The organism is Xylanimonas oleitrophica (assembly GCF_003244315.1).
Lineage (GTDB): Bacteria > Actinomycetota > Actinomycetes > Actinomycetales > Cellulomonadaceae > Xylanimonas_A > Xylanimonas_A oleitrophica.
The window spans coordinates 1-54,595 of record NZ_QKWH01000001.1 but is presented as its reverse complement, the minus strand read 5'-3'; the positions used below and the strand labels follow the sequence as shown (position 1 = coordinate 54,595).

Here is a 54,595-nt window from a genome sequence, read left to right as displayed (position 1 = left end):
GCTGACGGGCGAGGCTGTTCTTCGGGAGCATCCCGCGAACAGCCTTCTCGATGGCGCGCTCAGGGTTCTTCTCGAGCAGCTCGCCATACGCGACGGCACGCAGACCGCCCGGGTAGCCGGAGTGGCGGTAGGCCATCTTCGTCGTCCGCTTGTTGCCCGACAGGGCAACCTTGTCGGCGTTGATGACGATGACGAAGTCACCGCCGTCGACGTGCGGGGCGAAGGTCGGCTTGTGCTTCCCGCGCAGGAGCGTGGCGACCTGGCTGGCCAGGCGGCCCAGGACGACGTCGGTCGCGTCGACGACGTACCAGTCGCGCTGGACGTCGCCGGGCTTCGGGGTGTACGTACGCACGGTTCGTAACCTTTTCGTGTTGGTGTCGTCGGGCGAGAAGCGGCGCCCGATGAGTCAGGTCGTTGTGCGCGGGAGGTTCCTGGTTGACGCCCAGGCCGTGCGATCTCGGTGCGAGTGGGCGCGCTGATGATCGCGGGACGTCGGAACTACAGCACAACGGCTCGCCAGTCTAGCGGCAGGCCTCCACTATCACCAAAGCGAGGTCGGTCACGTGCCCGCCCGTGGCATCGCGCAGCGCGAACAGCCCGCCGCTCGCGCTGCGTGCCCCGCCGCCCGGGGGCACGGTGGAGCCATGACCGAGGAGACCCCGGCCACCAGGCCAGACCCCGAGATCGACGCCGAGGGCGACACCAACCAGCTCTCGCGCGACGACACGCTCATGCCCGGCCCCGACCGCTACGAGCCCCTCGACGAGGGGTACTCGCCGCCCGAGCGCGACCGCACCGGCCGCTGGGGCGAGACGCAGTGGGAGCAGGAGCACGACGAGCCGATGGACCGCCGTCTCGAGGCGGAGGAGCCCGAGGTGTGGGAGGACGGCGCCACCCGCCCGGACACCACGCGTGCGGGCCGCCTCGTCGCCGACGCCGACGCCGAGCCCACGGAGGACGGCACCGCCCGGGACACCTCGACCTACGGCGAGGACGTCGGCATCGACGGCGCCGCCGCGAGCGCCGAGGAGGCCGCGGTCCACTGGACCGAGGAGCCCTGACCACCGGCGGGCCGGCACTCCGGCGGGTCCCCGAGCGGACCGGCTGCGGCGCCCCCCGCACGGCTCACCCCCGTGCGGGGAGGCCCGGCCCTCCGCTCGTCGCCGGCCCCTCCCACACGTCCTCCTCCATGCGGACCGCCCGCACACGCTCGGCGCGCCCCGCGAGCTCGGCGTCCGCCGGGTAGACGACCTCCTCCAGCACCAGGCCGTGCGGCGGCACGACGGCGGCGTTGCGCTCCCGCTCGCGGGAGGCCAGCACCTCGGCCGGCCACGTGACGGGCCTGCGCCCCTCCCCCACCGCGACCGACGCTCCGACGAGGGCACGCACCATGTTGTGGCAGAACGCGTCGGCGACCACCCGGGCCACGACGAGCCCGGCGTCGGGACCCTGCTCCGGCCGCTCCCAGGTGAGCTCCTTCAGCTCCCGGATGGTGGTGGCGCCGGGCCGCGGCTTGCAGAACGCCGCGAAGTCCCGCACCCCCAGCAGCGGCTGCACGGCGGCGTGCATGGCCTCGACGTCGAGCGGTCGCCGCTGCCACAGCACGTGGGTGCGCCGCAGCGGGTCGCGCAGGGAGGCGTGATCCGCCACCCGGTAGGCGTAGCGCCGGTACAGCGCCGAGAACCGGGCGTCGAAGCCGTCCGGCGCGAGCTGCGCGCGGTGCACCACGACGTCGGGCGGCAGCACCCCGCTCAGCCGCGTCACGAGCGACGGTCCAGGAGCGCGGTCGGACCGGCCCGGCAGGGCCGCCCACCGCTCGATCGGGACGTCGACGTGGACCACCTGCCCGCGCGCGTGCACGCCCGCGTCCGTGCGGCCCGCCACCGTCACGCGCGGCACCGGCAGCCCCAGCGCCTCGAGGCGCAGCACCCGCTCCAGCGCCTCCTCCAGCGCACCCTGCACGGTGCGCAGCCCCGGCTGGCGCGCCCACCCGGCGAAGTGCGTGCCGTCATAGGCGAGGTCGAGGCGTGCACGGACGGTCCCAGCGTGATCCACCCGGCCATTGTCCCGGACGGGCCCGGCCCGGCGATGATGGTGGCATGCCGGAGACGCTCACCCTCGCCGTCGACTGCGGAGGCTCGGGGATCAAGGCCAACGTGCTCGACGAGGCGGGCACCGCCCACTCCGCCCCCGTGCGCGTCCCCACCCCGTACCCGCTGCCGCCCTCGCTGCTGGTCGAGACGATCGCCGAGATCGCCGGCGGCCTCCCGGCGGCGCAGCGCGCCACCGTCGGCATGCCCGGCATGCTGCGCCACGGCGTCGTCGTGCACACCCCGCACTACATCACCCGCTCCGGGCCGCGCTCGCGCGTCGAGCCCAACCTGGTCGAGGCGTGGTCCAGCTTCGACGTCCAGGCCGCCGTCAGCGCCCGCCTGGGCGTGCCCGCCATGGTGCTCAACGACGCCGAGGTGCACGGCGCCGGCGTCATCGCCGGCTCAGGCTTCGAGCTCGTCCTCACGCTCGGCACGGGGCTGGGCTCCGCACTGTTCGACGGCGGTCGGCTCGCCCCCCACCTGGAGTGGTCCCACGCCCCCGTGCGGCGCGGCACCACCTACGACCAGTACGTCGGGGAACCGGAGCGCCGCCGCCTGGGCGACGGCCTGTGGTCCCGGCGCGTCGTGGCGATGGTCGAGGGCCTGAGGCCCGTGTTCTGGTGGGACCGGCTCTACATCGGCGGCGGCAACTCGCGCCGCATCACACCCACCGCGCTCGCCCGCCTCGGGGACGACGTCGTCATCGTGCCGAACTCCGCGGCGCTCGTGGGCGGGGCCCGGGCGTGGGAGCTGCCCCGCTCGACCTGGGAGTGACCGCCTCGGCAGCCTCGAGCAGCACCCGCGCGAACGGCACCGGGGCGTCGAAGCTCACCAGGTGGCGCGCGTGCGGCACCACGACCAGACGGGCCGGCGCGCCGCTCGACCGGGCAGACCGGACCATCGACCGTTCCCACCCCCGGAAGTGGTCCCAGCGCCCGTTGACGACCCACACGGGGCTCGTGCCCCGCGCCAGCGCCCCCAGCGTGTCCACGCTCGCGACCTCGCGCAGCACGTCGCCCATGACCTCGAGCGCGTACCCGCCCTCCGCGATGTCCCGCGCCGCCTGCGCATCGAGCGTGAGCCCCACCAGCAGGTCGTTGAGCCGCGCCCCGTGGTCCGGCCGGCCCTCGATGAGCCGCACCGCCACCGCCCACGCGTCCCGCAGGCGTGACTGCGGCGGGGTGCTGCACGACGCCGCCACCAGACCTGCCGACTGCTCGGGGTGGCGCGCCCGGTGCTCGATCGCCACGTAGCCTCCCAGCGAGAGGCCCACCACCAGCGCCCGGCCGCCCAGATCCTCGACCGCGCCGCGCAGGGCCGCCACCGCGCCGTCGAGCGTGAACCGCTCCTCGATGTGCTCCCCGTGCCCAGGCAGGTCCACCGCCGCCGCAGGCACCCCGGCCCGTGCCAGGACGTCGAGCTGACGCCGCCACATCGTGCGCGACGTCCGCGCCCCGTGCACCAGCAGCACGGGCACCGGTGCCCCTGGCCCACCGTGCCGCCGGGCGTCGTCCGCGATGCTCATCCCCCCATGCTCACCGCTCCCCCGCGTCCAGGAAAGTCCGGCAGGCGAGCACGCACGAGGGCCCCGCACCGGTGACGGTGCGGGGCCCTCGACGGATCGCTCGGAGAGCGGAGGCTCAGGCCTCCTTCTTCTCCTCGGTCGTCTCGGCGGCGGCCTCGGCCGGCGCCTCGGTGGCCTCGGCCGGGGTCTCGACGGTCTCCTCAGCCTTCGGCTCAGCCTTCTTCGCCGACTTCTTGGTGGCCTTCTCGGCCTCCTTGACGACGGCCTGCTTCGGGCTGACGGGCTCGGTCACGAGCTCGATGACCGCCATGGGGGCGTTGTCGCCCTTGCGGTTGCCGACCTTGGTGATGCGCGTGTAGCCACCGTTGCGCTCGGCCATGGCCGGGGCGATCTCGGTGAACAGCGTGTGCACCACGCCCTTGTCGCGGACCACGGTCAGGACGCGACGGCGGGCGTGCAGGTCACCGCGCTTGGCGAACGTGATCAGACGCTCGGCCAGGGGGCGCAGGCGCTTGGCCTTGGTCTCGGTCGTCGTGATCCGGCCGTGCTCGAAGAGCGCCGTGGACAGGTTCGCGAGGATCAGGCGCTCGTGAGCCGGGCCACCGCCGAGCCGCGGACCCTTGGTGGGGGTAGGCATTATCGGGTTCTCCTTGAAGGGTGTCCCCGCCGCGCGGCCCTAGGGCCGCCGCGGCGAGGGTGCACGAAGCACTGGGTCGTCAGTACGACTGCTCGTCGTAGCTCGCCGCGTCGTCGCCACCGTCGTAGTAGGCGGCGGACGGGTCGAAGTCGAGCGGCGAGTCCTTGAGCGACAGGCCGAGCTCGGCCAGCTTCTCCTTGACCTCGTTGATCGACTTGGCGCCGAAGTTACGGATGTCGAGCAGATCGGCCTCGCTGCGCGCGACGAGCTCACCCACCTGGTGGATGCCCTCACGCTTGAGGCAGTTGTACGAACGGATCGTGAGGTTGAGCTCCTCGATCGGCAGCGCCAGGTCCGCGGCCAGCGCGGAGTCCGTCGGCGACGGGCCGATCTCGATGCCCTCGGCCTCGACGTTCAGCTCGCGGGCAAGGCCGAAGAGCTCGACGAGCGTCTTGCCGGCGGAGGCGAGCGCGTCGCGCGGCGTGATGGCCGGCTTCGTCTCGACGTCGACGATCAGCTTGTCGAAGTCCGTGCGCTGCTCCACACGGGTGGCCTCGACCTTGTAGGTGACCTTGAGGACGGGCGAGTAGATCGAGTCGACAGGGATGCGACCGATCTCCGCGTCCGCCGACTTGTTCTGCGCGGCGGAGACGTAGCCACGACCACGCTCGACGGTCAGCTCGATCTCGAGCTTGCCCTTGTCGTTCAGCGTGGCGATGTGCAGGTCGGGGTTGTGCACCTCGACCCCCGCCGGCGGCACGATGTCCGCAGCGGTGACGGCCCCGGCACCCTGCTTGCGCAGGTACATGACGACCGGCTCGTCGTTCTCCGAGGAGACGACGAGGTTCTTGATGTTGAGGATGATCTCGGTGACGTCCTCCTTCACACCCGGCACGGTGGTGAACTCGTGGAGCACACCGTCGATGCGGATGGAGGTGACGGCCGCGCCCGGGATGGACGACAGCAGGGTGCGACGCAGCGAGTTGCCGAGCGTGTAGCCGAAGCCAGGCTCCAGCGGCTCGATGGCAAAACGCGTGCGGTGCTCCGAGATGACCTCTTCGGTCAGGGTGGGGCGCTGTGCGATCAGCACTGTGGTTGTCCTTTCAGTGTGCGTCCGCCATATGACGCATCACGTGTCCGCGAAACTCGCGATCCCGGGCCGGACTCGGTCCGTCCGCCCGGGCAGGGATCCGGCACCGTGCCACCCGGCCTCCGCGCGAGCGAGGAGGGAAGCAGGTGGCGCGACGCCGGGCAGGGGTCGGGCCCGGCAGCCGCCCCCCAGAGGCGCCAAGAGCACCTCTCAGGAGCGCTGCCGTGCCCGACCACGGCGGAGCAAGGTCAGACGCGGCGGCGCTTCGGGGGGCGGACGCCGTTGTGAGCCTGCGGCGTCACGTCCTGGATCGAGCCGACCTCGAGGCCGGTCGCCTGCAGGGAGCGGATCGCGGTCTCACGACCGGAACCCGGGCCCTTGACGAAGACGTCGACCTTCTTCACGCCGTGCTCCTGGGCGCGGCGGGCAGCCGACTCGGCGGCCAGCTGCGCGGCGAACGGCGTCGACTTGCGGGAGCCCTTGAAGCCGACGTGGCCGGCGGACGCCCACGAGATCACGGCGCCCGACGGGTCCGTGATCGAGACGATCGTGTTGTTGAAGGTGCTCTTGATGTGAGCCTGGCCGAGGGGGACGTTCTTCTTGTCCTTGCGGCGCGGCTTGCGCGTGCCGGCTGCGGCACGAGTCTTGGGAGGCATGTGCTCGTTCTCTCCTGGTACTGAGGTCGTCGGACCGGAGCGGGCGCGCTAACGGCGCCCAGCTGCCCGGACTGCTGACGTCAGCGGGCCTTCTTCTTGCCCGCGACGGTGCGCTTCGGACCCTTGCGGGTACGCGCGTTGGTCTTGGTGCGCTGACCGCGCACCGGCAGTCCGCGACGGTGACGCAGACCCTGGTACGTGCCGATCTCGACCTTGCGGCGGATGTCGGCAGCGACCTCGCGGCGGAGGTCACCCTCGAGCTTGAAGTTGCCCTCGAGGTAGTCACGGAGCGCGACGAGCTCGGTGTCACCGAGGTCCTTCACGCGAACGTCCGGGTTGATCCCGGTGGCGGCCAGCGTCTGCTGGGCGCGGGTACGGCCGACGCCGTAGATGTAGGTGAGCGCAACCTCAAGCCGCTTCTCGCGGGGGAGGTCGACGCCGACAAGACGTGCCATGTGCCTTCCGGCTCCTGTACTTCGCCCGGAGGTCTTCCGCACCGCCCTCCCGCGATGTCCGCGGGCCCCGGCCTCCGGACCGGGGGTTCCCCTGCGACGCCGCCTCCGCCGGAGCTTCGCTCCGAAGGTGGGGTGTCGAGGTTCGTGGTGGTGCGCTGGACGGTGACGACGTGCGCCGTCACCGCGCTGTCACGGGGAGATCAGCCCTGACGCTGCTTGTGGCGCAGGTTCTCGCAGATCACCATGACGCGACCGTGCCGGCGGATCACCTTGCACTTGTCGCAGATCTTCTTGACGCTCGGCTTGACCTTCATCAGTGTTCCTCCGCCCCCGACGGGGTCCGGGCCAGGCCCGGCCGCGACGGCGGCAGTGTCGATCGGGTGGGGGATGGACTACTTGTAGCGGTAGACGATCCGGCCACGGGACAGGTCGTACGGGCTCAGCTCCACCACGACCCGGTCCTCGGGGAGGATCCGGATGTAGTGCTGACGCATCTTGCCCGAGATGTGAGCGAGCACCTTGTGACCGTTGGCAAGCTCCACGCGGAACATCGCGTTCGGCAGTGCCTCGACCACGCTGCCCTCGATCTCGATGACACCGTCCTTCTTTGCCATGTCCTCCGCTAACTCTCGTCCGATGACGTTCGTCCTGATGCTTCCGCGCCACGGGACGAGCCCGACCGCACCGGAGGACGACGCCGCCGGCGTGGGGTTGACGTGGATTCGCGTGCTGCCGTCCGGTCGCGACCCGGACCCGAGGGTCGGAGACGCAAGCACGAACGGACTACACCCAGCGGACTAGCCTACCCGACCGATCCAGTCCTGGGAACCGGGGGCAGGAGTGCCCCGGGTCACGCCGCGGCACCGCTGCCCGCGCGGCCGACAGAGCCGGACGCCGGGCGGCAGATCCAGGACCGCGCGCACGCGCGCCGGCCGGTGACACCGCGAGCCCGCTGGCAGCAGCACGGCGACGGCCCAGCGGTGCCTCGGTGGCGCCTGGTGGCGGCTCGGTGGCCGCACCTCGACGGCGAGGTCGCGTCGGCCGGCGAGGGTCCGGGAGCCGAACCGCGCCAGACAGCGGTTCAGTCGAGCCGGACGACTTCCACACCCAGCGCACCGAGGCGCTCCGCACCACCGTCGACAGCGGTGAGCACGGTGATGCCACCCTCGAGGATCGCGACGGAGTGCTCCCAGTGCGCTGCACGGGCGCCGTCCGCAGTCACCACGGTCCACCCGTCCTCGAGCTCGCGGGTGGCCCCGCTCCCCCGGCTGATCATCGGCTCCACGCACAGGCACATGCCGGCGCGCAACCTGGCGCCACGGTCCGACGTCGCGTAGTTGAGCACGTCCGGCGGCTGGTGCATCGCCGTGCCGATCCCGTGGCCGACGTACTCCTCCACGATCCCGTACACCGCACCCGTGGCCGCACCGGCCACCTCGACGGCTGCTTCGACCGCACGTCCCACGTCACCCACGCGGCTGCCCGCCGCCAGCGCCGCGATCCCGGCCCACATCGCCGCCTCGGTGGCACGCACCAGCGCGTCGTCCGCAGGGTCCGCCTCCGCAGAGCCGGGCGCCAGGGCTCCGTCCGCACCGAGCACGAAGGTCGCCGCGGCGTCACCGTGCCAGCCGTCCACGACCGCCCCGGCGTCGACCGACACGACATCCCCGGCCTCGAGCACTCGAGAACCGGGGATGCCGTGGATGACCTCGTCGTTGACCGAGGTGCAGATCGACGCGGGGAAGCCGTGGTAGCCGAGAAAGTTCGACGTCGCCCCGGCCTCTGCGATCGTCCGTGCCGCGACCGCGTCCAGGTCCGCCGTCGTCATCCCGGGCCGGGCCGCAGCACGCACCGCCGCGTGCACACCCGCGACGACGAGGCCCGCGCGTCGCATCACGCGCACCTGGTCGAGCGTCTTGAGCTCGACACGCTCGCGGCCGAAGATCACCAGATCAGCCCAGCTGGGCGGCCAGGCCCGCGACGATGCGGTCGGTGACCTCGGTGACCTCGCCGATGCCGTCCACCTGGACGAGCAGACCGCGCTCGGCGTACGCCGCCGTCAGCGGGGCCGTCTGCTCGGCGTAGATGTCCAGACGGCGAGCGATGGCCTCCTCCGTGTCGTCCTCGCGGCCCTCCAGCTGGGCGCGCTTGGCGATACGGGCCAGGAGCTCGTCACGGTCCGCCGTCAGCTCGATGACGCCGTCGAGCTGCCATCCCAGGTCGCCCAGGATGCCGTCCAGCGCACCGACCTGGTGCGCGTTGCGCGGGTAGCCGTCGAGGATGAAGCCCTGCGCGGCGTCCTCCTCGCCCAGGCGGTCGCGAACCATCGAGTCGGTGACCTCGTCGGGCACCAGCTCGCCCTTGTTCGTGTACTCCTGCGCGAGCCGGCCCAGCTCGGTGCCGCCCTTGATGTTCGCCCGGAAGATGTCACCGGTCGAGATCGCGGGGATGCCGAACACCTCGGCCAGGCGAGCGGCCTGGGTGCCCTTGCCGGCGCCCTGCGGCCCCATGATGATCAGGCGCGTGACACGCCCCTCGGGACCGGGGGCCGGGTGGAGGTCGTGCCGCGAGGGCATCTCGGCCGTCGTGTTCTCGGTGCTGTCGGTCAACGGAGGAACCCTTCGTAGTGACGCTGCTGCAGCTGGGAGTCGATCTGCTTGACCGTCTCCAGGCCGACGCCCACGATGATCAGCACCGAGGCGCCGCCGAAGGGCAGCTGGTTCGCGAGGCCGAGCCACACGACCATCAGCGTCGGGATGAGAGCGATGACCACCAGGTAGAGCGACCCGGCCGACGTGATGCGCGTGATCACGTAGTCCAGGTACTCGGCGGTCGGGCGGCCGGCCCGGATGCCCGGGATGAAGCCGCCGTACTTCTTCATGTTGTCCGCGACCTCGTCCGGGTTGAACGTGATCGACGTGTAGAAGAAGCAGAAGAACAGGATCATCAGCGCGTACAGCGCGACGTACAGGGGCGCGTCCTGCGCGGCCAGGTTCGACGAGATCCACAGGACCCAGCCGGCGCTCTGGTCGCCGAACTGCGCCACCAGCGTCGGGATCGCGAGGATCGACGACGCGAAGATCACGGGGATCACGCCGGCCATGTTGATCTTGACCGGGATGTAGGTGCTCGTGCCGCCGTACATGCGGCGCCCCACCATGCGCTTCGCGTACTGCACCGGGATGCGGCGCTGCGACTGCTCCACGTACACGACCGCACCGATCACCACGAGGATCACGAGCAGCACGATGATGATGTTGCGCACGCCGTCGTTACCGCCCGCCACCGACCACAGGCCGGTCGGGAACGTGGCAGCGATCGACGTGAAGATCAGCAGCGACATGCCGTTGCCGACACCGCGCTCGGTGATGAGCTCGCCGAGCCACATGACCAGGCCCGTACCGGCGGTCATCGTGATGATCATCAGCACGAGCGTCCAGACGCTGTCGTCCGCGATCACGTCCAGGCCACAGCCCGGGAAGAGCAGGCCCTGCCGGGCGGTCGTGATGACCGTCGTCGACTGGAGGATCGCGAGCGCGATCGTCAGGTAGCGGGTGTACTGCGTCAGCTTCGCCTGGCCCGACTGCCCCTCCTTGTGGAGAGCCTCGAACCGAGGGATCACGACGCGCAGCAGCTGCACGATGATGCTCGCCGTGATGTACGGCATGATGCCGAGCGCGAAGATCGACAGCTGCAGCAGCGCGCCACCGCTGAAGACGTTCACGAGGCCCAGCAGCGACGTCCCGTCCTCAGCCTGCGCGATGCACTGCCGCACGTTCGGGTAGTCCACTCCGGGGGTCGGGATGAACGACCCGACACGGAAGATCGCCATGATCGCGATCGTGAACAGCAGCTTGCGCCGCAGGTCGGGCGTCCGGAAAGCCCGGGCGAATGCGCTGAGCACCTATCCTCCTGGCCCGCCGATGCGGGTTCTCGTGTCGCCGGTCCCCCCGGCGACGTGTAGCACCGTCACGGTGACGATCACCGCTCCGATGCCGGCTGGACGCGTCCGACCCGGGCCGCCTGGCCCGGACCCTCCGGCCGCACGACGAGGTACAGCCGGACCGCAAGGGATTCTACGTGGCTCCAGGGTGTGCCCTGGACCACATCCCCAAGGACGGGATGGTTCGGACAGCACGCAGGGCCGGCAGCGCGTGTGCGCCACCGGCCCTGCCTGTGGTGTCAGTCCTCCGAGACCGTACCGCCGGCCGCCAGGATCTTCTCCTTGGCGGAGCCGGACAGCGCGTCCACCGCGACGTCCAGCTTGACGGTGATCTCGCCCGTGCCGAGCAGCTTCACCGGCTGGCCCTTGCGGACCGCGCCCTTGGCGACGAGGTCCTCGACGGTGACGGAGCCACCCTCGGGGTACAGCGCGGAGAGCTTGTCCAGGTTGACGACCTGGTACTCGACGCGGAACGGGTTCTTGAACCCGCGCAGCTTCGGGAGGCGCATGTGCAGAGGCATCTGCCCACCCTCGAAGCGCTGGGGCACCTGGTAACGAGCCTTCGTACCCTTGGTACCGCGGCCCGCCGTCTTACCCTTCGAGGCCTCGCCACGACCCACACGGGTCTTGGCGGTCTTGGCCCCGGCGGCAGGACGCAGGTGGTGGACCTTCAGCGGCTTGACCGAGGTGGTCTCCTCGGCCGCCGCGGCCTTCTTGCTGCCGGCCATGATCAGTCGACCTCCTCGACCGTGACGAGGTGCGCCACGGTGGCGACCATGCCGCGGATCTCCGGGCGGTCCTCCTTCACGGCGGTGTCGCCGATCCGCTTGAGGCCCAGGGTCCGCAGCGTGTCACGCTGGTTCTGCTTGCCGCCGATGGCGGACTTGGTCTGGGTCACCTTGAGACGAGCCATCACGCACCCACCTTCTCGGCGTCCTTCGCGGCGAGACCGGCGGCCTGAGCGCGCAGGAGAGCGGCCGGGGCCACGTCCTCGAGCTTCAGACCACGGCGCGCGGCCACGGCGGCCGGCTCCTCGAGACCCTTGAGGGCCGCGACGGTCGCGTGCACGATGTTGATCGAGTTCGACGAACCGAGCGACTTGCTCAGGACGTCGTGGATGCCCGCGCACTCCAGCACGGCGCGCACCGGACCACCGGCGATCACACCGGTACCCGGCGAGGCCGGACGCAGGAACACGACGCCGGCGGCGGCCTCACCCTGGACGGGGTGCGGGATGGTGCCCTGGATACGGGGGACGCGGAAGAAGTTCTTCTTCGCCTCCTCCACGCCCTTGGCGATCGCCGCGGGCACCTCCTTGGCCTTGCCGTAGCCGACGCCCACGGTGCCGTCACCGTCGCCCACCACGACGAGCGCGGTGAAGCTGAAGCGGCGACCGCCCTTGACGACCTTCGCGACGCGGTTGATCGTCACGACGCGCTCGACGAAGGCGCTCTTCTCCGCCTCGCGGCGGTCGTTGCGGCGGTCGTCGCGGCGGTTGCTGCGACGGCCGTCGTTGTTGGACTCGTTGGCGCCCTGGGGGGCGCCGGTGCGCTGCCCTGCAGCCATCAGAGGTTCCTCATCTTCCGTGCGTTGATCGTCGTCACAGCGCCAGACCACCCTCGCGGGCACCGTCGGCGACGGCAGCAACCCGACCGTGGTACTTGTTGCCACCGCGGTCGAAGACCACGGACTCGATGCCGGCCTCCTTGGCACGCGCGGCGACGAGCTCGCCCACCTTGCGGGCCTTGGCGACCTTGTCGCCCTCGAAGGCACGCAGGTCGGCCTCGAGGGTCGAGGCGGACGCGACGGTCTTGCCGACCGTGTCGTCGACGACCTGAGCCACCATGTGGCGGTTCGAGCGCGTCACGACGAGGCGGGGGCGAGCCGGCGTACCGGTGATCTTCTTGCGCAGGCGCAGGTGGCGACGCTGGCGCGCGACAGCCTTGCCCTTGCCCAGGATCTTGATAGCCATCACTTACCAGCCTTTCCGACCTTGCGGCGGACGACCTCGCCGGCGTAACGCACACCCTTGCCCTTGTACGGCTCGGGCTTGCGGATCTTGCGGATGTTCGCCGCGACCTCGCCGACCTGCTGCTTGTCGATGCCGGCCACCGAGAACTTGGTGGGGCTCTCGACGGCGAACGAGATGCCCTCGGGCGCCTTGACGACGACCGGGTGGCTGAAGCCGAGCGCGAACTCGAGGTCCGTGCCCTTCGCGGTCACGCGGTAACCGGTACCGACGATCTCGAGCTTCTTCTCGTAGCCCTGCGTGACACCGGTGACGATGTTCGCGAGCAGGGTGCGGGTCAGGCCGTGCAGCGCACGGGACTCGCGCTCGTCGTTCGGGCGCGACACCACGAGCGTGGCGTCCTCCTGCGCGACGGTGATGGGGGCGGGCACGGTGTGCTCAAGGGTGCCCTTGGGGCCCTTGATCGTCACGAGCGCACCCGAGATGGTGACGTCCACGCCGGCCGGGACCGGGACGGGGATCTTGCCGATTCGAGACATGGCTTGTATCTCCCTTCCGATTACCAGACGTAGGCGAGGACCTCGCCACCGACGCCCTTGGCCTGAGCCTGGCGGTCGGTGAGGAGACCCGAGGAGGTCGACAGGATCGCGACACCCAGGCCACCGAGGACCTTGGGAATCTCCGTCGACTTGGCGTACTTGCGAAGACCCGGCTTCGAGATGCGGCGGATGCCCGAGAGGGCGCGCTCGCGGTTCGGGCCGTACTTCAGGGTGATGGTGAGGTTCTTGCCCACCTTCGCGTCCTCGACCTCCCAGCCGGCGATGTAGCCCTCGGCCTGAAGGATCTCCGCGATGTGGAGCTTCAGCTTCGAGGACGGCATCGTCACGGTGTCGTGGTGAGCCGAGTTCGCGTTCCGCAGACGCGTGAGCATGTCTGCGATGGGGTCGGTCATCGTCATCTGGGCTCTTGCCCTTCCTCGTCGTGGTATCCGGCCGGCGCTCCAGGAACTCGTCCTGGGGTCCCGGCCGGACCTGCGACGTCGTCGGTGGTTACCAGCTGCTCTTGGTCACGCCGGGGAGCTCGCCGCGGTGGGCCATCTCCCGCACGCAGATCCGGCACAGGCCGAACTTGCGGTACACCGAGTGCGGACGACCGCACCGCTGGCACCGGGTGTAGGCGCGGACCGCGAACTTGGGCTTCGCGGCGGCCTTGTTGATCAGGGCCTTCTTCGCCATGTCAGTTCTCCTCCTTGAAGGGGAAGCCGAGACGGCGGAGCAGCGAACGGCCCTCGTCGTCCGTGTTCGCCGTGGTCACGACCGTGATGTCCATACCGCGGACACGGTCGATCTTGTCCTGGTCGATCTCGTGGAACATCGACTGCTCCGTGAGGCCGAACGTGTAGTTGCCGTGGCCGTCGAACTGCTTCGCCGACAGACCGCGGAAGTCGCGGATACGGGGCAGCGCGACCGACAGCAGACGGTCGAGGAACTCCCACATCCGGTCGCCGCGGAGCGTCACGTGCGCGCCGATCGGCATGCCCTCGCGCAGCTTGAACTGGGCGATCGACTTGCGGGCCCGAGTCACCTGCGGCTTCTGGCCGGTGATGGCCGTCAGGTCGCGGATGGCGCCCTCGATCAGCTTCGAGTCCTTGGCCGCGTCACCGACACCCATGTTCACGACGATCTTGGTCAGACCGGGAACCAGGGTGACGTTCGGGTAGCCGAACTCCTCGCGGAGGCCGGGCAGGATCTCCTCGCGGTACTTCTGCTTGAGGCGCGGCAGAGCCGGGGCCTCGAGAGTCGTCTCGGTCATCAGATGTCCTTCCCGGAGCGCTTCGCCACGCGGATGCGAACGGTCTTCGTGCGGCCGTCGCGCTCGACCTGCTCGGTGCGGAAGCCGACGCGGGTGCCCTTCTTGGTCTCCGGGTCGACGAGCATGACGTTGGAGACGTGGATCGGGGCCTCGACGGTCTCGATGCCACCGGTGCGGGTGCCGCGCGCGGTCTGGCCGGCCTTGACGTGCTTGGTCACACGCTGGACGCCCTCGACGACGACGCGGTCGCTGTCCTTGAGCACCTCGAGCACGCGGCCCGTCTTGCCCTTGTCACGACCGGCGATGACGATCACCTGGTCGCCCTTCTTGATCTTCGCCATGGTCAGAGCACCTCCGGCGCGAGCGAGATGATCTTCATGAACCGCTTGTCGCGCAGCTCGCGACCGACCGGGCCGAAGATTCGGGTACCACGAGGCTCGCCGTCGTTCTTGAGGATGACGGCGGCGTTCTCGTCGAACTTGATGTAGGAACCGTCAGGACGACGGCGCTCCTTGGCGGTCCGGACGACGACAGCCTTGACGACGTCGCCCTTCTTCACGTTGCCGCCCGGGATCGCATCCTTGACGGTGGCGACGATGACGTCACCGATACCGGCGTAGCGACGCCCGGAACCACCGAGAACGCGGATGCAGAGAATCTCCTTGGCACCCGTGTTGTCGGCGACCCGAAGTCGCGACTCCTGCTGGATCATTGATTGATCTCCTGTCGTCGAGCTGGTTCTCCCACGGGCACGCCGAAGAAGCCTTGCCGAACGGATAGTTGCGATGTGGCCCTGGCCGGACGCATACGTGTGTCACGCCGCCAGGGCCGAAGAACGAGTCTACGCCGCCCGGGCCCCGTCACGGGACCCGGGCGACGAAGATCACTCTCCTGCGAAGGTCACTTGGCCTTCTCGAGGATCTCCACCAGGCGCCACCGCTTGGTCGCGGACAGCGGGCGGGTCTCCATGATCGTGACGAGGTCGCCGATGCCGGCGGTGTTCTGCTCGTCGTGCGCCTTGACCTTGTTGGTGCGACGCATGACCTTGCCGTAGAGCGGGTGCTTCACCCGGTCCTCGACCTCGACCACGATGGTCTTGTCCATCTTGTCGCTCACCACGTAGCCGCGGCGGACCTTGCGGATGCCCCGCTCGGGGGCGGCCTTCTCGGTCGTCTCGTTGCTCATCGGTGCCTCACTCACTCGCGCTCGGGGCCGTACGGATACCGAGCTCGCGCTCGCGCAGGATCGTGTAGATCCGCGCGATGTCGCGCTTGACGGCCTTGATCCGACCGTGGGACTCCAGCTGGCCGGTGGCCGACTGGAAGCGGAGGTTGAAGAGCTCCTCCTTGGCCTTCTTCAGCTCCGCGACGAGCTTCTCGTCGTCGAAGCCGTCCAGGTCGGCCGGGGCCAGACCCTTGGTTCCGATAGCCATCAGTTCGCACCACCCTCGCGCACCACGAAACGGCACTTCATCGGGAGCTTGTGGATCGCGCGGCGCATGGCCTCACGAGCCAGCGGCTCCGGGACGCCGGCCAGCTCGAAGACGATCCGGCCCGGCTTGACGTTGGCGACCCACCACTCGGGCGAGCCCTTACCGGAACCCATGCGGGTCTCGGCGGGCTTCTTGGTCAGAGGACGGTCCGGGTAGATGTTGATCCAGACCTTGCCGCCACGCTTGATGTGGCGGGTCATCGCGATACGCGCAGCCTCGATCTGACGGTTCGTGACGTAGGCGGGCTCGAGAGCCTGGATGCCGTACTCGCCGAACGCGATCGTGTTGCCACCCTTCGAGGCGCCGGAGCGCGACGGGTGGTGCTGCTTGCGGTGCTTGAGCCTGCGGGGGATCAGCATGCTCAGGCCTCCGTTCCGGTCTCGGTGGCCGTCGCCCCGTCCGCCGAGGCAGGAGCCGGAGCAGCAGCGTCCGGCGTCTCGGCGGCAGGCTGGGCCTGACGCTCGTTGCGGCGACCACCACGACGCTCGCCACGCTCGCCGCGCTCGCCACGCGGGCCACCACGGCCCTGACGCGGAGCGGCCGCGGCCTGCTGAGCAGCGAACTCCTTCTCGGTGATGTCGCCCTTGTAGATCCAGACCTTCACGCCGATACGGCCGAAGGTGGTGCGCGCCTCGAAGAAGCCGAAGTCGATGTTCGCGCGGAGCGTGTGCAGCGGCACACGACCCTCGCGGTAGAACTCCGACCGGCTCATCTCGGCGCCGCCCAGACGACCCGAGACCTGGACGCGGATGCCCTTCGCGCCGGCGCGCTGCGCGGACTGGATGCCCTTGCGCATGGCGCGACGGAAGGAGACACGGCTCGCGAGCTGCTCGGCGATGCCCTGAGCGACGAGCTGCGCGTCGATCTCCGCGTTCTTGACCTCGAGGATGTTGAGCTGGACCTGCTTGCCCGTGAGCTTCTCGAGCTCGCCGCGGATGCGGTCGGCCTCGGCACCACGGCGGCCGATCACGATGCCCGGACGCGCCGTGTGGATGTCCACGCGGACGCGGTCGCGGGTGCGCTCGATCTCGACCTTGGCGATGCCGGCACGCTCGAGACCCGTGCCCATGAGCTTGCGGATCTGGACGTCCTCACGGACGTAGTCGCGGTACCGCTGACCAGGCTTCGTGCTGTCGGCGAACCAGCGCGACCGGTGGTCGGTGGTGATGCCGAGGCGGTACCCGTGCGGGTGAACCTTCTGCCCCACTATCGGGCCCCTTCCTTCTCAGCTCGCGGAGCGACCACCACGGTGATGTGGCTGGTGCGCTTGAGGACCCGGGCCGCGCGGCCCTGGGCGCGCGGGCGGAACCGCTTGAGGGTCGGGCCCTCGTCCACGAACGCCACGGACACGACGAGCTCCTGCTCGTCGAACCGCTCGCTCGCGCGGTCGGCCTTCACCCGGGCGTTGGCGATCGCGCTCTCCACGACCTTGCGCACCGGCTCGGCGGCGGCCTGCGGCGCGAACTTCAGCACCGCGACGGCCTCGTCGGCCTGCTTGCCACGGATGAGGTCCACGACGCGCCGGGCCTTCATGGGCGTGACACGGACGAACCGCGCCTGCGCCTTGGCTTCCATTGCTGTCCTGCTTCCTTTTCTCAGACAGTCCAGGTCGTCACTGCTGTTCTACGGGCGAACCCGCAGCGTCAGCGGCGACGGCCCTTCTTGTCGTCCTTCACGTGGCCGCGGAAGGTCCGCGTGGGAGCGAACTCGCCGAGCTTGTGGCCGACCATCGACTCGGTGACGAACACCGGCGTGTGCTTGCGACCGTCGTGCACGGCGAACGTGTGACCGAGGAAGTCGGGCGTGATGACCGACCGACGGGACCAGGTCTTGATGACGTTCTTGGTCCCCTTCTCGTTCTGAGCGTCCACCTTCTTCTGCAGGTGGTCGTCGACGAAGGGGCCCTTCTTCAGGCTACGAGGCATGTTCCAGGCTCCTATCAGCGCTTCTTGCCGGTGCGGCGACGGCGGACGATCAGCTTGTCGCTCGGCTTGTTCGGACGGCGGGTGCGGCCCTCCGGCTGGCCCCAGGGGCTCACCGGGTGACGACCACCGGACGTCTTGCCCTCACCACCACCGTGCGGGTGGTCGATCGGGTTCATGGCGACACCACGCACGGTCGGGCGGACGCCCTTCCAGCGCATGCGGCCGGCCTTGCCCCAGTTGATGTTCGACTGCTCGGCGTTGCCGACCTCGCCGACCGTCGCGCGGCAGCGCAGGTCGACGTTGCGGATCTCGCCCGACGGCATGCGCAGCTGGGCGTAGGGGCCGTCCTTGGCGACGAGCTGCACCGACGCACCGGCCGAGCGGGCGATCTTCGCGCCGCCACCGGGACGCAGCTCGATGGCGTGGATGACCGTACCGGTCGGGATGTTGCGCAGCGGCAGGTTGTTGCCGGGCTTGATGTCGGCACCGGCACCGGCCTCGACCACGTCACCCTGCGACAGCTTGTTCGGCGCGATGATGTAGCGCTTCTCGCCGTCCGCGTAGTGCAGGAGCGCGATGCGCGCCGTGCGGTTGGGGTCGTACTCGATGTGCGCGACCTTCGCCGGCACGCCGTCCTTGTCGTGACGACGGAAGTCGATCACGCGGTAGGCGCGCTTGTGGCCACCGCCCTTGTGGCGGGTGGTGACGCGACCGGAGTTGTTGCGGCCACCCGTCTTGGACAGCGGGCGGACCAGCGACTTCTCCGGCTCCGAGCGCGTGATCTCGACGAAGTCGGCGACGCTCGAGCCGCGGCGGCCGGGCGTCGTCGGCTTGTACTTACGGATTCCCATGGGATTCAGTCCTCGATCTGCTCTGTCCGGCTCAGCCGACCGGACCGCCGAAGATGTCGATCGTGCCCTCACGGAGGGTGACGATCGCGCGCTTCGTGTCCTTGCGCTTGCCCAGGCCGACACGCGTACGGCGCGTCTTGCCCTTGCGGTTGATCGTGTTCACCGAGTCGACCTTGACACCGAAGACCTGCTCGACCGCGATCTTGATCTCGGTCTTGTTGGCCCGCGGGTCCACGACGAAGGTGTACTTGCCCTCGTCGAGGAGGTTGTAGGACTTCTCGGAGACGACCGGCGCGAGCAGGATGTCGCGCGGGTCCTTGTGCACGGTGGTCACTTGGTGGCCTCCTCAGCGGTCTCGGCGGCCTCCGACTCGGTGGCGGTCGCCTTCGCGCCCTTGGCAGGACCCTCGAGGAACGCGGCGAGCGCGCCCTGCGTGAAGACGACGTCGTCCGAGACGAGCACGTCGTAGGTGTTCAGCTGGTCGGCAGCGAGCAGGTGCACGGTCGGCACGTTGCGCAGCGACAGGATCGTCGCCTCGTCCGAACGCTCGGTCACCACGAGGACGTGGCGACGCTCGGTCAGGGCCGACAGGGTCTTCAGCGCGGTCTTGGTCGACGGCGTGCCGTCGATACCGAAGCCGGCCACGACGTGCACGCGGCCAGCGCGAGCACGGTCGGACAGGGCACCGCGCAGCGCGGCGGCCTTCATCTTCTTCGGGGTCCGCTGGTCGTACGAGCGCGGCTGCGGGCCGTGGACGGTGCCACCGCCGGCGAACTGCGGAGCGCGGATCGAGCCCTGACGAGCCCGGCCGGTGCCCTTCTGCTTGTACGGCTTGCGGCCACCGCCCGAGACCTCACCGCGCGTCTTCGTGGCGTGCGTGCCCTGGCGGGCAGCGGCGCGCTGCGCGACGACGACCTGGTGGATCAGCGGGACGTTGGTGACGACGTCGAACACCTCGGCGGGGAGCTCGGCGGTGCCGGCCTTCTTGCCCGTGGCGTCGACGACGTCGACGGTCAGAGCTGCCATGGTGGTCACGCTCCCTTCGCGGCGGTCTTCACGACGACGACGCCGCCCTTGGGGCCGGGAACTGCGCCCTTGACGAGCAGCAGACCCTTCTCGGCGTCGACCGCGTGGACGGTCAGGTTCTGGGTGGTCTGACGGGCGGCGCCCATCCGACCGGCCATGCGCAGGCCCTTGAACACGCGCGACGGCGTCGAAGCGCCACCGATCGAGCCAGGCTTGCGGTGGTTGCGGTGCGCACCGTGCGAGGCACCCACGCCGGCGAAGCCGTGACGCTTCATGACACCGGCGGTGCCCTTGCCCTTGGTGGTGCCCACGACGTCGACCTTGGCGCCGGCCTCGAAGGCGGCCGCCGTGATCTCCTGGCCGAGCGTGTACTCGCCAGCGTTCGCGGTGCGGATCTCGGCCACGTGACGGCGCGGCGTGACGCCGGCCTTCTCGAAGTGGCCCTTGAGCGGCTTGGTGACCTTGCGCGGGTCGATCTGGCCGGCGGCCAGCTGGACGGCGGCGTAGCCGTCGGCCTCGGCCGTGCGCACCTGGGTCACCACGTTGGTGTCCACGGCGACGACCGTGACGGGCACGAGGCGACCGGCCTCGTCCCACAGCTGCGTCATACCCAGCTTCGTGCCCAGCACCGCGGTCACGTTCTTCTGCAGGTTGCTCATCTCGATGTCACCCGCCTCAGAGCTTGATCTCGATGTTCACGTCCGCGGGCAGGTCGATACGCATGAGCGAGTCGACAGCCTTGGGCGTGGGGTCGATGATGTCGATGAGCCGCTTGTGCGTGCGCATCTCGAAGTGCTCGCGGCTGTCCTTGTACTTGTGAGGCGACCGGATCACGACGAAGACGTTCTTCTCCGTCGGGAGCGGCACCGGGCCCACAACAGTCGCACCAGCGCGCGTCACCGTGTCGACGATCTTGCGCGCCGAGCTGTCGATGACCTCGTGGTCATAGGACTTGAGCCGGATGCGGATCTTCTGTCCCGCCATGGCGTCGTCTGACTCTCTCTCTCGAACCGCTACTGTCCGACCCCCGCGCTCGGGCGTGTCGCATATCCGACGCGCACCGGGCCACGAAGGCCGTTTGGTGAGTGATCCACCGCGAGGTGGACCACGACGTGTGTCGAGCCTGTCGAACCCTTTCCCACAAGGACGTGTGTCCCACCGGGAGCTGGGGTCGTGCGGGGCGCTCAACGTACGAACAGACGGCAACCCACGAACCCCTGCTCACTGCAGGGGGACCCGCTCCAGCCGGCTGACCGGGCCCTCGAAGGGCTCCGCGCGGCTGCGGTGCAACACACTGTTCGACACGAGAAAGAACGCGCCCGTGACAGGCAACCCGACAAGTCTGCCACACGCGTTGGCGAACTCCAACCCGAGGGCGTTGTGACGCTGCACCCAGTCCCTCACGCACCGAGGCCCGGACCCCCTCGCGGGGACCCGGGCCTCGGTCGGCCGATCAGGATCGGCGGGCGCTCAGCGCACCAGATCGATCAAGCGACGATCACTTGATGATCTTGGTGACACGGCCGGAACCGACCGTGCGGCCACCCTCACGGATGGCGAAGCCGAGGCCCTCCTCCATGGCGATCGGCTGGATCAGCGCGACCGTCATCTCGGTGTTGTCGCCGGGCATGACCATCTCGGTGCCCTCGGGCAGCGTGATGACGCCGGTGACGTCCGTGGTACGGAAGTAGAACTGCGGACGGTAGTTCGAGTAGAACGGGTTGTGACGGCCGCCCTCGTCCTTGCCCAGGATGTAGACCTGAGCCTCGAAGTCCGTGTGCGGGGTGATCGAACCCGGCTTCACGACGACCTGGCCACGCTCGACGTCCTCGCGCTTGATGCCGCGCAGGAGCAGACCGGTGTTGTCACCAGCCTGAGCCTGGTCCATCTGCTTGTGGAACGTCTCGATGCCCGTGACGGTCGTCTTCTGCGGGGAGCGGATGCCGACGATCTCGACCTCGGAGTTGAGGTCCAGGGTGCCGCGCTCCACCTTGCCGGTGACGACGGTGCCACGACCGGTGATCGTGAAGACGTCCTCGATCGGCATGAGGAACGGCTTGTCGAGGTCACGCTGCGGCTCGGGGACGTTGGCGTCCACGGCCTCCATGAGCTCCAGGACCTTGGCGGTCCACTCGGCGTCGCCCTCGAGCGCCTTGAGGCCCGAGACGCGCACGACCGGAGCGTCGTCGCCGTCGAAGCCCTGCGACGACAGCAGCTCGCGGACCTCCATCTCGACGAGCTCGAGGATCTCCTCGTCGTCGACCATGTCGGACTTGTTGAGCGCGACGAGCAGGTAGGGCACGCCGACCTGGCGGGCGAGCAGGACGTGCTCGCGCGTCTGGGCCATCGGGCCGTCGGTGGCCGCGACCACGAGGATGGCGCCGTCCATCTGCGCCGCACCCGTGATCATGTTCTTGATGTAGTCGGCGTGACCCGGAGCGTCGACGTGCGCGTAGTGGCGCGCGGGCGTCTCGTACTCGATGTGCGCGATGTTGATCGTGATACCGCGCTGCTTCTCCTCCGGCGCGGCGTCGATCTCGTCGAAGTTGCGCTGGACGTTCGCCGGCAGGTCGGGGTACGTGTCCGCGAGCACCTTGGAGATCGCGGCGGTCAGCGTCGTCTTGCCGTGGTCGACGTGACCGATCGTACCGATGTTGACGTGCGGCTTGGTCCGCTCGAACTTGGCCTTAGCCACTGGGGTCCTCCTGGGACTTGGGTAGATGTTCCCGAACGTTGCGAGACTCGGCCAAGAAGCCTACATCCCGCGGGGCGTTGCGGTTTCCTACAGGTTGATGGTCGTGCTGGTCGACCTGTGGGGACTCACTCGCCCCGGGTCTTCTTGATGATCTCCTCGGCAACGTTCCGAGGAACCTCGGCGTAGCTGTCGAACTGCATCGAGTACACCGCGCGGCCCTGGGTCTTGGACCGGAGGTCACCGATGTAGCCGAACATCTCGCTCAGCGGCACCTGGGCGCGAACGACCTTGACGCCGGTCGCGTCCTCCATCGACTGGATCATGCCACGACGCGAGTTGAGGTCGCCGATCACGTCGCCCATGTACTCCTCGGGCGTACGGACCTCGACCGCCATGACCGGCTCCAGAAGAACCGGGTCAGCCCGCTTGATGCCCTCCTTGAAGACCATCGAGCCGGCGATCTTGAACGCCATCTCCGACGAGTCGACGTCGTGGTACGCACCGTCGAGGAGCGTGGCCTTGACGCCCACCATCGGGAAGCCGGCGAGCACACCCTGCTGCATGGCGGCCTGGATACCGGCGTCGACGGACGGGATGTACTCGCGCGGGATGCGCCCACCCGTCACGGCGTTCTCGAACTCGTAGAGCTCACCCTCGGTGGTGTCCAGCGGCTCGAAGGTCACCTGGACCTTCGCGAACTGGCCCGAGCCACCGGTCTGCTTCTTGTGGGTGTAGTCGACCTTCTCCGCGGTGCGGCGGATCGTCTCGCGGTAGGCCACCTGCGGCTTGCCGACGTTCGCCTCGACCTTGAACTCGCGACGCATGCGGTCCACGAGGATGTCGAGGTGGAGCTCGCCCATGCCGCCGATGACGGTCTGGCCGGTCTCCTCGTCCAGCTTGACGCGGAAGGTCGGGTCCTCCTCGGCGAGCTTCTGGATCGCCGTCGAGAGCTTCTCCTGGTCGGCCTTCGTCTTGGGCTCGATGGCCACGTCGATGACCGGCTCGGGGAAGGTCATCGACTCGAGGATGACCGGGTTCGCCTGGTCGCACAGGGTGTCACCGGTGGTGACGTCCTTGAGACCGATGAAGGCGTAGATGTGGCCGGCCTGCGCCTCGTCGACCGGGTTCTCCTTGTTGGAGTGCATCTGGAAGAGCTTCCCGATGCGCTCCTTCTTGCCCTTGGTCGAGTTGAGCACCTGGGCGCCCTGCTCCACCTTGCCCGAGTAGACGCGGACGTAGGTGAGCTTGCCGAAGAACGGGTGCGTCGCGACCTTGAAGGCCAGCGCCGAGAACGGCTCCGACGCGTCGGCGTGGCGCTCGACGACGACCTCGGCGTCCTTGACGTCGTGGCCCTCGACCGAGGGGACGTCCAGCGGCGACGGCAGGTAGTCGATGACCGCGTCGAGCATCGGCTGCACGCCACGGTTCTTGAACGCCGAGCCGCACAGGACCGGGAACGCCTCGGAGGTGATCGTCAGCTTGCGGATGCCGGCCTTGATCTCCGCCTCGGTCAGCTCCTCGCCGCCCAGGTACTTCTCGAGCAGCTCCTCGTCCGCCTCGGCGACGGCCTCGATGAGCTCGGCACGGTACTGCTCGGCCTTCTCGACGAGATCCGCGGGGATGTCCTGCGTCTCGTACTTGGCGCCCATGCTGACGTCGCCCTTGGCGTCGCCAGGCCAGACCAGAGCCTTCATGGTGACCAGGTCGACGACGCCGACGAAGTCGTTCTCGGCACCGATCGGCAACTGGATGACCAGCGGCTTGGCCTTGAGGCGGTTCACGATGGTGTCGACGGTGAAGTAGAAGTCCGCACCGAGCTTGTCCATCTTGTTGACGAAGCAGATGCGCGGGACGTCGTACTTGTCCGCCTGGCGCCACACCGTCTCGGACTGGGGCTCGACGCCCTCCTTGCCGTCGAACACGGCGACGGCACCGTCGAGGACGCGCAGCGAGCGCTCCACCTCGACCGTGAAGTCCACGTGCCCGGGGGTGTCGATGATGTTGATCTGGTTCTTGTTCCAGAAGCAGGTCGTCGCGGCGGACGTGATGGTGATGCCGCGCTCCTGCTCCTGCTCCATCCAGTCCATCGTCGACGCACCGTCGTGCGTCTCACCGATCTTGTAGTTGACGCCCGTGTAGAACAGGATCCGCTCGGTCGTCGTCGTCTTGCCGGCATCGATGTGCGCCATGATGCCGATGTTCCGGACCTTGTTCAGGTCGGTCAGCACGTCAAGTGCCACGGTTGGTTACCCCTTGGTCGTGGTGGTGGTCGGAGGGCCGGAGAGGTCCGTCAGCGCCGGGCTGGCGCTCGGCCGGCCGGCTCCGGATCCGCCGACGGCCCCGGGGGTCACCCGGGGCCGACGATCGGTTACCAGCGGTAGTGAGCGAACGCGCGGTTCGACTCGGCCATCTTGTGCATGTCCTCGCGACGCTTGACCGCGGCACCGAGGCCGTTCGAGGCGTCCAGGATCTCGTTCATCAGGCGCTCGGTCATCGTCTTCTCGCGGCGGGCGCGCGAGAAGTCGGTGAGCCAGCGCAGCGCGAGCGTCGTCGAGCGCGCCGGGCGCACCTCGACCGGGACCTGGTAGGTGGCACCACCGACACGGCGGGAGCGGACCTCGAGGGCCGGGCGGACGTTCTCGAGCGCGCGCTTGAGGACGACGACCGGGTCCTGGTCCGTCTTCGCACGGACGCCCTCGAGGGCGCCGTAGACGATGGCCTCGGCGGTGGACTTCTTGCCGTCGAGCAGGACCTTGTTGATCAGCTGCGTGACGACGGGGGACCCGTAGACCGGGTCGGCGATGAGCGGCCGCTTGGGGGCCGGACCCTTACGAGGCATCAGGCCTTCTCCTTCTTCGCGCCGTAGCGGCTGCGCGCCTGCTTGCGGTTCTTCACGCCCTGCGTGTCGAGCGCGCCGCGCACGATCTTGTAGCGGACACCGGGGAGGTCCTTCACACGGCCGCCGCGGACGAGCACGATGGAGTGCTCCTGCAGGTTGTGGCCGACGCCGGGGATGTAGGCGGTGACCTCGATGCCGGAGGACAGCTTCACACGCGCGACCTTGCGGAGGGCGGAGTTCGGCTTCTTGGGGGTGGTGGTGTACACACGGGTGCACACGCCGCGCCGCTGGGGGGAGCCCTTGAGGGCGGGAGTCTTGGACTTCCCGACCTTCGAGGTCCGGCCCTTGCGGACGAGCTGCTGGATCGTAGGCACTACGTCTCCGTCGTCTTCTCGAGCTCACGGAGGCCGGCCGGCCTCCGTCGGTGGTATCAGGCTGTGCGTGCCGACAGCAGGCGACACGCAGTCCACGCGGAGGGACCGCTGCGCCACTTACCACCGGCTCGATGGCCCGGATCCGTGAACGCGGCGGTGACGCCTGCGGCGGGATCGCGGGATGCCCGGGCACTCACATCGCTCGCACCCCGGTTACGGGCGCGCACGACGGCACGGGCACGGTCTCCAAGACTACCCGGCAGACAGAGGCGGGTCAAAGGTGCACCCTGTGACGTGCGCAGCCCTCCGCCAGGGGTGCGCCGCGGTGCGAGCTCCGGGTCGCGACCCCGCGCCCCCCTGCGGGACGCCGGCGCACCGGCGCCGAGGAGCGGCGCCGCACCCCTCCCCCGCTGCCGTGCCGGCTCGGCGCCGGAGCGCCGGCGAGCCGCCACGAGCCGGCACCGGGGACCAGCCGGGCACCAGCACCGAGAGCCAGCACCGCGAGCCAGCACCGCGAGACGCACGGCACGCTTCGTTGGGCCACACCAACATCGCAGGTCAGGGAGGCTGTCGACGCCGCCAGGCGAGTGCCATCCCTTCCGGGGGCGCCGAGTCGCGCCGTCATGGACCAGACGCGCCGAGGCGCCCCCCGTCGTCGACGGGAGGCGCCTCGGTGTGCAGCAGGCCGGAGCCCGGAGATCAGCGGAAGTCGCCGAAGTCCAGGTCCTCCAGCGGGATCGCCTCGCCCGAGCCCATACCGAGCGTCGGGAAGTCGATCTCGTCGTAGCCGAAGCTCGGGTAGAGCTCGGCCTTGGCCTGCTCGGTGGGCTCGACCTCGATGTTCCGGTAGCGGGACAGGCCCGTGCCGGCGGGGATGAGCTTACCGATGATGACGTTCTCCTTGAGGCCCAGCAGCGGGTCCCGGCGACCGCTCATGGCCGCCTCGGTCAGCACGCGGGTCGTCTCCTGGAAGGAGGCGGCCGAGAGCCACGAGTCGGTCGCGAGCGACGCCTTGGTGATACCCATCAGCTCCGGACGACCGGAGGCCGGCTGGCCACCCTCCGCCACGGCGCCACGGTTCGCGTCCTCGAAGCGCGTACGCTCCGCGAGCTCACCGGGCAGCAGGTTCGTGTCACCCGAGTCGAGCACGGTCACGCGACGCAGCATCTGCCGCACGATGACCTCGATGTGCTTGTCGTGGATGTCCACGCCCTGGCTGCGGTAGGTCTCCTGGACCTCGTCCACCAGGTGCTTCTGCGCGGCACGCGGGCCGAGGATGCGCAGCACCTTCTTCGGGTCGACCGCACCCTGGACCAGCTGCGTGCCGACCTGGACGTGCTGGCCGTCCTCGATCAGCAGGCGCGCACGCTTGGTCACCTGGTAGCGGATCTCCTCCGAGCCGTCGTCCGGCGTGAGGACCAGGTGGCGCGAGCGCTCCGAGTCCTCGATCGCCACACGGCCGGTGAACTCCGCGATCGGCGCCTCACCCTTGGGGGTGCGGGCTTCGAAGAGCTCGGTCACACGGGGCAGACCCTGCGTGATGTCGTCGGCCGAGGCCACACCACCGGTGTGGAAGGTACGCATCGTCAGCTGCGTGCCCGGCTCACCGATCGACTGGGCCGCGATGATGCCGACCGCCTCGCCGATGTCCACGAGCTTGCCCGTGGCCAGAGAGCGGCCGTAGCACTTGGCGCAGGTGCCGACGCGCGACTCGCAGGTCAGCACCGAGCGCACCTTGACGTTCTCCACGCCCGCGGCGAGCAGCGCCTCGATGGTCGCGTCACCCGCGTCGTCGCCCGCGTGGGCCACGACGTTGCCGTCCGCGTCCGCCACGTCCGTGGCGAGGGTACGGGCGTAGATGCTCGTCTCCACGCGCGGGTGCGGCACCAGCACGTCGTTGATCCGCTCCGCCACCGGCAGCGTGAGGCCACGCTCGGTGCCGCAGTCCTCCTCGCGGATGATGACGTCCTGCGAGACGTCCACGAGACGACGCGTCAGGTAGCCGGAGTCCGCGGTACGCAGCGCCGTGTCGGCAAGACCCTTGCGGGCACCGTGCGAGGCGATGAAGTACTCGAGGACGGACAGGCCCTCGCGGTAGTTGGACTTGATCGGGCGAGGGATGATCTCACCCTTCGGGTTCGCCACGAGGCCGCGCATACCGGCGATCTGGCGGACCTGCATCCAGTTACCACGGGCACCCGAGGACACCATGCGGTACAGGGTGTTGCGCGAGTTGTTCTCGAGGTTCTCCCGCATGACCTTGGCGACCTCGTCGGTGGCCTGGGTCCAGATCTCGATGAGCTCCTGACGGCGCTCGTCGTCGGTGATCAGACCGCGGTCGAACTGCTGCTGGACCTTGAGAGCACGCTCCTCGTTGCGGTCGAGGATCTCGTTCTTGACCTCCGGCATGGCGACGTCGGAGATCGCGATCGTGACGCCCGAGCGGGTCGCCCACCGGTAGCCGGCGTCCTTGAGCGCGTCGAGCGCCGCGGCCACCTCCACCTTCGGGTACGACTCGGCGAGGTCGTTGACGATCGTCGAGAGCTCCTTCTTGCCCACCACCCGGTTCTGGAACGGGTAGTCGACCGGGAGGGCCTCGTTGAAGATCGTGCGGCCCAGCGTCGTCTCGAAGAGCAGCACCTGGCCGGGCTCCCAGCCCTCGGGCTCCTCACCGGGCTCGAACACGACGTCGTCCATGCGGACCTTGATCGTCGCGTTCAGGTCGAGCTCGCCACGGTCGAACGCCATGATCGCCTCGGCCTGCGACGAGAACACACGGCCCTCGCCCTTGCCGCCCGGGCGCTCCGACGTCAGGTGGTGCAGACCGATGATCATGTCCTGCGAGGGCATGGTCACCGGACGACCGTCCGACGGCTTGAGGATGTTGTTGCTCGACAGCATCAGGATGCGCGCCTCGGCCTGGGCCTCGGCCGACAGCGGCAGGTGCACGGCCATCTGGTCACCGTCGAAGTCCGCGTTGAACGCGGCGCACACGAGCGGGTGCAGGTGGATGGCCTTGCCCTCGACCAGCTGCGGCTCGAAGGCCTGGATGCCCAGGCGGTGCAGCGTGGGTGCACGGTTCAGCAGCACCGGGTGCTCGGTGATGACCTCCTCGAGCACGTCCCACACGACCGAGCGCGTGCGCTCGACCATGCGCTTGGCCGACTTGATGTTCTGCGCGTGGTTCAGCTCGACCAGGCGCTTCATCACGAACGGCTTGAACAGCTCGAGCGCCATCTGCTTGGGCAGACCGCACTGGTGCAGCTTCAGGGTCGGGCCGACCACGATGACCGAACGGCCCGAGTAGTCGACACGCTTGCCGAGCAGGTTCTGGCGGAACCGGCCCTGCTTGCCCTTGAGCATGTCCGAGATCGACTTGAGCGGGCGGTTGCCCGGACCCGTGACCGGACGACCACGGCGGCCGTTGTCGAACAGCGAGTCCACGGCCTCCTGGAGCATCCGCTTCTCGTTGTTGACGATGATCTCGGGCGCGCCCAGGTCGAGCAGGCGCTTGAGACGGTTGTTGCGGTTGATCACGCGGCGGTACAGGTCGTTCAGGTCCGACGTCGCGAAGCGGCCACCGTCGAGCTGCACCATCGGGCGCAGGTCCGGCGGGATGACCGGGACGGCGTCGAGCACCATCGCCGTGGGCGAGTTGCTCGTCGTCAGGAACGCGTTGACGACCTTGAGGCGCTTGAGCGCACGCGTCTTGCGCTGCCCCTTGCCCGTGCGGATGATCTCGCGCAGCGACTCGGCCTCGGCCTCCAGGTCGAAGCTCTCGAGACGCTTCTGGATCGCCGCGGCGCCCATCGAGCCCTCGAAGTAGGTGCCGTAGCGGTCCTGGAGCGAGCGGTACAGCATCTCGTCACCCTCGAGGTCGGCGACCTTGAGGTTCTTGAAGCGGTCCCACACGTTCTCGAGGCGCTCGATCTCGGCGTCCGCACGCTTGCGGATGTTCGCCATCTCGCGCTCCGCGGCGTCGCGCACCTTGCGGCGAGCGTCCGCCTTGGCACCCTCGGCCTCGAGCTCGGCGATGTCCTGCTCGAGCTTGGTGGCGCGGGCGTTGATGTCGTTGTCGCGGCGGTCCGCGATCTCCTTCTTCTCCAGGTCGATCTCGTTCTGGAGACGCGGCAGGTCCTCGTGCCGGCCCTCCTCGTCGACCCACGTGATCATGTAGGCCGCGAAGTAGATGACCTTCTCCAGGTCCTTGGGCGCGAGGTCGAGCAGGTAGCCCAGGCGGGACGGCACACCCTTGAAGAACCAGATGTGCGTGACCGGGGCGGCCAGCTCGATGTGGCCCATGCGCTCACGGCGCACCTTGGACCGCGTGACCTCGACACCGCAGCGCTCGCAGACGATGCCCTTGAAGCGCACCCGCTTGTACTTGCCGCAGTAGCACTCCCAGTCCCGGGTGGGGCCGAAGATCTTCTCGCAGAAGAGCCCGTCCTTCTCCGGCTTCAGGGTGCGGTAGTTGATGGTCTCGGGCTTCTTGACCTCGCCGTGCGACCAGGCACGGATGTCGTCGGCCGTGGCCAGGCCGATGCGCAGCTCGTCGAAGACGTTGACGTCGAGCAAGATGTCCTACTTCCTCAAAGCTCTTTGATGAATGTCTTGTGCAGCTCGCGCTGGGTCAGATCTCGTCGATGCTGGACGCGGCGTTGGGCCGGCGGGAGAGGTCGATGCCGAGCTCCTCCGCGGCGCGGTACACCTCGTCGTCGGACTCCTTCATCTCGATGGAGACGCCGTCGGACGACAGCACCTCCACGTTCAGGCAGAGCGACTGCATCTCCTTGAGGAGCACCTTGAAGGACTCCGGGATGCCCGAGTCGGGGATGTTCTCGCCCTTGACGATGGCCTCGTACACCTTCACGCGGCCCGGGACGTCGTCGGACTTGATGGTCAGGAGCTCCTGCAGCGTGTAGGCGGCGCCGTACGCCTCCAGGGCCCAGACCTCCATCTCGCCGAAGCGCTGTCCGCCGAACTGCGCCTTACCACCCAGCGGCTGCTGCGTGATCATCGAGTACGGGCCGGTCGAACGGGCGTGGATCTTGTCGTCGACCAGGTGGTGGAGCTTGAGGATGTACATGTAGCCCACCGACACCGGGTCGGGGAACGGCTCGCCGGAGCGGCCGTCGAACAGGCGCGCCTTGCCGTCCTCGGCGACCATGCGGTCACCGTCACGGTTCGGGAGCGTCGTCGACAGCAGGCCGCGCAGGGCGACCTCCTCCAGGCCGTCGAACACCGGCGTCGCCACCGGGGTGCCCGGCTCGGAGCGATGCGCGACCTCGGGCAGGTGCGACTTCCACTCCGCGTTCGCGTCCTCGGCCAGCTCGACGTCCCAGCCACGGCTGGCGACCCAGCCCAGGTGCGTCTCGAGCACCTGGCCGACGTTCATGCGGCCGGGCACGCCCAGCGGGTTGAGCACGACGTCGACAGGGGTGCCGTCGGGCAGGAACGGCATGTCCTCCTGCGGCAGGATCTTCGAGATGACGCCCTTGTTGCCGTGACGGCCGGCGAGCTTGTCACCCACGGTGATCTTGCGGCGCTGGGCGATGTACACGCGCACCAGCTGGTTCACGCCGGCGGGCAGCTCGTCGCCGTCCTCGCGGTTGAACTCGCGGACCCCGATGACGGTGCCGGACTCGCCGTGAGGCACCTTGAGGGACGTGTCACGCACCTCGCGGGCCTTCTCGCCGAAGATCGCGCGCAGCAGGCGCTCCTCCGGGGTCAGCTCGGTCTCGCCCTTCGGGGTGACCTTGCCGACCAGCACGTCGCCGGCGCCGACCTCGGCACCGATGCGGATGATGCCGCGCTCGTCGAGGTCCGCCAGGACCTCCTCGGAGACGTTCGGGATGTCCCGCGTGATCTCCTCCGGGCCGAGCTTCGTGTCGCGGGCGTCGACCTCGTGCTCCTCGATGTGGATCGAGGACAGGACGTCGTCCTCCACGAGGCGCTGCGACAGGATGATCGCGTCCTCGTAGTTGTGGCCCTCCCACGACATGAACGCCACGAGCAGGTTGCGGCCGAGCGCGAGCTCGCCCTCGTCCGTGGCCGGGCCGTCGGCGAGCACCGAGCCCACCTCGACGCGCTGGCCCTCGTCCACGAGCACGCGCTGGTTGTAGCTGGTGCCCTGGTTGGAGCGGACGAACTTCTGCACGCGGTAGCTCGACGTGGTGGCGTCGTCGTTGGCGACGAGCACCATGTCGGCCGAGACCTCGGTCACGACACCCGGCTTGGTGGCCACGATGACGTCGCCCGCGTCGACGGCCGCGCGGCGCTCCATGCCGGTGCCGACCAGCGGCATCTCCGAGCGCACCAGCGGCACGGCCTGGCGCTGCATGTTCGCGCCCATGAGCGCGCGGTTCGCGTCGTCGTGCTCGAGGAACGGGATGAGCGCGGTCGCGACCGACACCATCTGGCGCGGGGAGACGTCGATGTAGTCGACGTCGCTGACCGGGACGTCGGACGTCTCGCCGCCCTTGACGCGCACCAGGACGCGCGGCTCGGCGAAGCGGCCGTCCGCGGTCAGCGGCGTGTTGGCCTGCGCGATGACGTAACGGTCCTCGTCGTCGGCCGTGAGGTACTCGACCTCGTCGGTGACGCGGCCGTCGACGACCTTGCGGTACGGCGTCTCGATGAAGCCGAACGGGTTGATGCGGCCGAACGAGGCGAGCGAGCCGATCAGACCGATGTTCGGACCCTCAGGGGTCTCGATCGGGCACATGCGGCCGTAGTGCGACGGGTGGACGTCACGGACCTCCATGCCGGCGCGGTCGCGCGACAGACCGCCGGGACCCAGCGCCGACAGGCGGCGCTTGTGGGTCAGACCCGCGAGCGGGTTGTTCTGGTCCATGAACTGCGAGAGCTGCGAGGTGCCGAAGAACTCGCGGATCGACGCCACGACGGGGCGGATGTTGATCAGCGTCTGCGGCGTGATCGCCTCGACGTCCTGCGTCGTCATGCGCTCACGGACCACGCGCTCCATGCGGGACAGGCCCGTGCGCACCTGGTTCTGGATGAGCTCGCCGACGGCGCGGATGCGGCGGTTGCCGAAGTGGTCGATGTCGTCGGTCTCGACCCGCACCTCGACCGGCTCGCCGTTGCGGCTGCCCGAGAGGGTGGTGACGTCGGCGTGCAGCGCGGCCAGGTACTTGATGGTGGCCACGATGTCGGTGCGCGACAGCGTCGAGTCCGTCAGCGGGGCGTCCACGCCGAGCTTCTTGCTCAGCTTGTAGCGGCCGACCTTCGCCAGGTCGTAGCGCTTGGGGTTGAAGTAGAAGTTCTCCAGCAGCGCGCGGCCGGCCTCGACCGTCGGCGGCTCACCCGGGCGGATCTTGCGGTACAGGTCGACCAGGGCCTCGTCCTCCGTGTGGACGTGGTCCTTCTCCAGCGTGTCGAGCACGGCCGGGAACTGGGCGAACTCCTCGCGGATCTCCGACTCGGTCATGCCGAGCGCCTTGAGCAGCACGGTGACCGACTGCTTGCGCTTGCGGTCGACGCGCACGCCGACGGCGTCGCGCTTGTCGATCTCGAACTCCAGCCAGGCGCCGCGCGACGGGATGATCTTCGCCGAGAAGACGTCCTTGTCCGACGTCTTGTCGGGCGTGCGCTCGAAGTACACGCCGGGCGAGCGGACGAGCTGGGAGACCACGACACGCTCGGTGCCGTTGATGATGAACGTGCCGCGCGGGGTCATGAGCGGGAAGTCGCCCATGAAGACCGTCTGCGACTTGATCTCACCGGTCGTGTAGTTGACGAACTCGGCGGTCACGAACAGCGGGGCCGCGTAGGTGAAGTCCTTCTCCTTGCACTCCTCCGCCGTGTACTTCGGCGGCTCGAAGCGGTGGTTGGAGAAGGAGAGGGACATCGACTGGCCGAAGTCCTCGATCGGGGAGATCTCCTCGAAGATCTCCTCCAGGCCCGACGTGGAGGGGACGGCGCCGGCGGCGGCCGCGACGCGGGCCTGCCAGGCCTCGTTCCCCAGGAGCCAGTCGAAGCTCTCGGTCTGCAGGCCGAGGAGGTCGGGGACCTCGAGCGGCTCGTAGATCTTGGCGAAGGAGACGCGGCGGGAGGCGGTGCGGTTCGCGATAGCGTCGGCGGACGGAGCAGAAGGGGTGCGCGAGGCAGCCAAGAGGGGTCCTTCCCTGCAGTTCGATGGCACGCTGTACGCTTCGTGTGCCTGTGCAGGTCGCCGTCCGAGCGCCTGGCCGTCGTCCGGGTCTCCGAAGAGACGGGGCCGCTGCCGGCGGGGTTCGATGAGGGCGTCGTGGGCACACGCGAGCGCAAAGCGCTAGCATACCCGGCCCGAACAAGGTTGTCCACTGCGCGAGGGCGCGCCGAAGGACGCCAAGCCAGGCCGGTCTTGTCGGCACGAGGGTGAACTCGTAGACCGGGTGGTGCGAGGCGTTGTCTCGGTGGCCGCCATATGCCGCCCAAGAACAGCGGTGCCGAAGATCCTACGCCTTCGGCGGGCATGACGTCGAACCACGACGTCACGGGCCCGTGGCCGGCGTCGCAGGCACCAGCCACGGGACGAGACGACGAGGCCCGTACCCACGCGGTGGGTACGGGCCTCGTCAGTGAGGATCGCGGCTCAGGCCGCGGACGTCACTTGAGCTCGACGGTGGCGCCGGCGCCCTCGAGGGCAGCCTTGGCCTTCTCCGCGGTCTCCTTGTTGACGTTCTCCAGGACCGGCTTCGGGGCGCCGTCCACGAGGTCCTTGGCCTCCTTCAGGCCGAGGGACGTGAGGGCGCGCACCTCCTTGATGACCTGGATCTTCTTGTCACCGGCGGCGGCGAGGATGACGTCGAACTCGTCCTTCTCCTCCTCCGCAGCGGCGCCGTCACCGGCACCACCGGCGGCGGGGGCAGCGGCCACGGCGGCGACCGGGGCAGCGGCGGTGACCTCGAAGGTCTCCTCGAAGGCCTTGACGAACTCCGACAGCTCGATGAGGGTCAGACCCTTGAACTGCTCGATGAGCTCCTCGGTGCTGAGCTTCGCCATGATGGCGTTCCTTTCAGATCAAGCTTCTGGGCGTTGACTGATGCCCGTCAGAAGCGATGGGGGTGTTGTGCTTGCGCCGCGCCTGGCCCGAGGGCTCAGGCGGCAGCGCCCTCCGACTCCTGCTTCTGACGCAGGGCATCGATGACGCGAGCAGCCTGGGCGGTGTTCGCGGTGAAGACGTAGGCAGCCTGGAAGAGCTTGGCCTTCATCGCGCCGGCCGCCTTGGCCAGCAGGACCTCGCGGGACTCGAGGTCCGCGAGCTTGGTGACCTCTGCAGCGGTCAGGGCGCGCCCGTCGAGGACACCGCCCTTGATGACCAGAGCAGGGTTCGCCTTGGCGAAGTCACGCAGGCCCTTCGCGGCCTCGACCGGGTCGCCGGTCACGAAGGCGATCGCAGACGGGCCCTTCAGGTCGGCGTCGAGACCCTCGACACCGGCCTCCTTGGCCGCGATCTGCGTCAGCGTGTTCTTCACCACGGCGTAGGTTGCGTTGCCGCCGAGCGACCGACGCAGCTCCTTGAGCTGCTTGACGGTGAGCCCGCGGTACTCGGTCAGCACGGCCGCGTTCGACTCACGGAACTTGTCCGCGACCTCCGCGACGGCGGCTGCCTTGTCCGGCCTCGCCATGGCAATCCTTCCGGTGGTGGTACCACCGGCTCCCTGATGGCGAAGCCCCGGAACGAGAAGAGCCCCGGCGCAGGCGCACGGGGCTCGGTTCACGCAGCCAGGCTGCGGGACGTCGTCGTGATCACCTGCGCAGGCCTCCGCACGTGGGCGGGACTTCGGTCTTCGGCCGCCCTCAGGAGGGCAGCGTCCGACGACCGGCGGTCTTGGGTTACCTGAGAAGACTACACGACCCGTACCCGTGCCTGGTACCCAGGCCGAGGGGACGCGCGTCACACCGCCGGCCGGGAGAGAACCCGCTCCCCCGCCGGCGGGCGGACGACGAAGGACCCGGCGCCCGCGCCGCGTCGCGGCAGCGAGGCACCGGGCCCTCCGGCTCGGTGGAGCGTGGCCTCAGGCCGCGCTCTCCTCGAGGAGCTTGCTGACCTTCGACGGGTCGACCGGGACACCCGGGCCCATCGTGGTCGAGATCGTCGCCTTGATCAGGTAGCGACCCTTCGACGACGACGGCTTCAGACGGAGGATCTCCTCCAGCGCCGCGGCGTAGTTCTCCACCAGCTGCTTCTCGTCGAACGAGACCTTGCCGATGATGAAGTGCAGGTTCGCGTGCTTGTCGACACGGAACTCGATCTTGCCGCCCTTGATGTCGGACACAGCCTTGGCCACGTCCATGGTGACCGTGCCGGTCTTCGGGTTCGGCATGAGGCCGCGGGGGCCGAGCACCTTGCCCAGGCGGCCGACCTTGCCCATCAGGTCCGGCGTCGCGACGGCGGCGTCGAAGTCCGTGAAGCCACCGGCGACCTGCTCGATGAGCTCGTCGCCACCGACGATGTCGGCACCGGCCGCACGGGCCTCCTCGGCCTTCGCCGCGTTGGCGAACACCAGGACCTTGGCGGTCTTGCCGGTGCCGTGCGGCAGGTTGACGGTGCCGCGGACCATCTGGTCCGCCTTGCGCGGGTCCACACCGAGGCGGAACGCGACCTCGACGGTCGAGTCGTACTTGGTGGTGGACGTCTCCTTGGCCAGGCGCACCGCGTCGAGCGGGGCGTAGAGGGCGTCGCGGTCGATCTTCTCGGCCGCGGCGCGGTAGGCCTTGCTGTGCTTCGCCATGACGGCTTCTCCTTCGTGGTCGTAGCGGGCCGTGCGGCCCTGCCACTGTCTTGTGCTGGACCGGGGTGCTCTGCTCGCTACCGAGCAGAGCACCCCGGGATCAGGCAGAGCCCGCTGTGCGCGCCCCGCCTCCACCGGCGCTCCGTCAGAGCTCGGTGGTGATGCCCATCGAACGCGCGGTGCCGGCGACGATCTTCATCGCGGCGTCGATGTCGTTCGCGTTGAGGTCGTCCATCTTGGTCTGGGCGATCTCGCGGACCTGGTCCGCGGTGAGCGAGCCGACCTTGACGGTGTGCGGCGTGGCCGAGCCCTTCTGGAGGCCCGCGGCCTTCTTGATGAGCTCCGCGGCCGGCGGCGTCTTCGTGATGAAGGTGAACGAGCGGTCCTCGTACACCGTGATCTCGACCGGGATCACGTTGCCGCGCTGCGACTCGGTGGCCGCGTTGTAGGCCTTGCAGAACTCCATGATGTTGACGCCGTGCTGACCGAGCGCGGGGCCGATCGGCGGGGCCGGGGTGGCGGCGCCGGCGTTGATCTGGAGCTTGATCAGCCCCACGACCTTCTTCTTGGGAGGCATGGTGATTCCTGGCTTTCTGTTTCGTGGGCCGACGCCGTGGGCGATGACCCGGTTGCATGCTGCCGCCGGCGGCCGTGGCCGCCGCGGTCACGCGGGCTGCCGCCCGCGCACCGGTCAGATCTTGGCGACCTGGTTGAACGACAGCTCGACCGGGGTCTCCCGGCCGAAGATGGAGACGAGGACCTTGAGCTTCTGGGCCTCGACGTTGATCTCGGAGATCGTGGCGGGCAGCGTGTCGAACGGGCCGTCCGTGACGGTGACCGACTCGCCGACCTCGAAGTCCACGACCACGGGGGCCTTCGACCGCGTCGCCGACGCGGCAGCCGCGGGCTTGCCCGGCTCGGCCGCCGGCACCATCGTGGGCGCGAGCATCGAGTAGACCTCGTCGAGCGTCAGCGGCACCGGCTGGTGCGTGTGACCGACGAAGCCCGTGACGCCCGGCGTGTGGCGCACGGCGCCCCACGACTCGTCCGTGAGGTCCATGCGCACGAGGACGTAACCGGGGATACGGACGCGACGGACGGTCTTCTTCTGCGCGTTCTTGATCTCGGTCACCTCCTCCATGGGGACCTCGATCTGGAAGATGTAGTCCTCCATGTTCAGGCTCTGGATGCGGTTCTCCAGGTTGGCCTTCACACGGTTCTCGTAGCCGGCGTACGAGTGGATGACGTACCAGTCACCGAGCTGCGTCCGCAGGGTGCGCTTGAACTCCTCGGCCGGGTCCTCGACGACCTCGTCCTCGGCAGCGCCGTCCTCGGCGTCCTCGGCGGGCGCGGTCTCCTCGACCTCGCCGTCGGCCGCGTCCGCGGGCACGTCGAAGGGTGCCTCGTCGCCCTCGACGGGCGCGGCGGCGTCGACAGACTCGGGGGCGTCGACGTTCTCCGTCTGGTCCAGAGGCTCCTGGGACACGAACGAACCTGCTTTCCGACTACTCGATTGGGGTGATGCGGGGTGGGACGGCGGTGCGGCAGTCAGCCGAACAGGGCGAAGACGCCCAGACCGATGAGGTAGTCCAGCGCCGACACGAAGATCATGACCACCACGACGAACACGAGCACGACGGCCGTGTAGGTCAGCAGCTCGGAGCGGGTCGGGGAGACGACCTTCTTGAGCTCGGCGATCACCTGACGCACGAACAGCGCGATGCGGGCGAAGAGACCCTTGCGGCCCTTGTCCCCGTGCGCCGTCGTGGCCTCGACAGCCCCGGCGGGTTCGCTCACTGTGCCCAACCCCGTTTCGCGACGTGTGCCCCGTGCCGCCTGTCGGCGACGGACGCACTGACTCATGGCGTTCCGGGGGCCACCGCGGTGGACCCCGCTGCGCGCGGCCCGACAGTCTGGAAACCACGGGGGATCACGCTTGCAGGGTAGACAGGACTCGAACCTGCAACCTGCGGTTTTGGAGACCGCTGCGCTACCAATTGCGCCACTACCCTTCGTGCCGACGACGCCGTGTGGCCGCTCCCGAGGGCGCGTTCCAGCATGGCGGCCGTCAACCACCGAGGGACCACTGTACGCGACTGCGGCCCCTGGGTCGAACCGCTCCCCCGCAGACCCGGTGGGTCCACCGTCCGGTGGACCCCTGGTCCCTCCCGACGAGGGTCCCGCGCGGGCGCCCCGCTGCGCGAGCGTGGAGCCATGACCACCGCACCGACCGGGCGCGCCGCCCCGGGCCCCGCCGTCCACGTGGCCGGCCTGCACAAGCGCTACGGCTCCAAGCAGGCCGTCGACGGGCTCGACCTCGACGTGGCCGCGGGCGAGATCTTCGCCGTCCTCGGCCCCAACGGCGCCGGCAAGACGACCACCGTGGAGATCCTGGAGGGCTTCCGCTCCCGCGACCGTGGTGAGGTGCTCGTGCTCGGCGAGGACCCCGCGACCGCCGGCCGGCGCTGGCGCGCCCGCATCGGCGTCGTCGGCCAGGACTCCCGCGACCTGTCGGAGCTCACCGTCTCCGAGACCGTGCGCTCCACCGCACGCTCCTACCCCGACCCGCGCGACCCGGACGAGGTGATCGCCGCCGTCGGCCTCGAGGACAAGGCCAGGACCCGCACACGGGCGCTGTCGGGGGGCCAGCGGCGCCGGCTCGACGTCGCGCTCGGGATCGTCGGCCGGCCCGAGCTGCTGTTCCTGGACGAGCCCACCACCGGGTTCGACCCGCAGGCGCGGCGGGCGTTCTGGCAGCTGCTCCGCTCGCTGCGCGAGGACGGCACCACCATCCTGCTCACCACCCACTACCTCGACGAGGCCGCGGCGCTGGCCGACCGCGCCGCCGTCGTGCGCGACGGGCGCGTGGTCGCCCTGGGTGCGCCGGAGACCCTGGGCGGCCCCGAGGCGCGCACCCCCCTGGTCTCGTGGACCGAGGGCGGGCAGGTACGCACCGAGCGGACCGCGGCGCCGACGGCGTTCGTCGCCCACCTCGCCGCACGGCTGGGGCCCCACGGCGCACCCGACGGGGAGGTCCCCGGCCTGCAGGTGGTGCGCCCCACCCTCGAGGACGTCTACCTGGGCCTGATCGAGGCCTGGGACGAGACCCCCGGCCGCTCCCCCGCCGCCACGGACCACGGCGCCACGGACGACGGCGCCACCATCCCCGAGGCCGCCGGGGCGGCCGCAGCCCCCATCGAATCCCCCACGGCAGCCGGGCCTACCCTCCAGGAGCAGCGATGAGCACCCCACGGCCCACCACGGCCACCCAGCCCGCCGCCGAGCGCCCTCCCGCGCCTCCCGCGCGCACCGAACCGCGCCTGCCCGGCGTCCTGCCGCTCGCCCTGGTCCGCGCCCGCGTCGAGCTGCTGGGATTCCTGCGCGAGCGCGACGCCGTGTTCTTCATCCTGCTCTACCCGGTGCTGATGCTGCTGATCTTCTCCACGGTGTTCGGCTCCGACGGGCTGGGCCTGGTGGACGACGCCGGTCGCGAGGTGAGCTTCGCCCGGTACTTCCTGCCCGGCATGGTGGCCACCGGCGTCATGCTGTCGAGCTTCCAGTCGCTGGCGATCTCCGTGGCGGTCGAGCGCGACGACGGCACCCTGCGGCGCCTGCGGGCCACGCCGCTGCCGCCCGTGGCGTACTTCCTCGGCAAGGCAGGGCAGATCCTGGTGGTGACGCTCGGCCAGGTGGCGGCCCTGCTCGCCGTGGCCGCGCTCGTCTACGACGTACCGCTGCCGGACGAGCCCGGCCGCTGGTGGACGTTCGCGTGGGTGCTGCTGCTCGGTTCCGCCACGGGCACGGTGTGCGGGGTGGCGTTCTCCTCCCTGCCGCGCTCGGGCCGCTCCGCCACTGCCGTGGTGACGCCGGTCGTGCTGGTGCTGCAGTTCATCTCCGGCGTCTTCTTCATGCTCGACCAGCTCCCCGTGTGGCTCCAGCGGGTGGCCGAGGTGTTCCCCCTGAAGTGGATGGCGCAGGGCATGCGCTCGGTGTTCCTGCCCGACTCCGCCCTGGTGCTCGAGCCGAGCGGCTCCTGGCAGCACGGGCCCGCCGCTGCGATCCTGGGGGCATGGTTGCTCGTGGGGCTCGTGGTGGGCGTGCGCACCTTCCGCTGGCGGCGGCGTGACGACGGCTGACGGCACCGCCACGGCGCGGGCGGCCGACGACGGCCCGCCCGCGGCCGGCGGCCCCTACGCCTCGTGGGACCGCGTCGTCGTGTGGTGGGACGCCGCCTTCTACGCGCTGCTGACGCTGTGCGCGGTGTCCCTGGCCCTCACGGACGTCGCGGGCCCGGACCTGGCGCTGGCGCTCGGCTGCGTGGCCGTCATCGCGGTCGCTTACGCCGTCGTCGGCGCACGGGCGGCACGGACCCGCGAGGTCTGGCGGGCACGGGCCTACCTGACGGTGCTGGTGGGGGCCACGGCAGCCGCGGCCACGACGGCGCCGGTCGCCACCCTCCTCCTCTTCGTCACCTTCACCCACGTGTGGATGCTCTCCGAGCACGTGCTCGACGGCGTCGTGTTCTCCGCGCTCGTGTGCGCCGGGGTGACGCTGGCGGTCGCCGCCGGGGAGGGCTGGAGCGTCCCGGTGCTGCTCGAGGTGGCTCCGCAGATGGGGGTCGCGTTCGTGTTCGCCGTGGGTCTGGGCCTGTGGGTGGCGCGCACCATGCGGCAGTCGGAGGTCAACGCGCGGCTCGTGGACCGGCTGCGTGCCGCCCAGGCGGAGCTCGCCGCCTCCCAGCACGCGGCCGGCGTCGCGGCCGAGCGCGAGCGGCTCGCGCGGGAGATCCACGACACCCTCGCCCAGGGCTTCACCTCCGTGGTGATGCAGGCCCAGGTGGCGGCGGCGGCGCTCGACCGCGGCGACGAGGCCACGGTCCGCGAGCGCCTCGCGACCCTGGAGGCGACGGCGCGCGACAACCTGGCGGAGGCCCGCGGGCTGGTGGCGGCGTTCTCGCCCGTGCCCCTGCACGGTGCCACGCTGGCGGACGCGCTGGACCGCCTGGGCCGGCGGTGGTCGGCGGAGACGGGCGTGCCCGTGCGGGTGGAGACGGCCGACGTCGGCCCGCTGGGGCCGCAGGAGGAGGTGGTGCTGCTGCGGTCGGCGCAGGAGGCGCTGGCCAACGTGCGCCGGCACGCCGGGGCCCGCACCGTCGTCGTCCGCCTGACGGGCGGGGGCGGCGCACCGGTGGCGCTGGAGGTGCTGGACGACGGGCAGGGCATCGCGCCGGGCACCGAGGAGGGGTTCGGGCTGCGCGGCATGCGGGAGCGGGTGTCGGCGGGCGGCGGCACGGTGGCGGTGGGTCCCGGGTCGGACGGCGGCACGGCGGTGCGCGTGCTGCTGCCCGCGCGTGCACCGCAGGCCGGGACGGAGCGGGCAGGCGCCGGGGCGGCGTCGCCCGGCACGAGGGAGGGCGAGGCGTGAGCGGGACGACCGTGCGGGTGCTCGTGGTGGACGACCACCCGGTGGTGCGCTCCGGGCTCGTAGGCATGCTGGCCGTGGAGCCCGACCTGGACGTGGTGGGCGAGGCCGCCGACGGGCAGGCGGCGGTGGACCTCGCCGCCCGGCTGCGCCCCGACGTCGTGCTCATGGACCTGCGCATGCCGGTGCTCGACGGCGTCGGCGCCACCGCAGCCCTGACCGCCGGCGCCCCAGGCGGCGGACCCGCGCCTCGCGTCGTCGTGCTGACCACCTACGACACCGACGCCGACATCCTGCGGGCGGTGGAGGCCGGCGCCACCGGGTACCTGCTCAAGGACACGCCGCGGGACGAGCTGGTGCGCAGCGTGCGCGCCGCCGCCCGCGGTCAGACGGTGCTCACCCCCACCGTGGCCACGCGCCTGGTGGGCAGCGTGCGCACCAGCGCCGAGCGGCTGACGCCCCGGGAGGCGCAGGTGCTGGGACTGGTGGCCGAGGGCTTGTCCAACGCCGAGGTGGGGCGGGCGCTGTTCATCGGCGAGGCCACCGTCAAGACGCACCTGCTGCGCTCGTTCGCCAAGCTCGGGGTGGACGACCGCACCGGGGCGGTGACCGAGGCACGACGGCGCGGCTGGCTCGCCTGACCTGCGAGCGGGCCCCGGCCTGCGAGACTGCCGGACGTGCGAGACCTCGCGACGCTGCCCAAGGCGCACCTGCACCTGCACTTCACCGGTTCCATGGACGTGCCCACGCTGCGCGACATGGCCGCCCGCCACGGGATCCGCGTCCCGGCCGCGCTGGTCGACGACGACCCGTTGCGCGTGCCCGCGGACGAGCGGGGCTGGTTCCGGTTCCAGCGCCTCTACGACGCCGCACGCGCCTGCGTGCGGTCCGAGGCCGACATGCGCCAGGTGGTCGACGCCGCTGCCCGGGCCGACGCCGCCGAGGGGTCGGTGCGGCTGGAGATGCAGGTGGACCCGACGTCGTACGCACCGTTCGTCGGCGGCATCACGCCCGCCGTGGAGATCGTGCTCGACGCCGCGCGCGAGGCCAGCGCCGCCCACGGGCTGGAGGTCGCCGTGGTGGTGGCCGCCAGCCGGATGCGGCACCCGCTCGACGCCCGCACGCTCGCCCGGCTCGCCGCCCGGTATGCGGGCGAGGGCCCCGGCGAGGTCGTCGGGTTCGGCCTGAGCAACGACGAGCGGCACGGCGACACCGAGCAGTTCGCGGCAGCGTTCCGCATCGCCCGCCGTGCGGGGCTCGCCGCGGTGCCCCACGGGGGCGAGCTGCTGGGCCCGGCCCACGTCGCCACCGTGCTCGAGTCGCTGCACCCCGACCGGCTCGGCCACGGGGTGCGGGCCAGCGAGGACCCCGCCGTGCTGGCCGACGTCGTCGAGCGGGGCGTGGCCCTGGAGGTGTGCCCCGCCTCCAACGTGGGCCTGGGGGTGTACGAGGACGTCGCCGAGGTACCCCTGCGCGCCCTCGTCGACGCCGGGGCCACCGTGGCGCTCGGTGCGGACGACCCCCTGCTGTTCGGCTCCCGTCTCACCGCCCAGTACGAGGCGGCCCGCACCGCGCACGGCTTCTCCGACGCCGAGCTGGCCGACCTGGCTCGCGCGTCGGTCCGCGCCAGCAGGGCCTCCGACGCCAGCAGGGCGAGCATGCTCGCCAGGATCGACGAGTGGATCTCCCAGCCGGAGGAGGATGGCGCGGAGACCGGCGAGGAATCTGTCACGAACGGGTGACGATCCCCGGCTGACGCTGCAGACCGGCCCGCCACCGGGCACCGTGGTGACCCAGGGCCGACGAGACACGGGAGAGTGAATGGCGCAGCGGGCGCACGGGGTGGACGAGCGACGGGCCGACGGGCGACGGCCGGACGGGGCGGCACGTGCCGTGCCAGCAGTGCGGCGGGCCCTCGTGGTGGGCGTCGTGCTCGCCCTCGGAGCGTGCGCCTGGCCCGGGCAGCAGGGCGCCGGCACCGCCTCCCCCAGCTCCTCCCCCACCTCGTCCGCGACGGCCTCGCCCAGCGCCTCCGCGAGCGCCGAGCCCGACGAGGGGCTGGCCCCCGAGCCCGGGCAGGAGCCGACGCCGGAGCAGGACCCCGCAGGCGAGGACGCGGGCTCGCAGGACCAGGGCTCGCAGGACCCGGGCTCCGAGAGTCCCGCGGCCGAGGACCCGGCCGCGGACGACCCCGCTGCTGAAGGCCCCGCCGGGGCTGCGGGCGAGCCCGGAGCGGAGGCCGAGGAGGATCCCGGCCCCGAGCTCGTCCAGCGCGGCGACGAGGGCCCCCAGGTCGAGGCGCTCCAGCAGCGCCTGCAGGACCTCGGGTACTTCCTCCTCGAGGTCGACGGACGCTACGGGTGGGCCACGCAGCAGGCGGTGTGGGCGTTCCAGAAGGCCGCCGGCCTCACCCGGGACGGCGTCGTCGGTCCCCAGACGCAGCAGGCGCTCGACGCCGGCCACGTGCCCGCACCCCGCTCGGCGTCCGGGCACGTCCTGGAGATCGACGTCGACCGGCAGCTCGTGCTCGCCGTGGACGACGGGCGCGTCGTCCGGGTCATCAACGCCTCGACCGGCAACGGCGAGCGCTTCGTGGCGCAGGGACGCGAGTACGTGGCCCGCACCCGGCCAGGCACGTTCGAGGTCTACCGCCAGGTGGACGGCATGCACTCCTCGACGCTCGAGCTGGGCGACATGTGGCGGCCCAAGTACTTCAACGGGGCGATCGCCGTGCACGGGTCGCCGTCGGTGCCGCCCTACCCCGCCTCGCACGGGTGCGTGCGCGTGTCGAACGCGGCGATGAACTGGCTGTGGGACGACTGGGGCCTGCCGCAGGGCACCACGGTGCTCGTCTACTGAGCCCGGCCACCGGCGCGGGGCGCGTCAGAGGCTGACGCCGACCAGGACGGGCTCCGGCTCCAGCTCGACGCCGAACGCGTCACGCACCCCGTCACGGACCGCGCGCGCGAGCGCCACGACGTCCTCGGCACGCGCGCCGCCCCGGTTGGTCAGCGCGAGCGTGTGCTTGGTGGACAGGGTGGCCGGGCTGCGCTCTCCCGCCAGGCCGTACCCCTTGCCGAACCCGGCGTGCTCGATCAGCCAGGCGGCGCTCGTCTTGACCAGGGTGGGGTCCACGGCGCCCAGGCTGGGGCCCGTGGAGGTCTCGGGGGTCGCCGAGCGCACGGGGTACCGGGGAGCCTCGGCGGGCAGCGCACCGGCCTGGTCGGCCGGCACCACCGGGTTGGTGAAGAACGACCCGGCCGACCACCGGTCGTGGTCGGCGCCCGGCGCGGACCCGAACCGGCCGTCCTGGAGCATGCCCTTGCCGCTGCGCAACTCCAGGACCGCAGTCCGCACCTCCTCCGACGGCGCCCGGGTGCCCACCTCGACGCCGAGGCGGCGCGCCAGCTCGGCGTAGGCCACGGGGGCCGAGAGGGTGCCCAGGCGCATCTGCATGCTCACCTCCAGCACCACGTAGCGCGGCGTGGGGTACCAGGGAGCCTGCGGGTCCTCCTGCGTGGGCCGGCCGCGCATCGTGCGCTTGAGCAGCGACGTGCGGTAGCCGAACCCGAGCTCGCCGACGGCGAAGGTGCGCACCCGGCCGCGCAGCCGGTCCCAGGTGCGCACCGTGGAGACGACGCCCGCCACCTCCTGGCCGTAGGCGCCGATGTTCTGCACCGGGGCAGCCCCCACCGTGCCGGGGATGCCCGACAGGGCCTCCAGGCCCACCCACCCGTGCTCGACGGCGGCTGCGACGAGCTCGTCCCAGTCCTGGCCGGCCACCGCGGTGACGCTCGCGCCCCCGCAGGAGTCCTCGCCCTGCACCTCGAAGCCGGTGCGCACGTCACGCACGACGACGCCGCCGAAGCCCTCGTCGGCCACCAGCAGGTTGGACCCGCCGCCCACCACGAGCACGGGCCGGCCGGCGTCGTCGGCCGCGCGGACCGTGTCGATCAGCTCGGCCTCGGTGCTCGCCTCGACGTACGCGTCGGCAGGGCCGCCCACACGCAGGGTGGTCAGCTCGGCCAGGGCGGGGGCGGAGGTGGAGATGCTCACCCGCCCAGGGTAGGCCCGACGACGACGGCGGGCGTCGCCGTCAGGCCCGCTCCTCCTGCGCCTGCGCCTGCGGCAGCGGGCGGGCGGCCCCCGCCACGGACAGCCCGATCACCACAGGTGCCGCGATGACCAGCAGCGCGTGCCGGTACCCGGTGTGCTCGGCGAGCAGGCCGATCAGCGCCGGGCCGATGAAGAACGCCGAGTAGCCCACGGTGGAGACCACCGACACCCGCAGCGCGGCCCGGCGCGGGTCGTCGGACGCCGCCGACATGCCCATGGGGAACCCGAGGGCGGCCGCCGCCCCCCACACCACCACGCCCACGAGGGCGAGCCACAGCCAGGGCGAGAACACGAAGAGGCCCACGCCCACCAGCGCGCCCAGGGCGCTCAGCCGCAGCACGGGCACGCGCCCGAGCCGGTCGATCAGCTCCGTGCCCACCAGGCGGGCCGCGGTCATGGCGGCCAGGAAGATCGCCAGGCCCAGGGCGCCGGTCGCCTCCGACGCCTCGAAGCCGTCGACGACGGCCAACCCCAGCCAGTCGTTCGCCGCACCCTCGGTGAGGGCTGCGGCCAGCACCACCAGACCGATGAGCAGGGTGCGCGGCTCACGCCAGGTGGCGAGCACGTCGCGCCAGCCGTGCGCGACCTCGTCGTGCTGCCCGCCGGCCACGGCCGTGGCGGGGCCGGCACCCGTGCCCGCCGACGCCGGGGCCGCCGTCGTCGGCTCACCGCCGGTGCTCTCCCCCGCCCGGCCGGTGCCGGCCACCGCCTCAGGGACCGCGGCGCCGCCCGCAGCGCGCGCCGTCACCGGCGTCGAGACGAACCACCGCACGCACACGGCCGCGGCGAGCAGCGCCAGGACCATCCCCGTCACCACGTGCACCGCGAACGGCAGCCCGAGGGCGGAGGCACCCGCCCCCATGCCCGCGCCGGCCACCGTGCCGAACGAGAAGCCCGCGTGGAAGCGCGGCATGATCGCCCGCCCCAGCCGCTGCTCGACGACGGCGCCCTCGAGGTTCATCGAGGCGTCCCACACACCGATGCCCACGCCCGCCAGGAACAGACCGGCACGCACCACCATGGCGTGGGAGTCGACCACGCCGACGCAGGCGACGGCGTAGCCCGCCGTGGCGACCAGCGAGAAGATCACCACCGTCCGGGCCGCACCCAGCCGGGCCACGATCATCCCGGACAACGGCAGCGCCAGCACCGACCCCACCGCGCCGGTCAGCACCAGCAGGCCCATCTGGCGCTCGGAGAAGTCGAGGCCGTCACGGACCGCCGGCAGACGCGAGGCCCAGGTGGCGAAGGTGAACCCGTTGGCGAGGAAGACGACGAAGACGGCCCACGCGGCGTTGCGTGCGCGATCGGCGGAGTGGCTGCTCACGCCCCTGACGCTCTCCTACCCCGCACCCCTCGTCAAATCGTTTCGCGACAGCATCCGCACCGCGCAGGTAGGCTCACGCCCACCGCACCGCGGGACGAGCAGCGACCACAGCCCGGCCACCGGCCGGGCGCGACCGAGGAGGCACGATGGGCCGCAGCCCTGGGAGCCGCCCCACCCTGGCCAAGGTCGCCGAGCACGCGGGCGTGTCCGTCTCCACGGCCTCGCTCGCGTTCTCCGGCGCCGGGCCCATCACCCCCGAGACCCGCGACCGGGTGCTCGCCGCCGCCGCCGAGCTGGGCTACTCCGGCCCCAACCCGCTGGGCCGGCAGCTGCGCTCCGGGCGCTCCGGCATCGTCGGCGTCGTCATCGGCGACCAGCCCGGCCGCGCGTTCCGCGACCCCGTCTCCGTCCAGGTGCTCGACGGCCTCATGCAGGTGCTCGGCGAGCAAGGGCTCGGCGTGCTCCTGGTGCCCGGCATCGACCGCGACGCCTGCGCACCCTGCGCCGACCCCGCCGGGCACAGCGGCGCGCAGACCGGCGGACAGACCGGCGGGCAGGGTGGTGAGCAGGGTGGCGAGCCCGCGGAGCGCCCCCGCGTCGCTCCCGTGGACCCCCTGGTCGAGTCCGCCGCGATGGACGTCGCGGTGCTCGTGTGGGGCGTGCTGACCGACGACCCGAACCTGGCCGCGCTGCAGCGACGCGGCGTCCCCGTCGTCGTCGGCGAGGGGCACGAGGTCCAGGGCTCCCCGTTGGTCCGCATCGAGGACCGCGCCGGGGCCGCCGAGGCGGTCCGGCACCTCGTCGACCTCGGGCACACCCGCATCGCCGAGATCACCCTCCCGTTCGGCCGCGGGGAACGCTCCGGCCCCGTGGACGCCACCCGGCTGGGCCTGGTGGACCGCACCCCCGCCCGCAACCGGCTCGCCGGCGTCCGTGACGTCGTCGAGCCCGTGCTGTCGTGGGAGACCCCGGCGTCCCTCGTCGAGCACGGCCGTGACGCCGCCACCGAGATCCTCGGCCAGTGGGTGCCGGCGACCGAGCGGCCCACCGCGATCTTCGCCCACTCCGACCTGCTCGCCGCGGGCGCCGTGATCGCCGCGCGCGAGCTGGGGCTGCGCGTTCCCGAGGACGTGTCGATCGCCGGGTTCGACGGCCTCGACCTGCCCTGGCTCTCGCCCGACGTGCTCACGAGCGTGCACCAGCCGCTGCGGGAGAAGGGCGCCGAGCTCGGCCGCGCCGTCGTCGCGCTGCTCGCCGGGGAGGATCCGGCCGAGCACGTGCTGCCCGTGCGTCTCGTGCAGGGCACCACCACCGGGCCCGTCCCCGAGGCCTGACGCCGCGCTGCCGCTGGGCAGGGGCTGGGCCGGGCGTCTGGGCCGAGCCGAGCCGAAGCAGCGTGCCCCACGCGCACAGCAGACGACCCTCCTGCCCGTCGGGCAGGAGGGTCGTGACGTGCGCGGCCGGTGCGGCTCAGAGACGGACGAGCGCCTGCGCCTTGCCCAGCACCTTGGCGCCGTCGTGCACGACGGTGAGGTCCACGCGAGCGGTCCGCTTCTCCAGGTCGACGGCGCCGATCGTGGCCGTGACCTCGACGGCGGCCGTGCCGTCGGCCGGCACCGGCACGGGCCGCGTGAAACGGGTCTGGTAGTCGACGACGGCGCCCGGGTCACCGGCCCAGTCCTCGACGACGGCGACCGCAGAGCCCATGGTGAGCATGCCGTGGGCGATGACGCCCGGCAGGCCGACCCCGGTGGCGAACGCCTCGTCCCAGTGGATGCGGTTGAAGTCGCCGCTGGCGCCGGCGTACCGGACCAGGCGCGGGCGGTCGAGCTCGAGGGTGCGCGTGCCGACGACGTCGCCGACCGCGAGCTGCTCCAGCACGGGCTTGTCGCTCATCGACCCTCCCCTCGCACGGCGAGCGTGGAGACCACGGTCGAGACCGGCTCGTGGCCGTCGGCGGTGACGGCGGAGATCTCGCAGCGGGTCGTGACCATCGCGATGCCCGCGCGGTGGACCACCGAGTCGACGTGCAGCACGGTGACCAGCTCGTCCCCGGCGACGATCGGGCGGTGGTGCGTGAACCGCTCGTCAGCGTGGACCACGCGCGAGAAGTCGACGCCTGCGGCGGGATCGGTGATGTACTGCGCCTCGGCCCGCTGGGCGATCACGACGGCGAACGTCGGAGGCGCCACCAGGTCCGGATGGCCGAGACCCCGCGCCACCACGATGTCGTGGTGGGCGGGGTGCAGGGCGCCGACGGCGTCCGCGAACTCGCGGACCTTCTCGCGACCGACCGAGTACGCCTGCGTGGCGGGGTACTCGCGCCCGGCGAAGGCCGGGTCCGGCAGCGTGACCGTCATCTGGTTGTCGTCGACCGGAGGGTCAGCGGGTCTCGCGGTGCGCGGTGTGCTTGCCGCAGCGCGGGCAGAACTTCGCGAGCTCCAGGCGGTCCGGGTCGTTGCGACGGTTCTTCTTGGTGATGTAGTTCCGCTCCTTGCAGTCCACGCAGGCGAGCGTGATCTTCGGGCGGACGTCCGCGCTCTTGGAAGCCATGGTGAGTCACCTCTCGCGCCCCCGGAAGGCGCCACGTGCAATCGGGTGTCAGCACGACGCCGGTCGTCGTGCCGATGGTCCGCTGGACCGTCGGTCGTGAGTGGTAGCGAGGGCGGGGCTCGAACCCGCGACCTCACGATTATGAGTCGTGCGCTCTGACCAGCTGAGCTACCCCGCCACAAACGTGACTCAACGCGAGGCCGCCGCCGTCGTTCCGGAGGCGGCCCCGCGCCGTGATCACAGAGCCCCGAAAGGGAATCGAACCCTTGACCTTCTCCTTACCATGGAGATGCTCTGCCGACTGAGCTATCGGGGCAGCGGGGAAGACTCTACACGGGTTCGGGCCTGCCACGAAATCGGCTCAGCCCCTTCGTGACGCACGCCTCAGCGGACCCGTGCGGAGCCCTCTCCGGCACCTCTGCGCCGAGCCGCCCCAGCGCCGCGCGCGCCCGCCCAGAGCCACCCCAGAGCTGCTCCAGAAGCGCCCCAGGGCCGCCCTGACGGTCCTGGGGCGGCGCCGTCAGGGCGCCAGCACGCGAGCCCCGAGCTGCGCCCGCACGCTGAGCTCGGCGGCCTTGAACGCGTGCGCCTGCGTCATCGCGTGCTCGGTCCGCTCGAGGCAGTCGAGGATCAGCTGCCCGAAGTAGGGGAAGCCCACGGTGCCCTGCGCCTGCAGACGGTGCTCCCCGTGCTGGTCCACGAGGAACACGTTCCCCGGGCCGTCGTCGGTGCCCACGTTGATGTACTTGCGCAGCTCGATGTAGCCGTCCGTGCCGAGGATGAACGTGCGCCCGTCTCCCCAGGTGCGCAGCCCGTCGGGCGTGAACCAGTCCACGCGGCAGTACCCGCTGGCACCGTTGTCCATGACGATGCTCGCCTCGCCGAAGTCGTCGAGGCCCGGGTGCTGCGGGTGGTGGTAGTTCGCGATCGCCGAGTACGCCACCTCGGCGTCCTCGGCGCCGGCGAAGTGCAGCATCTGCTCGAAGTTGTGGCTCCCGATGTCGCACAGGATGCCGCCGTACCGCTCCTTCTCGAAGAACCAGTCCGGCCTGCCGGTACCCAGCCTGTGCGGCCCCATGCCCATCACCTGGACCACGCGCCCGATGGCGCCCCGGTCGACGAGCTGGCCCGCCAGCACGGCCGCCTCCACGTGGATGCGCTCGGAGTAGTAGACGGCGTACTTCAGCCCCGTGCGGGCCGTCGCCTCCCGCGCGGCCTCGAGCTGCTCCAGCGTGGTCAGCGGCGCCTTGTCGGTGAAGTAGTCCTTGCCCGCCTCGATGACCCGCAGGCCCAGGGCGCAGCGCTCGGAGGTGACGGCGGCGCCGGCGACCAGCCGTACCTCCGGGTCGTCGAGCACCTCCTGCTCGCTGCGGGCCACCCGGACACCGGGGAACTTCGCCCGGAACGCGTCCACCTTGGCCGGGTCGGGGTCGTAGACCCAGCGCAGGGTGGCCCCTGCCGAGACGAGCCCCTCGCTCATCCCGTAGATGTGGCCGTGGTCGAGGTGCATCGCGGCGAAGACGAAGTCGCCGGGGCCGACGACGGGTGCGGGCACCGGCTCCGGTGCGTACTGGGCGCCGCTGGTGGAGGTCATGGTTCTCCTGGTCCTGTCCGTAGGGGTGGGGTGGCGCTCAGCGCGCCGCGGGGCTGCCGCCGACGCTGATGGCGCCGGCCTGGTCGGGGACGGACGCCGTCTTGGCGAAGAAGCGCGGGGCGCGCTCCACGAGGGTGCCCGCCTGGTAGTACGGGTCCTCGGGGCTCAGCGGCAGGTCCACGGTGCGGCGCTCGATGCCGGCCTCGTAGATCGCCGTCACGAGCTCGACGGCGCGCCGGCCGTCCTCGCCGTCGATCGCCGGGCGCCGTCGGTCGCGCACGGCGGCGAGCACGTCGCAGATCTGCCCGGCGTGGCCCTCGTGCTCCAGCGGCCGGTGGGCAGCCGCGAGCGCCTCGATCTCCGCGACTCGTGCGGGGTCGCCGCCCGGTGCCGGGAAGCCGTTGGGCTGCGCGACGTCGGCCACCACGCTCCACGGCTGGGAGACGCGGGCGTGACGCCCCTGGACGACGATCGCCTGCTCCTCGCCGTGGTGCACGACGGAGCTGGTGACCTCGGCCAGCGCCCGGTCGTACTGCAGCACCGCCACCGAGAGGTCCTCGACCTCGGCGTTCTCGTGGGCGGCGTTGGTGAGCACGGCGGTCACGGAGCGCGGGGCGCCGAGCATCCAGAGGGTGAGGTCGAGGTGGTGGATGGCGTGGTTGAGGGTGCAGCCGCCGCCCTCGGACTCCCAGGTGCCGCGCCACCACAGGTCGTAGTAGGGCAGGCCGCGCCACCAGGCGGAGCTGACCTGGACGTGGGAGACGGGGCCGACCAGGCCGGAGTCCAGGACCTCCTTGAGCGTGGCCGTGTCGTCGCGGAACCGGTTCTGGGCGACCACCGAGAGGATGCGCCCGTTCTCGCGCGCAGCGGCGATCATGGCGTCGCAGTCGGCGAGCGAGGGTGCCATGGGCTTCTCGACGAGCACGTCGACGCCGGCCCGCAGCGCCGCGACGGTGAGCGCGGCGTGCGTGGAGGGCGGGGTGGCGATGCTGACGAGGTCGAGGTGCTCGGCCGCGAGCATCTCCTCGACGCTCTCGTAGGCGCGGGCCTGGCCGACGCCCAGCTCCTCGCGTCGCGTGGCGGCCTTGCCGGGTGCGGTGTCGCAGAGGGCGACGACCTCGCACTCCTGCTCGAACCGCTGGTAGCCCTGCACGTGCAGGGTGGCGATGCTGCCCGTGCCGATGATGCCGATCTTGAGCATGGTTCCTCCGTTCTCAGCGGGCTGCGGCGACGGAGCGCTGGATCTCGGCGATCAGCGCGTTCGCGGCTTCCAGCGGGGTCTGCCGTTCGAAGATGACGTCCTGCTGGTAGCGCAGGAGGATCGTCTGGATGTCGGACGCGCCGTTGGGCACGATCGCAGGTGCGTCGCCGAGCTTCGGGGTGCGCTGGGCGGCGAAGTCGACGGTCTTCTGCTCCTCGGCCGTCAGCTCGTCCGCGAGCGCCTCGACCACGTCGGGGTTGGCGGGGATGCCGCGCTCGGTGCCGAGGATGCGGCCGGCCTCTGGGTCGTTGACGAGGAAGTCGATGAGGAGGGCCGCCTCGGCGGGGTGCTTGGCCTTGGAGGAGACGGACCAGTACATGCCGGGCTTGAAGTAGTCGTACGGCGTGGTGTCCTGGTCGGGGGTGGGCAGCGGCACGAGCTCGATGTTGGCGCCGCTGGCGGCGGCGTACGCGGTGATGAGGGTCGAGGACGTGAAGACGGAGGCCGCCTTGCCGATGGAGAAGTCCTGCTGGTCGAGCGGGAGGGTGATGGTCTCGGCGGTGACGGAGGCGGGCGGTGCGGCGCCGTCCTTGGTCCAGTCGAGCGCCATCTGGAAGTAGGCGGCGAGGGTCTCCGGCTCGATCACGATGTCGTCGGCGGAGAACAGCTCGTCGCCCAGCTGCCGGGCGAACAGCTGCAGGGAGTACTCGTTGTAGAGGATGCCGGTGCCGTACGTGCCCGCCGGGGACTTCTCGGTCACCTCGCGCGCCCACGCCTCGAACTCGTCCCACGTCCACGTGGAGGTGTCCGGGAGCGGTACGCCCAGCTCCTCGACGAGGTCGGTGTTGACCAGCAGGGCGGTGGAGGTGGTGGAGATCGGCATCGCGTAGAGCTTGTCGTCCCACCGGCCCATGTCGAGCACGGACGGCTCGAGGGTGGACGTGTCGAGCTGGTCCTGGGTGCCGAGGTCGACGAGGCTGCCGCGTGCCGCGTAGGAGGCGAGGTAGAGCTGGTCCATCTGGACGACGTCGGGCGAGTTGCCGCCGGCGGTGGCGGTGGCGAGCTTCTCCCAGTAGCCGTTCCAGTCGGAGAACTCGGGCTCGACGGTGATGTTGGGGTACTTCTCCTGGAAGAGGTCGAACGCCTCCTGGGTGCGGGTGTGGCGGGCGTCGCCGCCCCACCACATGACGCGCAGGGTGACGGGCTCGTCGCTGAGCTCGCCGGAGCCGGTGCTCTCGGCGACGCCGCACGCGGCGAGCGTCAGGGCCGTGGCTGCGGCGACGGTGCCGGCGGCCGTGCGGCGGGTGCGGTTGGTCATGGCAGTGGTCCTTCGCTGTGTGGTGCGTGGCTGCGGGCTCACTTGAGCCCGGTGGTGGCGATGCCCTGGACCAGGTACTTCTGGCCGAGGGCGAAGGCGAGCACGAGCGGCACGATCGCGACGACGCTCATGGCGAACATGGCCCCGAACGACGACGTGGACTGGGCGTCGATGAACGAGCGCAGCGCGATCGGGACGGTGTAGAGCTGCGGGTCGGTGAGGTAGATGAGCTGGGAGAAGAAGTCGTTCCAGGTCCAGATGAAGGTGAAGATCGCCGTGGTGGCCAGGGCGGGCTTCATCAGCGGCAGGATGATCTGCAGGAAGATCCGGGCGTGCCCGGCGCCGTCGATGCGGGCGGCCTCGTCCAGCTCGCGGGGCAGCCCGCGGATGAACTGGACCATGAGGAAGATGAAGAACGCGTCGGTGGCCAGGAGCTTGGGCACGATCAGCGGCCAGAACGAGTTCACGAGGCCGGCCTGGGCCCAGAGGATGTACTGCGGCACGATCACGACGTGCACGGGCAGCATGATCGTCACGAGCATGTAGCCGAACGCCGTCCGCTGGAACCTGAATCGCAGGCGGGCGAACGCGTACGCGGCCATGGAGCAGCTGACGAGGTTGCCGACGATGGAGCCGAGCACCACGACGGCGGAGTTGAGCAGGTAGACGCTGAACGGCCGACCGAGCGCCGTCCACCCGTAGGTGTAGTTCTCCACGTGGAACGTGGTGGGCAGGATGGAGGGGTTGCCGAAGATCTGGCCGTCGGGGCGCAGCGAGCTGACCACCATCCACAGCACGGGGTAGAGCGCGAGGAGCACGCCCAGGGCGAGCACGACGTGCTTGAGACCGTGGCGCAGCCGGTGGCGGCCCTGTCCGGGGCGCCACCGGCTGCGCCACGGTCTCAAGCACGTCGTGCTCGCCCTGGGCGTGCTCCTCGCGCTCTACCC

Annotated in this window: 63 protein-coding genes and 3 tRNA genes (1 of these 66 cut by a window edge); 9 read left to right on the top strand and 57 right to left on the bottom strand. The window is 70.7% G+C overall.

All coding sequences use genetic code 11. The features are described 5' to 3' along the window. A protein-coding gene (gene rplM, locus DNL40_RS00335) for a 50S ribosomal protein L13 (protein WP_111249257.1) crosses the window boundary here: on the bottom strand, positions 1-352 show its 5' portion. Its footprint begins 98 nt before the window's first position; the window shows 352 of its 450 coding nt (coding positions 1-352); its start codon is at positions 350-352; the stop codon falls past the left edge of the window. A 292-nt stretch (positions 353-644) separates the two neighbouring features. Between rplM and DNL40_RS00330 the strand changes: the two genes are divergently transcribed. Beyond that, on the top strand, positions 645-1,061 hold the full coding sequence (locus DNL40_RS00330) for a DUF5709 domain-containing protein (RefSeq protein WP_111249256.1): 417 nt from the start codon (positions 645-647) through the stop codon (positions 1,059-1,061). 64 nt (positions 1,062-1,125) lie between these two features. On the opposite strand, the gene truA is transcribed toward DNL40_RS00330, so the two are convergent. Beyond that, entirely contained in the window at positions 1,126-2,055 is a 930-nt protein-coding gene (gene truA, locus DNL40_RS00325) for a tRNA pseudouridine(38-40) synthase TruA (protein WP_111249255.1), read from the bottom strand. A gap of 44 nt (positions 2,056-2,099) precedes the next feature. Between truA and DNL40_RS00320 the strand changes: the two genes are divergently transcribed. Then, complete coding sequence (locus DNL40_RS00320; RefSeq protein WP_111249254.1) at positions 2,100-2,867, top strand: ROK family protein; 768 nt, start codon at positions 2,100-2,102, stop codon at positions 2,865-2,867. On the opposite strand, the gene DNL40_RS00315 is transcribed toward DNL40_RS00320, so the two are convergent. The 44 genes from DNL40_RS00315 to DNL40_RS00095 form a co-directional block, all read right to left on the bottom strand. Next, the gene (locus DNL40_RS00315; protein ID WP_111249253.1) at positions 2,794-3,618 is read right to left on the bottom strand and encodes an alpha/beta fold hydrolase; all 825 of its coding nucleotides are present in this window, start codon (positions 3,616-3,618) and stop codon (positions 2,794-2,796) included. The genes DNL40_RS00320 and DNL40_RS00315 overlap by 74 nt on opposite strands. Before the next feature lie 115 nt (positions 3,619-3,733). Continuing rightward, positions 3,734-4,255 (bottom strand): 50S ribosomal protein L17, encoded by a 522-nt coding sequence (rplQ, locus tag DNL40_RS00310; RefSeq protein ID WP_111249252.1) that lies wholly within the window; start codon positions 4,253-4,255, stop codon positions 3,734-3,736. A gap of 79 nt (positions 4,256-4,334) precedes the next feature. Then, complete coding sequence (locus DNL40_RS00305; RefSeq protein WP_111249251.1) at positions 4,335-5,345, bottom strand: DNA-directed RNA polymerase subunit alpha; 1,011 nt, start codon at positions 5,343-5,345, stop codon at positions 4,335-4,337. Positions 5,346-5,593: 248 nt separating this feature from the next. Then, positions 5,594-6,001, bottom strand: a complete 408-nt coding sequence (gene rpsK, locus DNL40_RS00300) for a 30S ribosomal protein S11 (protein ID WP_066128119.1) — start codon at positions 5,999-6,001, stop codon at positions 5,594-5,596. An 80-nt stretch (positions 6,002-6,081) separates the two neighbouring features. Further along, entirely contained in the window at positions 6,082-6,456 is a 375-nt protein-coding gene (gene rpsM / locus DNL40_RS00295; RefSeq protein WP_111249250.1) for a 30S ribosomal protein S13, read from the bottom strand. Positions 6,457-6,656: 200 nt separating this feature from the next. Further along, complete coding sequence (rpmJ, locus tag DNL40_RS00290) at positions 6,657-6,770, bottom strand: 50S ribosomal protein L36 (protein WP_009740505.1); 114 nt, start codon at positions 6,768-6,770, stop codon at positions 6,657-6,659. A gap of 78 nt (positions 6,771-6,848) precedes the next feature. Then, complete coding sequence (gene infA / locus DNL40_RS00285) at positions 6,849-7,070, bottom strand: translation initiation factor IF-1 (RefSeq protein ID WP_012867920.1); 222 nt, start codon at positions 7,068-7,070, stop codon at positions 6,849-6,851. Between the two features lie 467 nt (positions 7,071-7,537). Beyond that, entirely contained in the window at positions 7,538-8,401 is an 864-nt protein-coding gene (gene map / locus DNL40_RS00280; protein WP_111249851.1) for a type I methionyl aminopeptidase, read from the bottom strand. Positions 8,402-8,408: 7 nt separating this feature from the next. After that, positions 8,409-9,032, bottom strand: a complete 624-nt coding sequence (locus DNL40_RS00275) for an adenylate kinase (protein WP_111249850.1) — start codon at positions 9,030-9,032, stop codon at positions 8,409-8,411. A 29-nt stretch (positions 9,033-9,061) separates the two neighbouring features. Then, positions 9,062-10,360, bottom strand: coding sequence for a preprotein translocase subunit SecY (gene secY, locus DNL40_RS00270; RefSeq protein WP_111249249.1), 1,299 nt, complete (start codon positions 10,358-10,360; stop codon positions 9,062-9,064). A 278-nt stretch (positions 10,361-10,638) separates the two neighbouring features. After that, complete coding sequence (gene rplO, locus DNL40_RS00265; RefSeq protein ID WP_111249248.1) at positions 10,639-11,127, bottom strand: 50S ribosomal protein L15; 489 nt, start codon at positions 11,125-11,127, stop codon at positions 10,639-10,641. Between the two features lie 2 nt (positions 11,128-11,129). Beyond that, on the bottom strand, positions 11,130-11,312 hold the full coding sequence (rpmD, locus tag DNL40_RS00260) for a 50S ribosomal protein L30 (protein WP_111249247.1): 183 nt from the start codon (positions 11,310-11,312) through the stop codon (positions 11,130-11,132). Continuing rightward, complete coding sequence (gene rpsE / locus DNL40_RS00255; protein ID WP_111249246.1) at positions 11,312-11,965, bottom strand: 30S ribosomal protein S5; 654 nt, start codon at positions 11,963-11,965, stop codon at positions 11,312-11,314. Before rpsE ends, rpmD begins: the two co-directional genes overlap by 1 nt. Positions 11,966-11,999: 34 nt before the next feature. Further along, complete coding sequence (gene rplR, locus DNL40_RS00250) at positions 12,000-12,371, bottom strand: 50S ribosomal protein L18 (protein WP_111249245.1); 372 nt, start codon at positions 12,369-12,371, stop codon at positions 12,000-12,002. Then, on the bottom strand, positions 12,371-12,907 hold the full coding sequence (gene rplF, locus DNL40_RS00245) for a 50S ribosomal protein L6 (protein WP_111249244.1): 537 nt from the start codon (positions 12,905-12,907) through the stop codon (positions 12,371-12,373). The genes rplR and rplF overlap by 1 nt, the downstream gene beginning before the upstream one ends. A gap of 20 nt (positions 12,908-12,927) precedes the next feature. Continuing rightward, entirely contained in the window at positions 12,928-13,326 is a 399-nt protein-coding gene (gene rpsH, locus DNL40_RS00240; RefSeq protein ID WP_111249243.1) for a 30S ribosomal protein S8, read from the bottom strand. A gap of 91 nt (positions 13,327-13,417) precedes the next feature. Then, positions 13,418-13,603: a type Z 30S ribosomal protein S14 gene (locus DNL40_RS00235; RefSeq protein WP_012877422.1), complete on the bottom strand. Its 186-nt coding sequence runs from the start codon at positions 13,601-13,603 to the stop codon at positions 13,418-13,420. 1 nt (position 13,604) lies between these two features. Further along, positions 13,605-14,180 carry a 50S ribosomal protein L5 gene (gene rplE, locus DNL40_RS00230; RefSeq protein ID WP_111249242.1) on the bottom strand — a complete coding sequence of 192 codons (576 nt, stop codon included), beginning with the start codon at positions 14,178-14,180 and terminating at the stop codon, positions 13,605-13,607. Continuing rightward, on the bottom strand, positions 14,180-14,521 hold the full coding sequence (gene rplX / locus DNL40_RS00225; RefSeq protein WP_111249241.1) for a 50S ribosomal protein L24: 342 nt from the start codon (positions 14,519-14,521) through the stop codon (positions 14,180-14,182). Before rplX ends, rplE begins: the two co-directional genes overlap by 1 nt. A 2-nt stretch (positions 14,522-14,523) precedes the next feature. Further along, positions 14,524-14,892, bottom strand: coding sequence for a 50S ribosomal protein L14 (gene rplN / locus DNL40_RS00220; protein WP_021480431.1), 369 nt, complete (start codon positions 14,890-14,892; stop codon positions 14,524-14,526). Positions 14,893-15,080: 188 nt separating this feature from the next. After that, positions 15,081-15,365: a 30S ribosomal protein S17 gene (rpsQ, locus tag DNL40_RS00215; RefSeq protein ID WP_111249240.1), complete on the bottom strand. Its 285-nt coding sequence runs from the start codon at positions 15,363-15,365 to the stop codon at positions 15,081-15,083. 7 nt (positions 15,366-15,372) lie between these two features. Further along, positions 15,373-15,612: a 50S ribosomal protein L29 gene (gene rpmC / locus DNL40_RS00210; protein WP_111249239.1), complete on the bottom strand. Its 240-nt coding sequence runs from the start codon at positions 15,610-15,612 to the stop codon at positions 15,373-15,375. Beyond that, positions 15,612-16,031: a 50S ribosomal protein L16 gene (rplP, locus tag DNL40_RS00205; protein WP_111249238.1), complete on the bottom strand. Its 420-nt coding sequence runs from the start codon at positions 16,029-16,031 to the stop codon at positions 15,612-15,614. The genes rpmC and rplP overlap by 1 nt, the downstream gene beginning before the upstream one ends. A 2-nt stretch (positions 16,032-16,033) precedes the next feature. Next, entirely contained in the window at positions 16,034-16,879 is an 846-nt protein-coding gene (gene rpsC / locus DNL40_RS00200; protein WP_111249237.1) for a 30S ribosomal protein S3, read from the bottom strand. Beyond that, complete coding sequence (gene rplV, locus DNL40_RS00195; protein ID WP_111249236.1) at positions 16,879-17,247, bottom strand: 50S ribosomal protein L22; 369 nt, start codon at positions 17,245-17,247, stop codon at positions 16,879-16,881. Before rplV ends, rpsC begins: the two co-directional genes overlap by 1 nt. A 68-nt stretch (positions 17,248-17,315) precedes the next feature. Continuing rightward, on the bottom strand, positions 17,316-17,597 hold the full coding sequence (gene rpsS, locus DNL40_RS00190; RefSeq protein ID WP_021479878.1) for a 30S ribosomal protein S19: 282 nt from the start codon (positions 17,595-17,597) through the stop codon (positions 17,316-17,318). 14 nt (positions 17,598-17,611) lie between these two features. Continuing rightward, positions 17,612-18,448: a 50S ribosomal protein L2 gene (gene rplB / locus DNL40_RS00185; protein ID WP_111249235.1), complete on the bottom strand. Its 837-nt coding sequence runs from the start codon at positions 18,446-18,448 to the stop codon at positions 17,612-17,614. A gap of 31 nt (positions 18,449-18,479) precedes the next feature. Next, positions 18,480-18,782 (bottom strand): 50S ribosomal protein L23, encoded by a 303-nt coding sequence (rplW, locus tag DNL40_RS00180; protein ID WP_111249234.1) that lies wholly within the window; start codon positions 18,780-18,782, stop codon positions 18,480-18,482. Next, the gene (gene rplD / locus DNL40_RS00175) at positions 18,779-19,474 is read right to left on the bottom strand and encodes a 50S ribosomal protein L4 (RefSeq protein WP_111249849.1); all 696 of its coding nucleotides are present in this window, start codon (positions 19,472-19,474) and stop codon (positions 18,779-18,781) included. The genes rplW and rplD overlap by 4 nt, the downstream gene beginning before the upstream one ends. Positions 19,475-19,479: 5 nt before the next feature. After that, positions 19,480-20,133 carry a 50S ribosomal protein L3 gene (gene rplC / locus DNL40_RS00170; protein ID WP_111249233.1) on the bottom strand — a complete coding sequence of 218 codons (654 nt, stop codon included), beginning with the start codon at positions 20,131-20,133 and terminating at the stop codon, positions 19,480-19,482. 16 nt (positions 20,134-20,149) lie between these two features. Further along, the gene (rpsJ, locus tag DNL40_RS00165) at positions 20,150-20,458 is read right to left on the bottom strand and encodes a 30S ribosomal protein S10 (RefSeq protein ID WP_012877409.1); all 309 of its coding nucleotides are present in this window, start codon (positions 20,456-20,458) and stop codon (positions 20,150-20,152) included. A 514-nt stretch (positions 20,459-20,972) separates the two neighbouring features. Continuing rightward, entirely contained in the window at positions 20,973-22,169 is a 1,197-nt protein-coding gene (tuf, locus tag DNL40_RS00155) for an elongation factor Tu (protein ID WP_111249231.1), read from the bottom strand. A 125-nt stretch (positions 22,170-22,294) separates the two neighbouring features. Beyond that, positions 22,295-24,409, bottom strand: a complete 2,115-nt coding sequence (fusA, locus tag DNL40_RS00150) for an elongation factor G (RefSeq protein WP_111249230.1) — start codon at positions 24,407-24,409, stop codon at positions 22,295-22,297. A gap of 128 nt (positions 24,410-24,537) precedes the next feature. Further along, positions 24,538-25,008 carry a 30S ribosomal protein S7 gene (gene rpsG / locus DNL40_RS00145; protein ID WP_111249229.1) on the bottom strand — a complete coding sequence of 157 codons (471 nt, stop codon included), beginning with the start codon at positions 25,006-25,008 and terminating at the stop codon, positions 24,538-24,540. Beyond that, on the bottom strand, positions 25,008-25,382 hold the full coding sequence (rpsL, locus tag DNL40_RS00140) for a 30S ribosomal protein S12 (RefSeq protein WP_111249228.1): 375 nt from the start codon (positions 25,380-25,382) through the stop codon (positions 25,008-25,010). Before rpsL ends, rpsG begins: the two co-directional genes overlap by 1 nt. 699 nt (positions 25,383-26,081) lie before the next feature. Continuing rightward, on the bottom strand, positions 26,082-29,957 hold the full coding sequence (locus DNL40_RS00135; protein WP_111249227.1) for a DNA-directed RNA polymerase subunit beta': 3,876 nt from the start codon (positions 29,955-29,957) through the stop codon (positions 26,082-26,084). Positions 29,958-30,012: 55 nt separating this feature from the next. Next, positions 30,013-33,513: a DNA-directed RNA polymerase subunit beta gene (gene rpoB / locus DNL40_RS00130; RefSeq protein WP_111249226.1), complete on the bottom strand. Its 3,501-nt coding sequence runs from the start codon at positions 33,511-33,513 to the stop codon at positions 30,013-30,015. A 476-nt stretch (positions 33,514-33,989) separates the two neighbouring features. Beyond that, positions 33,990-34,385, bottom strand: coding sequence for a 50S ribosomal protein L7/L12 (gene rplL / locus DNL40_RS00125; protein ID WP_111249225.1), 396 nt, complete (start codon positions 34,383-34,385; stop codon positions 33,990-33,992). Between the two features lie 95 nt (positions 34,386-34,480). Continuing rightward, complete coding sequence (rplJ, locus tag DNL40_RS00120) at positions 34,481-35,011, bottom strand: 50S ribosomal protein L10 (protein WP_111249224.1); 531 nt, start codon at positions 35,009-35,011, stop codon at positions 34,481-34,483. A 390-nt stretch (positions 35,012-35,401) separates the two neighbouring features. Continuing rightward, entirely contained in the window at positions 35,402-36,118 is a 717-nt protein-coding gene (rplA, locus tag DNL40_RS00115; protein WP_111249223.1) for a 50S ribosomal protein L1, read from the bottom strand. Between the two features lie 145 nt (positions 36,119-36,263). Further along, positions 36,264-36,695, bottom strand: a complete 432-nt coding sequence (gene rplK / locus DNL40_RS00110; RefSeq protein ID WP_111249222.1) for a 50S ribosomal protein L11 — start codon at positions 36,693-36,695, stop codon at positions 36,264-36,266. A gap of 114 nt (positions 36,696-36,809) precedes the next feature. Then, complete coding sequence (gene nusG, locus DNL40_RS00105) at positions 36,810-37,604, bottom strand: transcription termination/antitermination protein NusG (RefSeq protein WP_111249221.1); 795 nt, start codon at positions 37,602-37,604, stop codon at positions 36,810-36,812. 62 nt (positions 37,605-37,666) lie between these two features. Further along, positions 37,667-37,915: a preprotein translocase subunit SecE gene (gene secE, locus DNL40_RS00100; RefSeq protein WP_245885544.1), complete on the bottom strand. Its 249-nt coding sequence runs from the start codon at positions 37,913-37,915 to the stop codon at positions 37,667-37,669. Positions 37,916-38,057: 142 nt separating this feature from the next. Further along, positions 38,058-38,130, bottom strand: a tRNA-Trp gene (locus DNL40_RS00095). Positions 38,131-38,332: 202 nt separating this feature from the next. On the opposite strand from DNL40_RS00095, the gene DNL40_RS00090 reads away from it, so the two are divergent. The 6 genes from DNL40_RS00090 to DNL40_RS00065 all read left to right on the top strand — a co-directional run bounded on the left by DNL40_RS00090 (position 38,333) and on the right by DNL40_RS00065 (position 44,398). Then, a complete protein-coding gene (locus tag DNL40_RS00090; protein WP_111249219.1) occupies positions 38,333-39,361 on the top strand; it encodes an ABC transporter ATP-binding protein in 1,029 nt (342 codons plus the stop codon). Then, positions 39,358-40,254: an ABC transporter permease gene (locus DNL40_RS00085; protein WP_111249218.1), complete on the top strand. Its 897-nt coding sequence runs from the start codon at positions 39,358-39,360 to the stop codon at positions 40,252-40,254. Before DNL40_RS00090 ends, DNL40_RS00085 begins: the two co-directional genes overlap by 4 nt. Then, on the top strand, positions 40,241-41,542 hold the full coding sequence (locus tag DNL40_RS00080) for a sensor histidine kinase (RefSeq protein ID WP_111249217.1): 1,302 nt from the start codon (positions 40,241-40,243) through the stop codon (positions 41,540-41,542). Before DNL40_RS00085 ends, DNL40_RS00080 begins: the two co-directional genes overlap by 14 nt. After that, a complete protein-coding gene (locus DNL40_RS00075; RefSeq protein WP_111249216.1) occupies positions 41,539-42,180 on the top strand; it encodes a response regulator in 642 nt (213 codons plus the stop codon). Before DNL40_RS00080 ends, DNL40_RS00075 begins: the two co-directional genes overlap by 4 nt. Before the next feature lie 36 nt (positions 42,181-42,216). Then, the gene (locus tag DNL40_RS00070; protein WP_111249215.1) at positions 42,217-43,281 is read left to right on the top strand and encodes an adenosine deaminase; all 1,065 of its coding nucleotides are present in this window, start codon (positions 42,217-42,219) and stop codon (positions 43,279-43,281) included. A gap of 151 nt (positions 43,282-43,432) precedes the next feature. After that, positions 43,433-44,398 carry a L,D-transpeptidase family protein gene (locus DNL40_RS00065; protein WP_179950877.1) on the top strand — a complete coding sequence of 322 codons (966 nt, stop codon included), beginning with the start codon at positions 43,433-43,435 and terminating at the stop codon, positions 44,396-44,398. Between the two features lie 24 nt (positions 44,399-44,422). Here DNL40_RS00065 and DNL40_RS00060 read toward each other — a convergent pair whose 3' ends face one another. Together DNL40_RS00060 and DNL40_RS00055 are read right to left on the bottom strand one after the other, a co-directional pair. After that, the gene (locus tag DNL40_RS00060; protein ID WP_111249213.1) at positions 44,423-45,595 is read right to left on the bottom strand and encodes a UDP-N-acetylmuramate dehydrogenase; all 1,173 of its coding nucleotides are present in this window, start codon (positions 45,593-45,595) and stop codon (positions 44,423-44,425) included. Positions 45,596-45,635: 40 nt separating this feature from the next. After that, positions 45,636-46,982: an MFS transporter gene (locus DNL40_RS00055; RefSeq protein ID WP_111249212.1), complete on the bottom strand. Its 1,347-nt coding sequence runs from the start codon at positions 46,980-46,982 to the stop codon at positions 45,636-45,638. A 146-nt stretch (positions 46,983-47,128) separates the two neighbouring features. Here DNL40_RS00055 and DNL40_RS00050 point away from each other — a divergent pair, with 146 nt between their 5' ends. Further along, complete coding sequence (locus DNL40_RS00050; protein WP_111249211.1) at positions 47,129-48,316, top strand: LacI family DNA-binding transcriptional regulator; 1,188 nt, start codon at positions 47,129-47,131, stop codon at positions 48,314-48,316. 136 nt (positions 48,317-48,452) lie between these two features. Here DNL40_RS00050 and DNL40_RS00045 read toward each other — a convergent pair whose 3' ends face one another. The 9 genes from DNL40_RS00045 to DNL40_RS00005 all read right to left on the bottom strand — a co-directional run bounded on the left by DNL40_RS00045 (position 48,453) and on the right by DNL40_RS00005 (position 54,553). Further along, entirely contained in the window at positions 48,453-48,878 is a 426-nt protein-coding gene (locus tag DNL40_RS00045) for a MaoC family dehydratase (RefSeq protein ID WP_111249210.1), read from the bottom strand. After that, entirely contained in the window at positions 48,875-49,342 is a 468-nt protein-coding gene (locus tag DNL40_RS00040) for an FAS1-like dehydratase domain-containing protein (RefSeq protein ID WP_111249209.1), read from the bottom strand. The genes DNL40_RS00045 and DNL40_RS00040 overlap by 4 nt, the downstream gene beginning before the upstream one ends. A gap of 22 nt (positions 49,343-49,364) precedes the next feature. Further along, a complete protein-coding gene (gene rpmG / locus DNL40_RS00035; RefSeq protein WP_021482899.1) occupies positions 49,365-49,535 on the bottom strand; it encodes a 50S ribosomal protein L33 in 171 nt (56 codons plus the stop codon). A gap of 101 nt (positions 49,536-49,636) precedes the next feature. Beyond that, positions 49,637-49,713 (bottom strand) — tRNA-Met (locus DNL40_RS00030). Between the two features lie 65 nt (positions 49,714-49,778). Then, positions 49,779-49,851 (bottom strand) — tRNA-Thr (locus DNL40_RS00025). Positions 49,852-50,055: 204 nt separating this feature from the next. Then, positions 50,056-51,129: a Gfo/Idh/MocA family protein gene (locus tag DNL40_RS00020; RefSeq protein WP_111249208.1), complete on the bottom strand. Its 1,074-nt coding sequence runs from the start codon at positions 51,127-51,129 to the stop codon at positions 50,056-50,058. Between the two features lie 37 nt (positions 51,130-51,166). Next, the gene (locus DNL40_RS00015) at positions 51,167-52,330 is read right to left on the bottom strand and encodes a Gfo/Idh/MocA family protein (RefSeq protein WP_111249207.1); all 1,164 of its coding nucleotides are present in this window, start codon (positions 52,328-52,330) and stop codon (positions 51,167-51,169) included. Between the two features lie 13 nt (positions 52,331-52,343). Beyond that, a complete protein-coding gene (locus DNL40_RS00010; RefSeq protein WP_111249206.1) occupies positions 52,344-53,648 on the bottom strand; it encodes an ABC transporter substrate-binding protein in 1,305 nt (434 codons plus the stop codon). Positions 53,649-53,686: 38 nt separating this feature from the next. Then, on the bottom strand, positions 53,687-54,553 hold the full coding sequence (locus tag DNL40_RS00005; RefSeq protein WP_111249205.1) for a carbohydrate ABC transporter permease: 867 nt from the start codon (positions 54,551-54,553) through the stop codon (positions 53,687-53,689). Positions 54,554-54,595: the final 42 nt, after the last annotated feature.

Excerpts from the sequence above, each read along its gene's own strand:
- DNL40_RS00330 (WP_111249256.1), top strand. The coding sequence starts at position 645 with ATGACCGAGGAGACCCCGGCCACCAGGCCAGACCCCGAGATCGACGCC.
- DNL40_RS00320 (WP_111249254.1), top strand. The coding sequence starts at position 2,100 with ATGCCGGAGACGCTCACCCTCGCCGTCGACTGCGGAGGCTCGGGGATC.
- DNL40_RS00315 (WP_111249253.1), bottom strand. The coding sequence starts at position 3,618 with ATGAGCATCGCGGACGACGCCCGGCGGCACGGTGGGCCAGGGGCACCG.
- rplQ (WP_111249252.1), bottom strand. The coding sequence starts at position 4,255 with ATGCCTACCCCCACCAAGGGTCCGCGGCTCGGCGGTGGCCCGGCTCAC.
- rpsK (WP_066128119.1), bottom strand. The coding sequence starts at position 6,001 with ATGCCTCCCAAGACTCGTGCCGCAGCCGGCACGCGCAAGCCGCGCCGC.
- rpsM (WP_111249250.1), bottom strand. The coding sequence starts at position 6,456 with ATGGCACGTCTTGTCGGCGTCGACCTCCCCCGCGAGAAGCGGCTTGAG.
- rpmJ (WP_009740505.1), bottom strand. The coding sequence starts at position 6,770 with ATGAAGGTCAAGCCGAGCGTCAAGAAGATCTGCGACAAGTGCAAGGTG.
- infA (WP_012867920.1), bottom strand. The coding sequence starts at position 7,070 with ATGGCAAAGAAGGACGGTGTCATCGAGATCGAGGGCAGCGTGGTCGAG.
- DNL40_RS00275 (WP_111249850.1), bottom strand. The coding sequence starts at position 9,032 with ATGCCCTCGCGGCACGACCTCCACCCGGCCCCCGGTCCCGAGGGGCGT.
- rplO (WP_111249248.1), bottom strand. The coding sequence starts at position 11,127 with ATGGCCGGCAGCAAGAAGGCCGCGGCGGCCGAGGAGACCACCTCGGTC.
- rpmD (WP_111249247.1), bottom strand. The coding sequence starts at position 11,312 with ATGGCTCGTCTCAAGGTGACCCAGACCAAGTCCGCCATCGGCGGCAAG.
- rpsE (WP_111249246.1), bottom strand. The coding sequence starts at position 11,965 with ATGGCTGCAGGGCAGCGCACCGGCGCCCCCCAGGGCGCCAACGAGTCC.
- rplR (WP_111249245.1), bottom strand. The coding sequence starts at position 12,371 with ATGGCTATCAAGATCCTGGGCAAGGGCAAGGCTGTCGCGCGCCAGCGT.
- rplF (WP_111249244.1), bottom strand. The coding sequence starts at position 12,907 with ATGTCTCGAATCGGCAAGATCCCCGTCCCGGTCCCGGCCGGCGTGGAC.
- rpsH (WP_111249243.1), bottom strand. The coding sequence starts at position 13,326 with ATGACGATGACCGACCCCATCGCAGACATGCTCACGCGTCTGCGGAAC.
- DNL40_RS00235 (WP_012877422.1), bottom strand. The coding sequence starts at position 13,603 with ATGGCGAAGAAGGCCCTGATCAACAAGGCCGCCGCGAAGCCCAAGTTC.
- rplE (WP_111249242.1), bottom strand. The coding sequence starts at position 14,180 with ATGACCGAGACGACTCTCGAGGCCCCGGCTCTGCCGCGCCTCAAGCAG.
- rplX (WP_111249241.1), bottom strand. The coding sequence starts at position 14,521 with ATGGCGAAGATCAAGAAGGGCGACCAGGTGATCGTCATCGCCGGTCGT.
- rplN (WP_021480431.1), bottom strand. The coding sequence starts at position 14,892 with ATGATCCAGCAGGAGTCGCGACTTCGGGTCGCCGACAACACGGGTGCC.
- rpsQ (WP_111249240.1), bottom strand. The coding sequence starts at position 15,365 with ATGAGCAACGAGACGACCGAGAAGGCCGCCCCCGAGCGGGGCATCCGC.
- rpmC (WP_111249239.1), bottom strand. The coding sequence starts at position 15,612 with ATGGCTATCGGAACCAAGGGTCTGGCCCCGGCCGACCTGGACGGCTTC.
- rplP (WP_111249238.1), bottom strand. The coding sequence starts at position 16,031 with ATGCTGATCCCCCGCAGGCTCAAGCACCGCAAGCAGCACCACCCGTCG.
- rplV (WP_111249236.1), bottom strand. The coding sequence starts at position 17,247 with ATGGAAGCCAAGGCGCAGGCGCGGTTCGTCCGTGTCACGCCCATGAAG.
- rpsS (WP_021479878.1), bottom strand. The coding sequence starts at position 17,597 with ATGCCTCGTAGCCTGAAGAAGGGCCCCTTCGTCGACGACCACCTGCAG.
- rplB (WP_111249235.1), bottom strand. The coding sequence starts at position 18,448 with ATGGGAATCCGTAAGTACAAGCCGACGACGCCCGGCCGCCGCGGCTCG.
- rplD (WP_111249849.1), bottom strand. The coding sequence starts at position 19,474 with ATGGCAGCTCTGACCGTCGACGTCGTCGACGCCACGGGCAAGAAGGCC.
- rplC (WP_111249233.1), bottom strand. The coding sequence starts at position 20,133 with ATGAGCAACCTGCAGAAGAACGTGACCGCGGTGCTGGGCACGAAGCTG.
- rpsJ (WP_012877409.1), bottom strand. The coding sequence starts at position 20,458 with ATGGCGGGACAGAAGATCCGCATCCGGCTCAAGTCCTATGACCACGAG.
- rpsG (WP_111249229.1), bottom strand. The coding sequence starts at position 25,008 with ATGCCTCGTAAGGGTCCGGCCCCCAAGCGGCCGCTCATCGCCGACCCG.
- rplL (WP_111249225.1), bottom strand. The coding sequence starts at position 34,385 with ATGGCGAAGCTCAGCACCGAGGAGCTCATCGAGCAGTTCAAGGGTCTG.
- rplJ (WP_111249224.1), bottom strand. The coding sequence starts at position 35,011 with ATGGCGAGGCCGGACAAGGCAGCCGCCGTCGCGGAGGTCGCGGACAAG.
- rplA (WP_111249223.1), bottom strand. The coding sequence starts at position 36,118 with ATGGCGAAGCACAGCAAGGCCTACCGCGCCGCGGCCGAGAAGATCGAC.
- rplK (WP_111249222.1), bottom strand. The coding sequence starts at position 36,695 with ATGCCTCCCAAGAAGAAGGTCGTGGGGCTGATCAAGCTCCAGATCAAC.
- DNL40_RS00090 (WP_111249219.1), top strand. The coding sequence starts at position 38,333 with ATGACCACCGCACCGACCGGGCGCGCCGCCCCGGGCCCCGCCGTCCAC.
- DNL40_RS00085 (WP_111249218.1), top strand. The coding sequence starts at position 39,358 with ATGAGCACCCCACGGCCCACCACGGCCACCCAGCCCGCCGCCGAGCGC.
- DNL40_RS00050 (WP_111249211.1), top strand. The coding sequence starts at position 47,129 with ATGGGCCGCAGCCCTGGGAGCCGCCCCACCCTGGCCAAGGTCGCCGAG.
- DNL40_RS00045 (WP_111249210.1), bottom strand. The coding sequence starts at position 48,878 with ATGAGCGACAAGCCCGTGCTGGAGCAGCTCGCGGTCGGCGACGTCGTC.
- DNL40_RS00040 (WP_111249209.1), bottom strand. The coding sequence starts at position 49,342 with ATGACGGTCACGCTGCCGGACCCGGCCTTCGCCGGGCGCGAGTACCCC.
- rpmG (WP_021482899.1), bottom strand. The coding sequence starts at position 49,535 with ATGGCTTCCAAGAGCGCGGACGTCCGCCCGAAGATCACGCTCGCCTGC.
- DNL40_RS00020 (WP_111249208.1), bottom strand. The coding sequence starts at position 51,129 with ATGACCTCCACCAGCGGCGCCCAGTACGCACCGGAGCCGGTGCCCGCA.
- DNL40_RS00015 (WP_111249207.1), bottom strand. The coding sequence starts at position 52,330 with ATGCTCAAGATCGGCATCATCGGCACGGGCAGCATCGCCACCCTGCAC.
- DNL40_RS00010 (WP_111249206.1), bottom strand. The coding sequence starts at position 53,648 with ATGACCAACCGCACCCGCCGCACGGCCGCCGGCACCGTCGCCGCAGCC.